The 57,340-nt window shown below is 64.0% G+C and carries 53 protein-coding genes (1 of these 53 running past the window's edge); 36 read left to right on the top strand and 17 right to left on the bottom strand.

The genetic code is table 11. The annotated features are described in order from the left end of the window. The 6 genes in view from BGP00_RS22360 to BGP00_RS22335 are tightly spaced (at most 16 nt apart) and all read left to right on the top strand, a layout consistent with a single transcriptional unit that may run on beyond the window. Positions 1-884: the 3' portion of an FAD-dependent oxidoreductase gene (locus BGP00_RS22360; protein ID WP_292689159.1), read on the top strand. It extends 232 nt beyond the left edge of the window; only the last 884 of its 1,116 coding nucleotides appear in the window; its start codon lies off the left edge, out of view; its stop codon occupies positions 882-884. A gap of 16 nt (positions 885-900) precedes the next feature. Next, a complete protein-coding gene (locus tag BGP00_RS22355; RefSeq protein ID WP_168604394.1) occupies positions 901-1,803 on the top strand; it encodes a VOC family protein in 903 nt (300 codons plus the stop codon). Then, on the top strand, positions 1,803-2,246 hold the full coding sequence (locus tag BGP00_RS22350) for a nuclear transport factor 2 family protein (RefSeq protein WP_292689157.1): 444 nt from the start codon (positions 1,803-1,805) through the stop codon (positions 2,244-2,246). Before BGP00_RS22355 ends, BGP00_RS22350 begins: the two co-directional genes overlap by 1 nt. Before the next feature lie 14 nt (positions 2,247-2,260). Beyond that, on the top strand, positions 2,261-3,418 hold the full coding sequence (locus BGP00_RS22345; protein WP_292689155.1) for an alpha/beta fold hydrolase: 1,158 nt from the start codon (positions 2,261-2,263) through the stop codon (positions 3,416-3,418). Continuing rightward, on the top strand, positions 3,415-4,206 hold the full coding sequence (locus BGP00_RS22340) for a cyclase family protein (protein WP_292689153.1): 792 nt from the start codon (positions 3,415-3,417) through the stop codon (positions 4,204-4,206). The genes BGP00_RS22345 and BGP00_RS22340 overlap by 4 nt, the downstream gene beginning before the upstream one ends. Before the next feature lie 2 nt (positions 4,207-4,208). Continuing rightward, on the top strand, positions 4,209-5,171 hold the full coding sequence (locus BGP00_RS22335) for a fumarylacetoacetate hydrolase family protein (protein WP_292689151.1): 963 nt from the start codon (positions 4,209-4,211) through the stop codon (positions 5,169-5,171). On the opposite strand, the gene BGP00_RS22330 is transcribed toward BGP00_RS22335, so the two are convergent. The 4 genes from BGP00_RS22330 to BGP00_RS22315 form a co-directional block, all read right to left on the bottom strand. Further along, positions 5,168-5,947 carry a DeoR/GlpR family DNA-binding transcription regulator gene (locus BGP00_RS22330; RefSeq protein ID WP_292689149.1) on the bottom strand — a complete coding sequence of 260 codons (780 nt, stop codon included), beginning with the start codon at positions 5,945-5,947 and terminating at the stop codon, positions 5,168-5,170. The genes BGP00_RS22335 and BGP00_RS22330 overlap by 4 nt on opposite strands. 98 nt (positions 5,948-6,045) lie before the next feature. Then, the gene (gene rhaT, locus BGP00_RS22325; protein ID WP_292689147.1) at positions 6,046-7,104 is read right to left on the bottom strand and encodes an L-rhamnose/proton symporter RhaT; all 1,059 of its coding nucleotides are present in this window, start codon (positions 7,102-7,104) and stop codon (positions 6,046-6,048) included. A gap of 23 nt (positions 7,105-7,127) precedes the next feature. Then, positions 7,128-8,267, bottom strand: a complete 1,140-nt coding sequence (gene lldD / locus BGP00_RS22320) for an FMN-dependent L-lactate dehydrogenase LldD (RefSeq protein ID WP_292689145.1) — start codon at positions 8,265-8,267, stop codon at positions 7,128-7,130. Beyond that, positions 8,267-9,643, bottom strand: coding sequence for a carbohydrate kinase (locus tag BGP00_RS22315; protein ID WP_292689143.1), 1,377 nt, complete (start codon positions 9,641-9,643; stop codon positions 8,267-8,269). The genes lldD and BGP00_RS22315 overlap by 1 nt, the downstream gene beginning before the upstream one ends. A 239-nt stretch (positions 9,644-9,882) precedes the next feature. On the opposite strand from BGP00_RS22315, the gene BGP00_RS22310 reads away from it, so the two are divergent. The 16 genes from BGP00_RS22310 to BGP00_RS22235 all read left to right on the top strand — a co-directional run bounded on the left by BGP00_RS22310 (position 9,883) and on the right by BGP00_RS22235 (position 31,084). Next, positions 9,883-11,976 carry a bifunctional rhamnulose-1-phosphate aldolase/short-chain dehydrogenase gene (locus BGP00_RS22310; protein ID WP_292689142.1) on the top strand — a complete coding sequence of 698 codons (2,094 nt, stop codon included), beginning with the start codon at positions 9,883-9,885 and terminating at the stop codon, positions 11,974-11,976. Between the two features lie 22 nt (positions 11,977-11,998). Continuing rightward, positions 11,999-13,291 carry an L-rhamnose catabolism isomerase gene (gene rhaI / locus BGP00_RS22305; RefSeq protein ID WP_292689140.1) on the top strand — a complete coding sequence of 431 codons (1,293 nt, stop codon included), beginning with the start codon at positions 11,999-12,001 and terminating at the stop codon, positions 13,289-13,291. A 136-nt stretch (positions 13,292-13,427) separates the two neighbouring features. After that, positions 13,428-16,856 (top strand): glycosyl hydrolase, encoded by a 3,429-nt coding sequence (locus BGP00_RS22300; protein ID WP_292689138.1) that lies wholly within the window; start codon positions 13,428-13,430, stop codon positions 16,854-16,856. Further along, the gene (locus tag BGP00_RS22295) at positions 16,853-17,314 is read left to right on the top strand and encodes a hypothetical protein (RefSeq protein ID WP_292689136.1); all 462 of its coding nucleotides are present in this window, start codon (positions 16,853-16,855) and stop codon (positions 17,312-17,314) included. The genes BGP00_RS22300 and BGP00_RS22295 overlap by 4 nt, the downstream gene beginning before the upstream one ends. 21 nt (positions 17,315-17,335) lie before the next feature. Next, entirely contained in the window at positions 17,336-18,232 is an 897-nt protein-coding gene (locus tag BGP00_RS22290) for a LysR family transcriptional regulator (RefSeq protein WP_292689134.1), read from the top strand. A gap of 94 nt (positions 18,233-18,326) precedes the next feature. Continuing rightward, positions 18,327-19,556, top strand: coding sequence for an amidohydrolase family protein (locus tag BGP00_RS22285; RefSeq protein ID WP_292689133.1), 1,230 nt, complete (start codon positions 18,327-18,329; stop codon positions 19,554-19,556). Positions 19,557-19,562: 6 nt separating this feature from the next. Continuing rightward, positions 19,563-21,044 (top strand): bifunctional 3-(3-hydroxy-phenyl)propionate/3-hydroxycinnamic acid hydroxylase, encoded by a 1,482-nt coding sequence (locus BGP00_RS22280; RefSeq protein ID WP_292689131.1) that lies wholly within the window; start codon positions 19,563-19,565, stop codon positions 21,042-21,044. Then, positions 21,041-21,448 carry a heme-binding protein gene (locus BGP00_RS22275; protein WP_292689129.1) on the top strand — a complete coding sequence of 136 codons (408 nt, stop codon included), beginning with the start codon at positions 21,041-21,043 and terminating at the stop codon, positions 21,446-21,448. The genes BGP00_RS22280 and BGP00_RS22275 overlap by 4 nt, the downstream gene beginning before the upstream one ends. Before the next feature lie 17 nt (positions 21,449-21,465). Beyond that, entirely contained in the window at positions 21,466-22,401 is a 936-nt protein-coding gene (locus BGP00_RS22270) for a VOC family protein (protein WP_292689233.1), read from the top strand. A 6-nt stretch (positions 22,402-22,407) separates the two neighbouring features. Next, a complete protein-coding gene (locus BGP00_RS22265) occupies positions 22,408-23,235 on the top strand; it encodes a fumarylacetoacetate hydrolase family protein (protein WP_292689128.1) in 828 nt (275 codons plus the stop codon). Between the two features lie 62 nt (positions 23,236-23,297). Beyond that, a complete protein-coding gene (locus tag BGP00_RS22260; protein WP_246870209.1) occupies positions 23,298-25,601 on the top strand; it encodes a TonB-dependent receptor in 2,304 nt (767 codons plus the stop codon). A gap of 62 nt (positions 25,602-25,663) precedes the next feature. After that, on the top strand, positions 25,664-26,509 hold the full coding sequence (locus tag BGP00_RS22255) for an alpha/beta hydrolase (protein WP_292689127.1): 846 nt from the start codon (positions 25,664-25,666) through the stop codon (positions 26,507-26,509). Beyond that, a complete protein-coding gene (locus BGP00_RS22250) occupies positions 26,506-27,816 on the top strand; it encodes a family 1 glycosylhydrolase (RefSeq protein ID WP_292689125.1) in 1,311 nt (436 codons plus the stop codon). Before BGP00_RS22255 ends, BGP00_RS22250 begins: the two co-directional genes overlap by 4 nt. 168 nt (positions 27,817-27,984) lie before the next feature. Next, a complete protein-coding gene (locus tag BGP00_RS22245; RefSeq protein ID WP_168604376.1) occupies positions 27,985-28,641 on the top strand; it encodes a TetR/AcrR family transcriptional regulator in 657 nt (218 codons plus the stop codon). Between the two features lie 134 nt (positions 28,642-28,775). Continuing rightward, complete coding sequence (locus tag BGP00_RS22240) at positions 28,776-29,399, top strand: gluconate 2-dehydrogenase subunit 3 family protein (RefSeq protein ID WP_292689123.1); 624 nt, start codon at positions 28,776-28,778, stop codon at positions 29,397-29,399. After that, positions 29,399-31,084 carry a GMC family oxidoreductase gene (locus BGP00_RS22235; protein WP_292689121.1) on the top strand — a complete coding sequence of 562 codons (1,686 nt, stop codon included), beginning with the start codon at positions 29,399-29,401 and terminating at the stop codon, positions 31,082-31,084. The genes BGP00_RS22240 and BGP00_RS22235 overlap by 1 nt, the downstream gene beginning before the upstream one ends. 18 nt (positions 31,085-31,102) lie before the next feature. Here the strand turns inward: BGP00_RS22235 and BGP00_RS22230 are convergent, their stop codons facing one another. Continuing rightward, a complete protein-coding gene (locus BGP00_RS22230) occupies positions 31,103-32,242 on the bottom strand; it encodes an FAD-dependent monooxygenase (RefSeq protein WP_292689119.1) in 1,140 nt (379 codons plus the stop codon). A gap of 150 nt (positions 32,243-32,392) precedes the next feature. On the opposite strand from BGP00_RS22230, the gene BGP00_RS22225 reads away from it, so the two are divergent. The 3 genes from BGP00_RS22225 (at position 32,393) to BGP00_RS22215 (ending at position 36,784) form a co-directional block, all read left to right on the top strand. Further along, on the top strand, positions 32,393-34,777 hold the full coding sequence (locus BGP00_RS22225; RefSeq protein ID WP_292689117.1) for a TonB-dependent receptor: 2,385 nt from the start codon (positions 32,393-32,395) through the stop codon (positions 34,775-34,777). Positions 34,778-34,850: 73 nt separating this feature from the next. Beyond that, on the top strand, positions 34,851-35,771 hold the full coding sequence (locus tag BGP00_RS22220; RefSeq protein WP_292689115.1) for an NAD-dependent epimerase/dehydratase family protein: 921 nt from the start codon (positions 34,851-34,853) through the stop codon (positions 35,769-35,771). 11 nt (positions 35,772-35,782) lie between these two features. Continuing rightward, positions 35,783-36,784: a LysR family transcriptional regulator gene (locus BGP00_RS22215; RefSeq protein WP_292689113.1), complete on the top strand. Its 1,002-nt coding sequence runs from the start codon at positions 35,783-35,785 to the stop codon at positions 36,782-36,784. A gap of 3 nt (positions 36,785-36,787) precedes the next feature. On the opposite strand, the gene BGP00_RS22210 is transcribed toward BGP00_RS22215, so the two are convergent. Further along, positions 36,788-37,219 (bottom strand): helix-turn-helix domain-containing protein, encoded by a 432-nt coding sequence (locus BGP00_RS22210; RefSeq protein WP_292689111.1) that lies wholly within the window; start codon positions 37,217-37,219, stop codon positions 36,788-36,790. A 103-nt stretch (positions 37,220-37,322) separates the two neighbouring features. Between BGP00_RS22210 and BGP00_RS22205 the strand changes: the two genes are divergently transcribed. The 6 genes from BGP00_RS22205 (at position 37,323) to BGP00_RS22180 (ending at position 43,399) form a co-directional block, all read left to right on the top strand. Further along, the gene (locus BGP00_RS22205; RefSeq protein ID WP_292689109.1) at positions 37,323-38,135 is read left to right on the top strand and encodes an SDR family oxidoreductase; all 813 of its coding nucleotides are present in this window, start codon (positions 37,323-37,325) and stop codon (positions 38,133-38,135) included. Then, positions 38,132-39,727 carry an NAD(P)/FAD-dependent oxidoreductase gene (locus BGP00_RS22200; RefSeq protein WP_292689107.1) on the top strand — a complete coding sequence of 532 codons (1,596 nt, stop codon included), beginning with the start codon at positions 38,132-38,134 and terminating at the stop codon, positions 39,725-39,727. The genes BGP00_RS22205 and BGP00_RS22200 overlap by 4 nt, the downstream gene beginning before the upstream one ends. Next, positions 39,727-39,954, top strand: a complete 228-nt coding sequence (locus tag BGP00_RS22195; RefSeq protein ID WP_168604368.1) for a hypothetical protein — start codon at positions 39,727-39,729, stop codon at positions 39,952-39,954. Before BGP00_RS22200 ends, BGP00_RS22195 begins: the two co-directional genes overlap by 1 nt. 131 nt (positions 39,955-40,085) lie before the next feature. Beyond that, positions 40,086-41,111, top strand: a complete 1,026-nt coding sequence (locus tag BGP00_RS22190; protein WP_292689103.1) for a VOC family protein — start codon at positions 40,086-40,088, stop codon at positions 41,109-41,111. Between the two features lie 12 nt (positions 41,112-41,123). Beyond that, positions 41,124-42,242: an FAD-dependent monooxygenase gene (locus BGP00_RS22185; RefSeq protein ID WP_292689101.1), complete on the top strand. Its 1,119-nt coding sequence runs from the start codon at positions 41,124-41,126 to the stop codon at positions 42,240-42,242. Positions 42,243-42,328: 86 nt separating this feature from the next. After that, entirely contained in the window at positions 42,329-43,399 is a 1,071-nt protein-coding gene (locus BGP00_RS22180; RefSeq protein WP_292689099.1) for a VOC family protein, read from the top strand. A gap of 242 nt (positions 43,400-43,641) precedes the next feature. On the opposite strand, the gene BGP00_RS22175 is transcribed toward BGP00_RS22180, so the two are convergent. From BGP00_RS22175 to hisD, 5 genes are read right to left on the bottom strand one after another with little or no spacing between them, the layout of a single operon-like run. Then, the gene (locus BGP00_RS22175) at positions 43,642-43,950 is read right to left on the bottom strand and encodes an antibiotic biosynthesis monooxygenase (RefSeq protein WP_168604364.1); all 309 of its coding nucleotides are present in this window, start codon (positions 43,948-43,950) and stop codon (positions 43,642-43,644) included. Beyond that, a complete protein-coding gene (locus BGP00_RS22170) occupies positions 43,950-44,354 on the bottom strand; it encodes a VOC family protein (protein WP_292689096.1) in 405 nt (134 codons plus the stop codon). The genes BGP00_RS22175 and BGP00_RS22170 overlap by 1 nt, the downstream gene beginning before the upstream one ends. Next, positions 44,354-45,505 (bottom strand): alpha/beta hydrolase, encoded by a 1,152-nt coding sequence (locus BGP00_RS22165; RefSeq protein WP_292689094.1) that lies wholly within the window; start codon positions 45,503-45,505, stop codon positions 44,354-44,356. The genes BGP00_RS22170 and BGP00_RS22165 overlap by 1 nt, the downstream gene beginning before the upstream one ends. Positions 45,506-45,516: 11 nt before the next feature. Then, positions 45,517-46,281: an SDR family NAD(P)-dependent oxidoreductase gene (locus BGP00_RS22160; protein ID WP_292689092.1), complete on the bottom strand. Its 765-nt coding sequence runs from the start codon at positions 46,279-46,281 to the stop codon at positions 45,517-45,519. Continuing rightward, positions 46,278-47,609, bottom strand: a complete 1,332-nt coding sequence (gene hisD, locus BGP00_RS22155; RefSeq protein WP_292689090.1) for a histidinol dehydrogenase — start codon at positions 47,607-47,609, stop codon at positions 46,278-46,280. Before hisD ends, BGP00_RS22160 begins: the two co-directional genes overlap by 4 nt. Positions 47,610-47,773: 164 nt before the next feature. On the opposite strand from hisD, the gene BGP00_RS22150 reads away from it, so the two are divergent. The 5 genes from BGP00_RS22150 to BGP00_RS22130 are packed head-to-tail and all read left to right on the top strand — an operon-like array spanning position 47,774 to position 51,287. Beyond that, entirely contained in the window at positions 47,774-48,718 is a 945-nt protein-coding gene (locus tag BGP00_RS22150; protein ID WP_292689088.1) for a fumarylacetoacetate hydrolase family protein, read from the top strand. Continuing rightward, on the top strand, positions 48,715-49,389 hold the full coding sequence (locus BGP00_RS22145) for an EthD domain-containing protein (RefSeq protein ID WP_292689086.1): 675 nt from the start codon (positions 48,715-48,717) through the stop codon (positions 49,387-49,389). The genes BGP00_RS22150 and BGP00_RS22145 overlap by 4 nt, the downstream gene beginning before the upstream one ends. A 4-nt stretch (positions 49,390-49,393) precedes the next feature. After that, positions 49,394-49,930 (top strand): cupin domain-containing protein, encoded by a 537-nt coding sequence (locus BGP00_RS22140; protein ID WP_210428544.1) that lies wholly within the window; start codon positions 49,394-49,396, stop codon positions 49,928-49,930. Beyond that, on the top strand, positions 49,927-50,541 hold the full coding sequence (locus BGP00_RS22135; protein ID WP_168604357.1) for a heme-binding protein: 615 nt from the start codon (positions 49,927-49,929) through the stop codon (positions 50,539-50,541). Before BGP00_RS22140 ends, BGP00_RS22135 begins: the two co-directional genes overlap by 4 nt. Beyond that, on the top strand, positions 50,538-51,287 hold the full coding sequence (locus BGP00_RS22130; protein WP_292689082.1) for an SDR family oxidoreductase: 750 nt from the start codon (positions 50,538-50,540) through the stop codon (positions 51,285-51,287). Before BGP00_RS22135 ends, BGP00_RS22130 begins: the two co-directional genes overlap by 4 nt. On the opposite strand, the gene BGP00_RS22125 is transcribed toward BGP00_RS22130, so the two are convergent. The 6 genes from BGP00_RS22125 to BGP00_RS22100 all read right to left on the bottom strand — a co-directional run bounded on the left by BGP00_RS22125 (position 51,288) and on the right by BGP00_RS22100 (position 57,333). After that, positions 51,288-52,001 carry an SDR family NAD(P)-dependent oxidoreductase gene (locus BGP00_RS22125; protein ID WP_292689080.1) on the bottom strand — a complete coding sequence of 238 codons (714 nt, stop codon included), beginning with the start codon at positions 51,999-52,001 and terminating at the stop codon, positions 51,288-51,290. Further along, on the bottom strand, positions 51,994-53,214 hold the full coding sequence (locus BGP00_RS22120) for an MFS transporter (protein WP_292922000.1): 1,221 nt from the start codon (positions 53,212-53,214) through the stop codon (positions 51,994-51,996). Before BGP00_RS22120 ends, BGP00_RS22125 begins: the two co-directional genes overlap by 8 nt. Before the next feature lie 128 nt (positions 53,215-53,342). Next, positions 53,343-54,314 carry an MFS transporter gene (locus BGP00_RS22115; RefSeq protein WP_292689076.1) on the bottom strand — a complete coding sequence of 324 codons (972 nt, stop codon included), beginning with the start codon at positions 54,312-54,314 and terminating at the stop codon, positions 53,343-53,345. After that, complete coding sequence (locus BGP00_RS22110; RefSeq protein WP_292689074.1) at positions 54,233-54,559, bottom strand: hypothetical protein; 327 nt, start codon at positions 54,557-54,559, stop codon at positions 54,233-54,235. The genes BGP00_RS22115 and BGP00_RS22110 overlap by 82 nt, the downstream gene beginning before the upstream one ends. Before the next feature lie 21 nt (positions 54,560-54,580). Next, positions 54,581-56,455 (bottom strand): sugar phosphate isomerase/epimerase and 4-hydroxyphenylpyruvate domain-containing protein, encoded by a 1,875-nt coding sequence (locus BGP00_RS22105; protein WP_292689072.1) that lies wholly within the window; start codon positions 56,453-56,455, stop codon positions 54,581-54,583. Then, positions 56,452-57,333, bottom strand: a complete 882-nt coding sequence (locus BGP00_RS22100; RefSeq protein WP_292689071.1) for a shikimate dehydrogenase — start codon at positions 57,331-57,333, stop codon at positions 56,452-56,454. Before BGP00_RS22100 ends, BGP00_RS22105 begins: the two co-directional genes overlap by 4 nt. Between the last annotated feature and the right edge of the window lie 7 nt (positions 57,334-57,340).

Genomic DNA, 57,340 nt, shown 5'->3' with positions numbered 1-57,340 from the left:
TGCCCCATGGGCAAAAGATCGCGCGCATTCCCGGCCACCCGGTCGCCCCCGGCCTGCCCGCCAATATGGGCATCGGCCGCCCCGCGCTCCACAAGCTGCTGGGCGATGCGGCCAAGGATGCGGGCGCGCAGATCCATCTTGGCATCACCGCGCAGTCGATCGAAGACACCGGCGATGCCGTCAACGTCACCTTCTCGGACGGCAGCACGGGCACCTATGCCATCGCAATCGGCGCGGACGGCGTCTATTCGCAAACGCGCCAGACCATCATGCCCGACGCGCCCAAGCCGCAATTCACTGGCCAAGCCGTGTGGCGCTACAACTTCCCGCGCCCGGCCGATCTGGACGCGCTGCATGTCTATAACGGCCCGACCGGCGTGGGCCTCGTGCCGATCAGCGAGACGCTGATGTATATGTATGTGACCACGCCCGAGCCGGACAATCCGTGGTATCCCAAGGAAGGCATCGCGGCCGTCATGCGCGGCAAGCTGGCCGGAACCGCGCCCGCCATTCAGGCGCTGGCGCAGCAGATCACCGATGACGAAGGCGTGGTCTATCGCCCGCTCGAAGGCATGATGCTCTATGGCGACTGGCACGTGGGCCGGGTCGTGCTGATCGGCGATGCCGTCCATGCCACCACGCCGCATCTGGGCCAGGGTGCGGGCATGGCGGTGGAGGACAGCATCGTGCTGGCCGACGAAATCGCCAAGGCCGCAACGCCGGAGGAAGCCTTCGCCGCCTTCCGCAATCGCCGCTTTGAACGCTGCCGGTTCATCGTCGAGAAGAGCCTCGAGATCTGCCACGGCCAGATCGGCAAAGGCCCGCCCGTCGACAATGCCAAGGCGACGCAGGAAATGTTCGCCGTCGTCTCGCAGCCCATCTGATCCAAGGAACACAAGAATGAGCCGAGTTACCGAAATCCGCTATGTGGGCTATGGCGTCACCGATCTGGACGCCGAGGCCGCCTTTTACACCGATGTCTGGGGTCTGGAGCCGGTGGCTTCGAGCGACGGAATGCGCTGGTTCAAGGCGCAGGGCCATGACGAGCATCACGTGGTCCGCCTGCGCGCGGCAGAGGAAAACCGTGTCGATGTCATCGCCCTGTCGGCCGATACGCGCGCCGATGTTGATGCCCTGGCCGCCAAAGTCGAGGCCGCAGGCGGCCAGATCGTCCACGCCCCGCGCGAGCTGACCACACCGGGCGGCGGCTATGGCTTCCGCTTCTTCAGCCCGGACGGGCTCCAGATGGAAATCAGCGCCGATGTGGCGCGCGGCGAAAAGCGCGAGATCGCACGCTGGGAAGGCGTGCCCGTCAAGATCAGCCATATCGTGCTGCATTCGCCCAACCACAAGGCGCTGGTCGCGTGGTTCTGCGATGTGCTGGGCTTCAAGGTTTCGGACTGGCTGGGCGACTTCATGTGCTTCCTGCGCTGCAACAATGCCCATCACCGCTTTGCCATCCTGCCGGGGCCTGCCTGCCTCAACCATGTCGCCTATGACATGGAAGGCGTCGACGGCATGATGCGCGGCGGCCACCGCCTGAAGCAGAAGGGCTTTGACATCCGCTGGGGTCCGGGCCGTCACACGGCGGGCGACAACACGTTCTCCTATTTCGTCACGCCGGGCGGTTTCGTCACCGAATATACCGCCGAGCTGGAAGAAGTGGACTTCGAAACCCGCGAAGCCACCGTCTATACGCCCGCACCGATGGTCATGGACCAGTGGGGCATTGGCGTGGGCGGACCGCAGACCATGCCGCATCCGCATGAAAACGCGGGTCTCTTTGTGGCGGTCGACGCATAATGCGCGGGCGCGTCCTGCTGGCTGTCGCGTTGGCGCTTGCCCCGGCGGCGCAGGCGCGCCCCGCTTCAACCACCGAGCGCAATCGCGCCATCATGGCCGATTTCGCGCATAAGTTTTACGATCTGCGCGATGTGCGCGGGGCGTTCATGGATCATGTCGCCCCCGATTACATCCAGCACAACCCCGGCATCGCCGATGGCCGCGAGGCCGCCATCGCCGCCCTGGAACCGATGTTCACCCGCCCCGGATCGCGCTTTGTCATCAAGCGCATTCTGGTCGACGGGGATCAGGCGGTGATCCACCTGCATGGCCGCACCGGGCCGGAAGGTGAAGGCGGCACGGTGGCCGATTTCTACCGGCTGAAGAATGGCCGGATCGTCGAGCATTGGGACGTCTTGCAGCCCATTCAGACCAAGACCGTCAACCCGCATCCCTATTTCTGAACGGAACCCCCATCGTGGCGCTTTATTCCCCCTTTCCCAACTATATCTGGAACCTGTCGGTCGCCATCGCTCTGGAAAGCGGCGGGCAGATCGGCGAGATCGTCGATATGTGCCAGCCGATCATCGATGCCGCCGCCGGTGGTGGCGATGCCGGAACCCCGGCCTTCATGAAGCAATGGGCCGCGATGGGTGACAGGCTGGTGGAGCTGGCCGCCGAGGATGAGGCCAAGGGCCGCGGCTTTTCGGCCAGCGCCAAGCTGGAGCGCGCCTCGCTCTATCTCTTCGTGGCCGAACGTATGCAGGGCCATGGCGCGCCGGGCCGCAAGGAAACCTATGCCAAGGCGATGGCCACTTTCGAGAAATCGACGAAGCTGGGCAAGATCAACCGTGAACGCGTGGAAATCCCGCTGAGCACCGGCACGATGCCCGCGCTTTACACCCGCGGCGAAGGCGAAGGCCCGCGCCCGGTGGTCGTCTATTGCAACGGTCTGGATAGCTGCAAGGAGCTGCTCTACTGGAGCCGCCTGCCCGAGGCGCTGGCCAAGCGCGGTATTTCAACCCTCTGCGTCGATCAGCCCGGCAGCGGCGAGGCGCTGCGCCTGCAAGGTCTGCCCGTCGATCCGCACAGCGAGAATTGGGCGAGCAAGGCGGTGGACTGGCTGGAGATCCGGAGCGACGTGGACCCCAAGCGCATCGGCATGACCGGCATTTCGCTGGGCGGCCATTTTGCCCCGCGCGCGGTGGCCTATGAACCGCGCTTTGCCTCGGGCGCCTGCTGGGGCGCCAACCACAACTGGCGCGAGGTGCAGGACAAGCGCATGAAGCGCGAGGGCGAAAACCCGGTCCCGCATTACTGGGCGCATGTGATGTGGGCCTTTGGCGCGGAAACGATGGAGGAATTCCTTCAAAAGTCCGAAGCCATGAACCTCAACGGCCATATGGGCGGGGTGCGCGTGCCCTTCCTGGTCACACACGGCGCCGATGATCGGCAGATCAGCGTTTCCTATGCCCACGATTGCTACGATCAATTGGTCAACAGCCCCCGGCGTGAGCTAAAGATTTTCACCGCCCGCGAAGGCGGGGTGGAACATGTAGGCGCCGACAACATGGCCTATGGCCGTGATTACATCGCCGACTGGTTCGCCGAAACGCTGGGAGGATATACCGCATGAGCCGCCGTTTTATCGACCTGTCGATCACGCTGTGCAACGATGTGATCACCGATCCGCCGTTCCTGAAGCCGGAAATCACCTATCAGGTGCACAGCGAGACCCTGCCTGAACTGGGCCATTTCTTCCCCGGCATCACTGCCGAGCAGACCCCCGACGGGGCCGGTTTCGCCGCCGCCGAATGGGTCCGCCTGACCACGCATTCGGGGACGCATCTGGACGCGCCCTATCATTTCCACCCCACGATGGACGCCGCCAGCGGCGAAGCCAAGCGCTCGCTGACAATCGACGAAATCCCGCTGGAATGGTGTTTCCAGCGCGGGGTGAAGCTCGACTTTCGCCACCTGCCGGACGGCTATGTTGTGACGGCGCAGGATGTCGAGGACGAGTTGAACCGCATCGGGCATGAATTGCAGCCGCTCGACATCGTGCTGGTCAATACGGCCGCGGGCATGGCGGTGGGCAACCCCAACTATGTCAACATCGGCTGCGGCATGGGCTATGAGGCGACGATGTATCTGACAACGCGCGGCGTGCGCGTAACGGGCACCGATGCGTGGAGCTGGGACGCGCCCTTTGCCCTGACGGCGGAAAAGGTGGCGCAAACCGGCGACACCTCGCTCATCTGGGAAGGGCACAAGGCCGGGCGCGATATCGGCTATTGCCATCTGGAAAAGCTGCATAATCTTGAGGCCCTGCCCCCGCATGGCTTCACCGTTTCCTGCTTCCCCCACAAGATCAAGGGCGCATCCGCAGGCTGGACCCGCGCCGTGGCCATCATCGAGGAATAATCATGCGTCTGGCAACTTTGCGTAACGGACGCCCCGATGGCGAACTGGTTGTGGTTTCCGCCGATGGCGCGCGCTATCTCTCCGCGCCGGGGTTGAATCTGATCTCGGCCATCGCCGATTGGGATGCCGCGCTGCCCATGCTCGGACGGCTCTCGGCCCTGCTGGAAACGGGCGCGGGCGGGGTGCTGGACCCGCCGCGGATCATGGCCCCCATGCCGCGTTCGTGGCAATGGCTCGATGGTTCGGCCTTTGCCACCCATGGCGAATTGATGCAGATCGCCTTCAACTCGCCCCCGCACGATACCGATCGCCCCCTTATGTATCAGGGCGTTTCGGACCGGTTTTACGGCCCCCATGACGCCATCCCCCTGCCATCCGAGGCGGACGGGATTGACTTTGAGGGCGAGTTCGGCGTGATCGTCGATGCCGTCCCCATGGGCGTAACGCCCGAGGCGGCGGCGGGCCATATCAAGCTGCTGGTCCAGATCAACGACTGGTCCTTGCGCGCGATTGCGCCGGTGGAAATGAAAACCGGCTTTGGCTGGATTCAGGCCAAGCCGCCATGCTCGATGGCCCCCTTTGCCGTGACGCCCGATGAATTGGGCGCGGATTGGGCCAACGGGCGAATCGGCGCGGACCTTTCCGTCACATGGAATGGTGAGCGTTTCGGCCTCGTGCGCGGCGACCAGATGAGTTTTTCCTTCCCCGAACTCATCGCCCATGCCGCGCACAGCCGCGACCTTGTGGCGGGCACGATCATCGGGTCGGGCACGGTGTCGAATGCCGAATATGCCGCGCGCGGTTCGGCCTGCATTTCCGAACGCCGCGCCATCGAGATGATTGCCGACGGCAAGCCGACCACCAGCTTCATGCATTTTGGCGATACCATCCGCATGGAGGCGATCAGCAGCACCGGCGCCAAACCCTTTGGCGCCATCGATCAAAAGGTCGTGCAGGCCGGTTAAGCGATAATCAGCCGCACCCCCGCGCCGCGCACGATCTCGGCCTGCGCGGGGGTGATGCCTTCATCGGTAATCAGCACATCCACCTCATCCAGCCCGCAGACGATCACGCCCGAGGATGAGGCAAACTTGCTGGAATCGACCAGCAGGATCACCTGTTCGGCCCGGTCCACCAACCGGCGCTCGGCGGCAACCAGAATGATGTCATGCTGCATCACGCCCTGCTGGCCCACGGCGGCGGCGCCCATGAACAATTTGGGCGCGTGGAAGCGCGGCATCGAATCCTCGCCCGCCGGAGCCAGGATGATGTTCTGTTCACGAAACACGCTGCCCGAGGGGACGAGGATGCGCGTACCCTTCTGCGGCAGCAGGCCGTTGACAATATGGAGCGAATTGGTCAGCACCTGAAGGTCGAGCCCGTCGAGATGCGGGCACATCTGGACCGTGGTGCTGCCCCCGTCGATCATAATGCCCTCGCCCGGTTCGCACAGGGCGGCGGCGGCCCGGCCAATCGCCTGTTTGGCGGCAAGATTGATCGTGATCGACTGATCAAACGGCGTGCCCAGCAAGGCGGCGCGTGACGGCTCGCCCTCCTCAGCCTCGCTCAGCTTGGCCCCGCCATGCACGCGCTGCAACAGGCCCTCGGCCTCCATCCGCGTCAGATCGCGGCGGATCGTGGCGGGCGAGGCGTCGAGGCGGCTTTCCAGATCGCGATAGGACACGAAGCCGGATGGGGCCAGCGCTTCGAGAATCAGCCTTTCGCGTTCGGTTGCATGCATGAATTGTGTCGCCCCATCCCCAGTCGCGGTTTCAGCCCGTCGCTTTTGCCCGAACCGACAGTCTATGCCGTCAAATTCGCGCAAAAGCCATCATACTATCATCCGGCGGCCAACATATTCCCGCCGCCGATCACCACGGTCGCCCCGATCAACAGGCCGATCCCGCTCCACACCAGCGTGCGCGTGCGCACCGAGGTGCCCAGCCATTCCTTGAGCGCAAAGCCCCAGAGCGTGGAGAACAGGATGATGCTAGCCATATGCAGCGTCCAGCTTGAGAAGCCGTATTTGCCCATCTGGCTTTCGCCCATGGTGTAGAAGAAGAACTGGCCATACCACAGCGTGCCGCCCAGCGCCGCCAGCAGCCAGTTGCGCAGCAAGGGCGCACGCGGCTGGGCCAAGTCATTGGACGCGCCGAAGAATTGCCCAAGGCTGCGGTTCTTGACGATCAGATAGGCGCACCACAAAGCATTGGTGGTCAGCCCGCCCAACAGCACGACGCACAGCACCGGCAGGCCCTGCGAAAGCGGATCGGTCCCGGCCGCCAGCGTCAGATCACGGACCGGCTGACCCGCGTCCAGACCCCATGCGAAACAGCCCGACATCACGCCCGAGAAGGTTGCGATCGCCAGACCCTTTTTCAGGTCAAACTCGGCCACCGCCTCGCCCGAGGACACTTCGCGCGATTTGGCCGCGCCCCCGCGCGCCACGATGACAATGCCCACCAGCGTGATGACAATGCCCAGCAAGGTCAGTTGCCCGCTGGTCTTGGCCGCGATTTCGCCCATCGTACCGTGAAAGATCGGCGGCCCCAGCGTGCCGATCACCGTGGTCAGCCCCAGCGCCACCGCCATGCCCAGCGACAGGCCCAGATAGCGCATGGTCAGGCCAAAGGTCAGCCCGCCAAAACCCCACATCACACCCCAGAACCAGCACCACGCCAGCGTTTCTCGCGGCGTGGCGCTCAGCACGCCGATCAGGTCATTGGTGCGCAGCGAGGCGAACAGCCACGGCGCGATCAGCCAGCTGAACAACCCGCCCGCCAGCCAGAACACTTCCCAGTTCCACGAACGGATGCGCCGATAGGGCACATAGAAACTGGCCGAGGAAAAACCCCCGATCCAGTGAAACACCACGCCCAGCGCCGGATTAGGCACCATGAGCCTCTCTCCCAACTTGTTGTTTACGCGAGAATGTCGCGGTTGATTTGTGAAATATCGGTGCAGCCCGTCAGCGCCATGGCGACGCGCATTTCGGCGGTGATGATGTCGAGCATTTTCGACACGCCCGCCTCGCCCTGCGCGGCCAGAGCATAGGACCAAGCCCGGCCCAGCAGCACGCCCTTGGCGCCCAGCGCCAGCATCCTCACCACGTCCAGCCCCGAGCGCACCCCGCCATCGGCCAGCACGGTCAGATCATCGCCCACCGCATCGGCAATCGGCGGCAGTGCGCGCGCGCTGGACAGCACGCCATCCAATTGCCGCCCGCCATGGTTCGACACGACGATGCCATCGGCGCCCAGCTTGGCCGCTTCCCTGGCGTCCTCAGGGTCAAGGATGCCCTTGATGATCAAAGGCCCCTTCCATTCGCTGCGGATGAAATCGAGGTCGCGCCAGTTGATGCTGGGGTCGAAATTGTTACGCATCCAAGCAAAGAAATCCTCGATGCCGGTATTGCCTTTCAGCACCGGGGCGACATTGCCCAGATGATGCGGGCGGCCAAACAGGCCGACATCCCACGCCCATTCGGGCCGCACCATGGCCTGAGCCACGCGCCACGCCGCGCCTTTCAACCCGCCGCTGCCCGCCAAACCGGTGTGGTAATCGCGGTAACGGCTGCCGGGCACGGGCATGTCGACGGTGAAGACCAGCGCGCTGCATTGCGCCTCGACGGCTTGGGCCAGCAGGTCCTTCATGAAGGCGCGGTCGCGGATCATGTAGAGCTGGAACCAGAAAGGCTTGGTCGCCGCCGCCGACACTTCGGGCAGCGCGCAGGCCGAGACGGTGGAAAGCGTGAAGGGAATATCCGCCTTGTTGGCCGCACGCACCGCCTGGGCCTCGCCCCGCCGCGCGTTCAGGCCCGCAAGGCCCACCGGGGCCAGCGCCACCGGCAAAGCCTGCTTCACCCCGAACAGCGTGGTCGACATGTCGATCTTCGACACATCGCGCAAAACCCGCTGGCGCAGCGCCAGATGGGCCAGATCCTCGGCATTCTTGCGCAAGGTCACTTCGCCGTAACTGCCCCCGTCCATATATTCGAACAGGAAGCGCGGCAGGCGGCGGCGGGCAGCCTCACGGAAATCGGCGACAGAAGCGATAATCATCAATGACTCTCCAGCCGGGCCAGCCAGCGGTTGCGATAGGTGCCGAGATCGGCGTCCAGCGGCTCGATCCTGCGCAATTCGCCCTCGGGCATCAGCGCGGGATCGATCAGGCGGATCGCGCCGAAACTGACATCATTATGCGCGCTGCCAACAAAAACCTGTGTCTTGGGGCGCAGCGCGGCCAGCGCGCGGACAAAGACCTCCGCCTCGGCAAAGCGGCCCTCGACCAGCAGGCGTTCGTCGGATCCGATCAGATCGAGCGCCTGATCGGCCACCAGCGCGGCATAGAGGCAGGCCCCGGCGCGGCGTTCGTACCAGTCGTCGGGTTGGTTGACCCAGCCGCCTTGCCCATCGGGATAAGGCCCGCAGCCGGGGGCCAGCGTGGGCATATGCATTGCACCCGACGCCAGCACGGCGGGGACAGCGGCCAGCAGCAAAGGCTGATCGGGCTTGATATCCACCCGGCGGGTGTCGATCTCGATCAGCGCCTCGATCTCACGCCCGCCCATGAAACGCGCCGAAGGAACCGGCCGCCCATAGGCATCGACATTGACCAGACAATCGCGCGCCTCGGGCAGGTCGGCCGTGGCAATGGGCGAGGCGGGCAGGCGCATGGCGATGAACCATGTGCCGGTGGACAGGACGGTTGCCTCGTTACGGGCGATTTCCGTGAAACCACGCGCCGCCATCAGCGCCGCATTGGAATCATGCAGACCCGCCAGCACCTTGACCGTCGCGGGCAGGCTCGTGGCCGCAGCCAGCGCCGGGCTGATCGTGCCCAGCACATCGCCGGCCTTCACGACCGAGGCGAAACGCCGATCCCAGCCCCGCCCCTTGGCCAGATCGGACCAGTCGCCCGCATCTGGGCTCCACAGGTCGGAATGGCAGCCCAGCGAGGTGACCTCGCTGACCGCCACGCCCGAAAGCCACCATGCCCAATATTGCGCCCATGGCACCAGCGTGGCGCGCGCCATCGCATCGGGATAGAGCTCACCAGCCCACCAGACATGGGCGCCGAAATTCAGCCCCTGTGGCAGGGCAGGCGATCCGGTCTGCGCAAAAGGCGAGCGGGCGGCGCGATAGGCGTCCATCGTGGCCTGCGGCGGGGCGGCCTCGTAATCGATGGGGGCAAAGGCCAATGCGCCATCAAGGATCGCGGCAAAGCCTGCGCCATGCCCCACCGGCACGATATATTCGACGCCGCTGTCTGCATGGCCGCGCAGCACGCCCGTGGCCCAATCGGCAATGCCCGCCGCATCAAGGCGCGCAATGCCGCCTTCCTCGCATTTCGCATTGGGGCGCACCTGACGGTCCAGCAATTGCCCCTCACGCGACCACAGGGTGATCTTCGACATCGTCTTGCCGATGTCGATCACAATGGCCCAACCTTTTGGAGCCCAACCCCGATGCTCAGAAACCTGTGTCAGAACGCTCTCCCTGTCGCGCCCGATAGCGCCTTATTCCGGTTCGCGCCGCAAGCGCGAAATCATGCTGCATGTGCGAAATTGATCGTTTGATTGATCGTTTATGATTGTTGAATATCGAATCTGATTGCCAAAGGAAAGCAGATTCGTTAGGAGGCCGATCAAACAGACCCCCATGGGAGCATATCTGCGTGACAAACTCCGCGATTCCTTTTGCCGTCCCCACCAGCCGCTGGGACGATGCCTACGCCGCCACCCTCAGCCCCGAAGAACTGCTGCTCTATCGCTCCAACCTGCTGGGCAGCGATCTGACCGTTACCAATTTCGGCGGCGGCAACACTTCGGCCAAGCTGACGGGCACCGATCCTCTCACCGGTGAAACTGTCGAAGTGCTGTGGGTCAAGGGTTCGGGCGGCGACATCGGCTCGATGAAACTCGACGGCTTTTCCACACTTTATCAGGAAAAGCTGCTGGGTCTGGAAGCGCATTACAATGGCCCGGAAGATGACGACAAGATGGTCGGCTATCTGCCCCATTGCACGTTCAACCTGAACGGTCGCGCGGCCTCGATCGACACGCCGCTGCACTCGCTGCTGCCTTTTGCCCATGTTGACCACGTTCACCCGGACGCGATCATCGCGCTGGCGGCCTCCTCGGGCGGTGAAGCGGCGACCAAGGAAATCTGGGGCGGCAAGATCGGTTGGCTGCCGTGGAAGCGTCCGGGCTATACGCTGGGCACGATGCTGCGCGATTATCAGCGCGCCAACCCCGGCGTTCAGGGCGTGATGATGGCCAGCCATGGCATCATCTGCTGGGCCGACAGCGCCAAGGAATGCTATGAGCACACCGTCAGCCTGATTGCGGACGCTGCCAATTATCTCAATGCCAAGATGGAAGGCAAACCTGCCTTCGGCGGTCAGGTGGTCGCCCCCAACCCCGAGCGCGCCGCCATCGCCGCCGACCTGATGCCCCGCCTGCGCGGCTTCATGACGGGCGCGCGCCGCAAGCTGGGCCATTATTCGGACGATGCCGAGGCGCTGGAATTCGTTGGTTCGGCCAAGTTTGAAGAGCTGGCAGCGCTCGGCACCTCCTGCCCCGACCACTTCCTGCGCACCAAAATCGCGCCGCTGACGCTCGATCCCGCGCGCCTGCAGGACGATGCCTATCTGGCCGAAAAGATCAGCGCCTACCGCGATTTCTACGCCGCCTATTATGAACGCTGCAAGCGCGCCAACAGCCCCGCCATGCGCGACCCCAACCCGGTCGTGGTGCTGGTGCCCGGCGTTGGCCGCATCACCTTTGCCACAGACAAGACCACTGCGCGTCTGGCCGGGGAATTTTACGGCAATGCCATCAATGTGATGCGCGGCGCCGAGGCCATCGGTGATTACATTGCTCTGGACGAGCAGGAAGCCTTCGACATCGAATATTGGCTGCTCGAAGAAGCCAAGCTGCAGCGCATGCCCGCCCCCAAGCCGCAGGTTGGCCGCGTGGCCTTTGTCACCGGCGGCGCTGGCGGGATTGGCGCGGCCACCGCTGCGCGCTTCTTGAAAGAGGGCGCCTGCGTGGTGCTGGCCGACCGTGACGCCAATGCGGTTGAGGAAGTCCGCGCCGGTTTCGCCAAGCAATATGGCAAGGACGTTGTTCGCGCCGTCACCTGCGACGTGACCGACGAAGCACAAGTCAAGGCCGCGTTCGACACCGCCGCGCGTGAATTCGGCGGGCTGGATGTGGTGGTCGCCAATGCGGGCATTGCGTCTTCGGCGCCGATCGAGCAGACCACGGTCGAGCTGTGGGATCGCAACTTCGACGTGCTGGCGCAGGGTTATTTCCTGACTGCCAAGCACGCATGGGGCCTGCTCAAGCGCATGAAGGATCTGGGCGGCACCAGCCTCGTGTTCATCGGTTCGAAGAATGCCGTGGCGGCGGCAGCGGGCGCCAGCGCCTATGCCAGCGCCAAGGCGGCGGCGAACCACCTTGGCCGCTGTCTGGCGCTGGAAGGCGCGGGCGAAGGCATCCGCGTCAACATCGTCAACCCCGATGCCGTCATCAAGGGCAGCAAGATCTGGGACGGCGACTGGCGCAAGGAGCGCGCCGCCTCGAACAAGATCGACGCGGGCGAGGAACTGGAAGCCCATTACCGCAACCGCTCGATGCTCAAGCGCGATGTGCTGCCCGAAGACATTGCCGAAGCGGCCTATTTCCTTGGCTCGGATGCTTCTGCCAAATCGACCGGCAACATGATCAATGTGGACGCAGGCAACGTTCAGGCCTTCACGCGCTAAGACAGGTTTGGGAGAGGATTTTATGAGCAATCTGCCTATTTCCGCCGACCTGATCGCGGAACACAATGCCAAGGGGCTTGAGGCCCTGCATGAGGATTACGAAGCGCTGGGTCGCAAGCTGGCCCGCACCGGCATCGACATTGACGCGATCAAAAAGCGCGTCGCCGGTTTCTCGGTGGCCGTCCCTTCGTGGGGCGCGGGGCGCGGGGGCACGCGCTTTGCCAAGTTCCCCATTCCGGGCGAGCCGACCAATATCCACGAAAAGCTGGAGGACTGCTCGGTCATCAACCAGCTTTCCACGGTGACGCCGCGCGTCTCGCCCCATTTCCCGTGGGACAAGGTTGCCGACTACAAGGCCCTGCGCGAGGAAGCCTCGCAGCTCGGCCTTGGCTGGGACGCGGTGAACAGCAACACGTTTCAGGATCAGGTCGGTCAGGCCCACACCTATGCCAATGGCTCGCTCTCCTCGCAGGACGCGGGCGCGCGTCAACAGGCGGTCGACCACAACATCGAATGCATCGAAATCGGCCAGCAATTGGGCAGCAAAGACCTGACCGTCTGGGTTGGCGACGGCACCAATTTTCCGGGTCAGCAGGATTTCGCCCGCAGCCTCGACCGTTATCTCGACGCCGCATCGCAGATCTATGCCGCCCTGCCCGGCGACTGGCGGATGCTGCTCGAACACAAGATGTTTGAACCGGCCTTCTACTCGACCGTCATTTCCGACTGGGGCAGCTCGATCCTTGCGGCCCAGACGATCGGCGAGCGTTGCAAGTGCCTCGTTGACCTTGGCCACCATGCGCCCAACGTCAACATCGAACAGATCGTGGCTCGCCTCCACCGCTTCGGCAAGCTGGGCGGTTTCCACTTCAACGACAGCAAGTATGGCGATGACGATCTGGACAGCGGCTCGATCAATCCGCACCAGCTCTTCCTCGTCTTCAACGAGCTGGCCGAGGCGGAATTGAACCCGCGTGATGGTTTCAACCCGTCCTATATGATCGACCAGTCGCATAATGTGACCGATCCGATCGAGAGCATGCTGTCCTCCGCCGAAGCCATCGCCGCCTGTTTTGCCAAGGCGTCGCTGGTGGACCGCGCCGCTCTCCACGGCGCGCAGGAAGCCAATGACACGATGATGGCGTTTCAGGCCCTGCGCCGCGCCTATAATGTCGATGTGGCCCCGATCCTAGCCATGGCCCGCGTGGAAGCGGGCGGCGCGATTGACGTTCTGGCCGCCTATCGCGCGAGCGGATACCGCGCCCGCAAGGCGCAGGAACGCAAACCCGTCGGCCTTGGCGCCGGGATCGTATGATCCGCGCTTTTTGCGATTGACCTGACGGCAACGCCCGTGGACTGTCTCCCATAGAGAGATGGCCGCGGGCGTTTTGCCTTATACTTTCAAAACCTTGCCTCATTATCAAACCGCTTCTCGGGGGAGATGTAAAATCATGGCCACCAAGCCTTCCGTCCGCGCGCTGCGCCCTTCTGTCCGCGCACTGCGCCCTTCTGTCCGCGCGCTGCGCATGGCGCTGATTGCCGCCTGCGCGCCGATTGCCCTGCCCGTTCACGCCCAGAGCACACCCGATCTGGAAACCCAGTTCCGCGATCCGCCCGCCCAGGCCCGCCCCCGCGTGTGGTGGCACTGGATGAACGGCAACATCACCAAGGACGGCATCGCCAAGGATATGGCGTGGATGAAGGCTGTCGGCATCGGCGGCCTCCAGAATTTCGACGTCAATCTCAACACGCCCCAGGTGGTGGACAAGCGCCTCGTCTATATGACGCCCGAGTGGAAAGACGCCTTCCGCTTTGCCGCGCAGGAAGCCGAGCGCAACGGGCTGGAACTGGCCATCGCCGCCTCGCCGGGCTGGAGCGAGACGGGCGGGCCTTGGGTCAAGCCTGAGGATGGGCTGAAGAAACTGGTGTGGAGCGAGACCACCGCCGCGCCGGGCAAGCTGTTCAAGGGCAAGATCGCCGCCCCGCCTTCGGTCACCGGCCCCTATCAGGGCATGGCCAAGGGGCTGGCCTTTGACGATATCGCCAGCGGCCACAAGCCCGAGGCCGTGCCCGCCTATTATGGCGACGTGGCCGTGGTGGCCATGCCGGTGGCCGTCGCCGCCACCGCCGCGCCCAAGGCCAGCGTCGATGGCAAGCCGGTCGATGCTGCGCCGCTGTCCGACGACAACCCCAATGCCGGCCTTGCCGTGCCGCGCGGCAAGCCGGGCGCGCCAGGCAGCGTCGTTTATGCCTATGACGCGCCCCAGACGATGCGCAGCGCCACGGTCTTTGTGCCCGGCGCCAAGGTCATGTTCCGCGGCCCCACGGTCGATCCCGTGCTGGAGGCCAGCGATGACGGCCAGAACTGGCGCGAGATCACGCATTTCACCGTGAATGACGTGCCCACCACCATCAGCTTTGCGCCCGTCACGGCCAAATTCTTCCGCCTTGTGCTCAATCCGCTGACATCCTCTTCAGCCAACATGGGGGCGCCTGCCGAAGGCGTGGAAATCCCCGGCCTCTTCGCCATGCTGGGCGGCGAGGACAAGCCGTGGCAATTGGGCCAGTTCAGCCTGTCGGGCGAGGCCAAGGTCAATCTGTCGGAAACCAAGTCGGGCTTTGCGCTGGCGCATGATTATTACGCGCTGACCAATCCGGCCGATGGCGCGAGCGGCGCACCGGCGGCGCAGGTGGTCAATCTGACCAGCCTGATGCAGGCCGATGGCTCGCTGGAATGGAAGGCCCCCGCCCTGCCCAAGGGTCAGCAATGGCGGATCATCCGCCTCGGCTCCTCCTTGCTGGGCACGACCAACCACCCCGCCCCGCCCGAGGCCACCGGGCTTGAAGTGGACAAGTTCGACGGCGATGCGGTGGGCCGCTATATGGACCATTACCTTGGCATGTATCGCGATGCCGCCGGGGCCGACATGATGGGTGCGCATGGCGTGCGGGCGATCCTGACCGATTCCATCGAGGTGGGCGCGGCCAACTGGACGCCCAAGATGCTGTCCCAATTCAAGGCTTTGCGCGGCTATGACGCCACGCCCTGGCTGCCTGCGCTGACCGGCGCTCTGGTGGGCAGCCGTGAGGAGAGCGACAAGTTCCTCTATGACTGGCGCCGCACGCTGGGCGATCTGATGGCGTCCGAGCATTACGGCACGGTGGCCGCCAAGGCGCATGGCGCGGGCCTGAAGGTCTATGGCGAGGCGCTCGAAGATCACCGTCCCAGCCTTGGCGACGATATGTCGATGCGCACCCATGCCGATATTCCGATGGCCGCGCTTTGGACCTTTACGCAAAAGGACGGGCCCAACCCCTCCTATCTGGCCGATATGAAGGGCGCGGCGAGCGTCGCGCATATCTATGGGCAAAATCTGGTGGCGGCCGAGAGCATGACCTCGGCGCTCAACTATTGGGCCGACAGTCCGCGCACCTTGAAGCACGTAATCGACACCGAATTTGTCTCCGGCGTCAACCGCCCGGTGGTCCACACCAGCGTCCACCAGCCGGTCGATGACAAGGTGCCGGGCCTCTCGCTGATGATCTTTGGCCAGTTCTTCAACCGGCATGAGGCATGGGCGCCGCTGGCCAAGACCTGGGTCGATTATCTGTCGCGCAACTCGCTGATGCTGCAGAACGGGCGCAATGTGGCCGATGTCGGCTATTTCTTTGGCGAGGAAGCACCACTGACGGGCCTCTATGGCGACAAGCGGGTGGCCGATGCGCCCAGCACCCATGCCTATGATTTCGTCAATTTCGACGCTCTGGTCGGCGCGCTGCGCAATGATGGGGCTGAGATCGTCTCCAAGGGCGGGGCGCGCTATCGGGCGCTGTATCTGGGCGGGTCGTCCCGGCGAATGACGCTGGCGGCGCTGCACCGCATCGCCGCTCTGGCCGAAGGGGGCGCGACGATCATCGGTCTGGCGCCCGAGGGCACGCCCAGCCTGAGCGACAAGGACAGTGCCGATTACAAGGCGCTGGTGGCGCGGCTCTGGCCCGGATCGGGCGAGGCAACGGTCGGCAAGGGCCGCGTGATCGCCAGCGGCGATGTCGAGGCCGCGCTGGCCAAGGCGGGCGTGGGTTCCGATTTCCGCATGGTCGGCGGGGCGGCGGATGCCGAGGTGCCCTTCCTCCACCGGCGCTGGGATGCGGGCGACAGTTACTTCCTTGTGAACCGCAAGGAGCGCGGCGAGACATTCGAGGCCCATTTCCGCGTCACCGGCAAGGCGCCTGAATTGTGGCATGCCGAAACCGGCACGTTCGAACCGGTCAGCTATCGCATCGTCAATGGCGAGACGGTGATCGCCATGTCGCTGGCGGGCGAGGAATCGGTGCATGTCGTGTTCCGCAAGCCCGCGCCTGCCGATGGCATGATGATCAAGAAGCTGGTGCCCGCGCCGCTGCTCACGCTGGACGGTGCATGGAATGTTGCGTTCCAGCCGGGTCGCGGGGCGCCTGCCAATGCGGTGCTGCCCAAGCTGCAGCCCCTGAATGAAAACGCCGATGCCGGGATTGCCCATTTCTCGGGCGTGGCCACCTATGCCAAGGATTTTGCCGCGCCCAAGGGGTGGAAGGCGGGGCAGCCGCTCTGGCTCAACCTCGGCGATCTGCGCGAGGTGGCGCAGGTCAGCGTCAACGGCAAGGATGTCGGCATGGTCTGGCATGCGCCCTATCGGGTGGACTTGTCGGGCGCGGTGAAGGCTGGCAAGAACCACATCGAGGTCCGCGTGGCGAACCTGTGGATCAACCGCCTGATCGGCGACAAGCAACCGGGGGCCAAGCCTGTGACCTTTACCACCATGCCCACTTATCGCGCGGATGCGCCGCTGCGCGCCTCGGGCCTGATCGGGCCGGTGGTGGTCGAAGGGCAGGTTAAGTGAACCCAGCGGCCTATATCCGCCGCGAAACCGGGGTGAGCGTGGTGATCAACACCATGCTCACGCTGGGCTTCTTTCTCGTGGCTTTTGGGCGCAGCGGGGCGCCGGTGCCGGTCTGGGGCATCGGGGCCTATGTGTTCGATTTTGTGCCGCAGGGTTTCATGATCGGGCTGATGGCCAGTCTGGTGCCCGGCGCGCTGGCGGGCAAGGCGCTGCGCAGCGGGCGGGTGGCGGCGGTCGATGCGCCCTCGCCTTTGCCTTCGGCGCTGCTGCTGCGTTCGCTCCTGATGGCGGTGGGCGGCGCGGCGGCCGGGGTGGCGATTTCGGGCGGCCTGCTTTTCGCGCTGAGGCTGGAGCAATTGCCTTGGGGCGGCGCGCTGGCGGCCAAGCTGGTCTGGGCGGTGGTTCTGGCCGCGCTTGTCACGCCTGCGGGCCTGCGCGCGGCATTGGCGCGGGGCTGATCCTGCGCTAGGATTGCCTCTATGATCGACCCGCGCGCCCTGCGCACCTTTCACGAAGTTTGCCGCGCGGGCTCGATCACGGGCGCGGCGCGCGCGCTCAACATTTCCCAACCCTCGGTGTCCAGCGCCATCGCCTTGCTCGAGGCGCGGCTGGGCGCGACCCTGTTTGAACGGACCCGCGCGGGCATCGTGCTGACGGCGGCGGGCCATGCTTTGCAGGCGCGCGCGCAAATGCTCGAACATCTGCTGCGCGATGCCCAGGCCGAGGTGACAGCCGCCGCCGAGGGCTTGTCCGGCCCCCTGCGCATCGGCGGCACGCCGGGCGCCTTGGTAAGCCTGCTGCCTCTGGCCATGGCGCGTTTCGAGGACAGCCTATCGCACATCACGCTGAGCGTGCTGGAGCGCGCCGACCGCGAATTGACCGCCATGCTGCGCGAGGGCGATATCGAGGTGGCTTTCGTCACCACCGCGATGGAGGAGCCGGACGAGGATATTGCCGAGCGCACGCTGGCGCGCGATCCCTTTGCGCTGATTGTCGGGCCGGATGGAGGCGATTGGCCCAGCCCCTTTTCGCTGAAACAGGCTGACCGGCTGCGCTGGGTTTTGCCTGAGGCGCAGGGCGCGTTCCGGCGTCAGGTCGATGCGCTGTTCGCCGCCGCCGGGGTGCCTGTGCCGCGCGATGCGATCCGCTGCGATTCCCTGCTGACCACCAAGGCGCTGGTGCGCGATTGCCGCCGCGTAACGATCCTGCCCATGCGGGTGGCCGCCAGCGAACTGTCGATGGGCGTGCTGCGCGCCCTGCCGATTGCCGAGGCGGCGTTTGAGCGCAGTGTGGGCGTGCGCTGGCTGAAGCAGCGCGGCATGTCGCCTTTGGCGGGCGCTTTGATCCGGCAGCTTGAGGGCGAAACCATAGTCTAAAACTATGGCAATGCCAAAATTGCATATTTTACCTGATGCAACAGCTTTGGCAAAAGAGGCTCCAAGCACACAATCGTGATAGGGAGAGTCGGGCGTGACCACGCTCTTTACCAACATCCGCATTTTCGACGGCAGCCCCAACGCATCGCGTGAAGGGCAGGTTCTGGTCGATGGCGAGCGGATCGCCAAGGTGGCCTATGCGCCTGAAACCATTGATGCGCCCGGCGCAACCATTGTCGATGGCCACGGCGGCACGCTGATGCCCGGCATGGTCGAGGCGCACGCGCATCTGACCTGGGCCTCGTCGGTCGAAAAGATCTATCACGCCTTCATCCTGCCGCCCGAAGAGCTGGAAGTGGCCGCCACGCGCAATGCGCGCGTGCTGCTCGACCATGGTTTCACCAGCGCCTATTCCGCCGGCGCGCTGGGCGATGGCATCGAGGTGCGCCTTGCAGCGAAAATCAACGCCGGTGAAACGCCCGGCCCCCGCCTGATCCCCTCCACGCTGGAACGCAGCCCCGAGGGCGCCGAGGGCGTGGATACGGGCGACGTATTCAACGGCCGCGGGCCTGAAGCCATGCGCGCCTTCATGAAATATTGCGCCGATCAGGGCATCGGCTCGGTCAAGCTGGTGATTTCGGGCGAAGACGCCTTGAAGCCGGGCAGCCATTCCGACCTGCTCTACACCACGGACGAAATGGATGCCGCGCGCGAGGCCGCCAAAGAATATGGCCTCTGGATCGCCACCCACGCCTATACGGACGAGGCGGTCGATCTGGCCCTGCGCGCGGGCGCCCGGATCATCTATCACGCCAGCTATATTGGCGAACGCACGGCTGAAAAGCTGGCCGCGCACAAGGACGAAGTGTTCTACGGCCCCGGCTGCGGCGTTTCGGTGGCGGCCCTTGAAGCCAGCCCCCCGCCCCATATCGACATGAGCCACATGAAGCACAGCGCCGCCGAGCGCATGGAGCTGGAAGGCAAGCTGGTGCCTGCGCTGAAGGCCATGGGCGTGCGCACGCTGATCGGCGGGGACTATGGTTTCCCCTTCAACCCCAACGGTCGCAACGCGCGCGACCTCCAGCATTTCGTCGACTATTTCGGCTATTCGCCGGTCGAGGCGCTGGCGGCTGCCACCTCGCTGGGCGGCGAACTGATGGGGATCGACGTGGGCCGTATTCAGGAAGGCTATCTGGCCGACCTGCTGCTGGTCGATGGCGACCCCACGCAGGATGTCGCGATCCTTCAGGGCAAGGACCATTTCAAGGCAATCATGAAAGGCGGCGCCTTTCACAAGGCCCCTCTGGAAACGGTAACGGCGTAAAAAACCATGTTCGATGTTGCGATTATTGGCTGCGGGCCTGTCGGCGCGCTGGCTGCGAACCTGCTCGGCCGCGAGGGGCTCAATGTGGTGGTTCTGGAAAAGGAACTCACCCATTATCCCCTGCCGCGCGCGGTGCATATCGACCACGAGATGATGCGCCTGTTCCAATCGGCAGGCGTGCTCGACCGCGTGCTGCCCGATATGGTGGACACCGACGGGCATCTCCATGTCGGCGCGAATGCTCAGGCGATCCGCTATATGGGCACGGTGGGGATGCCCCGCCCCTTCGGCTGGTCGAATGACTGGTTCTTCTATCAGCCCGAATTGGAAGAGCATCTGCGCGCCGGTTTTGCCGACATGGCCAATGTGGATTTCCGCAAGGGCGCAGAGTTCACCGCGCTCGATCAATCCGACGGCCCGGTGCGCATCACCTATACGCAGGATGGCGCACAGCATCAGGTCGCGGCCCGCTGGGCGATTGCCTGCGACGGTTCGCGCAGCCCGGTGCGCAAGGCGCTGGGGATCAAGCTCGACGATCTGGATTTCGAGGAACCCTGGCTGGTGGTCGATGCCGAGGTCGATGGCCCGGTTCGCTTCCCCGATATTGCGGGCGTGCCGGAACAGGCCGATCTGCAACGCCTCTCGGTGATGATGTGCGATCCCAAGCGGCCCGCCACCATCGTGCCGGGGCGCGGCAACCATCGCCGCTGGGAACTGATGCTGTTGCCCGATGAGGACGATGCCGCGATGATGGCGCCCGAAAAGGTTGCCGAATTGCTGGCTCCCTATATTGGCGATGTGCCGCACAAGATCGTGCGCTCGGCCACCTATCGCTTCCACGGCCTCGTCGCGGAAAGCTGGCAGGAAGGGAATGTGTTTCTGGCGGGCGATGCCGCGCACCAGACCCCGCCCTTCTTTGGTCAGGGCATGTGCCATGGCTGCCGCGATGTCGCCAATCTCTCGTGGAAAATGGCGGCGATCATCAAGGATCACGCCTCGCCCGAAATCCTGTGCACCTATCAGCCCGAACGCGACCCGCATGTGCGCGGCGTGATCGGTGCGGCGGTGAATGTGGGCCGCTACATCTGCGAACTCGACCCCGCCAAGGCCGCCGCGCGCGATGCCGAAATGATCGCGCGGGCCGAGGCGCAAAAGGGCAAGCAGGAAACCGCCCATGACCTGATCCCGGCGATTTCGACCGGCATCATCCATCGCGGCAGCGCAGGCGCGGGCGAACGCTTCATCCAGCCGGTGCTGACGGACGGGCGCAAGCTTGATGATCTGACCGGCGGTGGCTGGCGCCTGTTCACGCTGGCCGATGCAGCGGCTCTGCCCGATGGCGGCGCGGTGTCGGCCTGGCTGGCGGCGCGGGGCGCAGAGGCGGTAATGATCCGCCCCGACCACTACGTATTTGGCACGGGCACCGCCGAAGAATTGCGCAAAGCCTATGCGGCGCAAATGGGCCTATCGCTGGAGACTGCTGCATGATTACGCTGGCTCAGGCCCAAACCATCCTCTCCGCCGGGTTTGCCCATGCGCGCGCGCAATCGGCCAAGCCTCTGGCGATGGTCGTGCTGGATGCGGGCGGCCACCCGGTCGCCATGGCGCGCGAGGATGGGGCAACCTTCTTCCGCGCCGATATTGCCCGCGCCAAAGCCTATGGCGCGCTGGGCATGGGCGCGGACACGGGCGTTCTGGCCGAAAGGGCCAAGGGCAACCCGACCTTCTTTGGCGGGGTCGTCACCACGGTGGGCGGCGATCTGGTGTTTTCGCCGGGCGGGGTGCTGGTGCGCGCCGATGGCGTGGTCGTGGGCGCGGTGGGCGTGTCGGGCGATACGGGCGAGATGGATGCCGAATGCGCGAGCGCGGGCATCGCTGCCGCCGGTTTTTGAAAGGAACTCACGCGATGATGAAACTTCGCAGCATCGAACTGGCCCTGCCCAAGGCGGCCGAGGCGCATCAGTGGATGATCGACATCTGGGGCTGCGCCGATGGCGGGCGGATGGGCGATACGTTCTACCTGCGCGGATCGGGCACCTTCCCCTATCTGATGGCCATTTCGGAAAGCGCCGATAATTTCGTGCGCTCGACCACCTTCGTGTGCTCGTCGGACCGTCTGGCGCAAGTGGCGCAGGCGGCCATGGCGCGTGGGTTGAACGCCGCGCCTTGCGTCAGCAGCGATCCGGGCGGCGGCCATGGCATCGTGGTCGAACTGGCCGAGGGCGAACTGCTGCGCTTTCTGGTGGACGCAACCGAAGTGGCGCCCATCGAGGGCCATTCCAAGGCCAGCCGCCGCGTGATGCCGGTCAAGCTCACCCATGTCGTGTTCAATTCCGCCGATGCCGAAGCCAGCGGCGATATCGTCGAGGAAGTCCTCGGCTTCCGCGTCTCCGACCGCACAAGGGGCATGGTCTTTGTCCGCTGCAACGAGGCGCATCATTCGACCGCCTTTGCCCGCGCCGGTTTCTCGTCGCTCAACCATGTCGCCTTTGAAATGGAAGACCTCGACGCGGTCATGCGCGGCATCGGCAATATGCGCGATCATGGCTTTGCCCCGGCATGGGGACCGGGCCGTCATGGGCCGGGCGACAATGTCTATGCCTATTACATCGCGCCCTTTGGCCCGGTGATCGAATATTCCACCGCCGTCGAGAAGGTGGGCGAGGATTACCGGACGGGCGAGCCCGACGACTGGACCTGGCCCGAAAAGCGGATCGACCAGTGGGGCGTGTCGGACAAGGATTTTGCCGGTCTGCGCATGGCCGAGGAAGCCTTCCGCTTCCGCCGCGAATGGCAACCGGCGCCCATCAACGAATTTTCTGGCCAAATTGCTTCTGGAGCGTAAACCCCCATGCGTTATGTGTCTTTTACCCGCCCCGACGGCAAGGCCAGCTTTGGCCGCCTTGACGGGCAAACCGTCTATGATCTGGGCGGCACCTATGCCGGCCTGAAGGCCGCGATTGCCGCCGACGCCCTCGCCTCGCTCGCCGATGGCGAGGCCTTCGCGCTCGATGCCGTCAAGCTGCTGCCCGTGATCCCCGACCCGGACAAGATCCTCTGCGTTGGCCTCAACTATGCCACTCATGTGGCCGAAACCGGCCGCGAGCAGAAAGAGCATCCCGCGATCTTCACCCGCTATGCCGACAGCCTGATCGCCGAAGGTGACGCCATGGTGCGCCCGCCCGAGAGCGTTCGCTTCGACTATGAAGGCGAAGTGGCCATCATCATCGGCAAGAAGGGCCGCCGCATCGCGCCCGAAAACGCCTGGGACCATATCGCGGGCTATGCGCCCTTCAACGATGGCTCGATCCGCGACTGGCAGCGCCACAATATCCAGTTCACCCCCGGCAAGACCTGGCCCGGCACCGGCGGCTTCGGCCCCGCGCTGGTCACGCCTGACGAAATCGCGGACCTTGGCGCACAGCGCGTTCAGACGCGTCTGAACGGCGAGCTGGTGCAGGATCAGCCGATCAGCGACATGATCTGGGATATCCCCACGATCATAGCCTATTGCTCGACCTTCACCGACCTCAACCCCGGCGACGTCATCGCCACCGGCACGCCTGGCGGCGTGGGCGATAAGCGCAAGCCCGCGCTCTACATGAAGGCGGGCGATGTGGTGGAAATCTCGGTCGGCGTCATCGGCACGCTGACCAACCCGGTCATCGACGAAGTCTGAAACACACACATTCCGGCACCGGCGGGACAAGAATCCCGCCGGGCCACATTAGGGAGAATACCATGCGTTCCATCCATCTTCTGCTGGGCAGCGCCGCCTTTGTCGGCCTGATCGCATCCAGCCCGGCCATGGCCGAAGAGGCGGCCACCCCCGCCGCCCAATCCGCCGCCCCCGGCGAAATCGTCGTCACCGCCCAGCGCCGCGCCGAACGTCTTCAGGACGTGCCGCTGGCCGTTTCGGCCCTGAGCGCGCAGCAGATCACATCGGGCGGTTTCCAGAAGCTGTCCGACCTGCAATATCAGTTTTCCGGCCTGCAATTCGGCTCCTCGCCCAATGACAGCGGCTATCGCCTGCGCGGCGTGGGCACGGCGGGCGGCTTTTCCTCGGCCTCGGAACAGAATGTCGGCACGGTGGTCGACAATGTGATCATCCCCTTCGGCAACCCGGTCAACAGCCTTGGCGATCTGGAACGCGTCGAAGTGCTCAAAGGCCCGCAGGGCACCCAGTTCGGCAAGAACGCTTCCTCGGGCGTGGTCAACATCACCACCGCCAAGCCCCGCTTTGACCGCGTTTCGGGCAAGGTCTTCGCTTCCTACGGCTCGCTCAACGAAGTGAACACCAACGCCCAGCTCAACCTGCCCACCAGCGAGAATTCGGCCATCGGCCTCTATGGATTCTATCGCCAGAATGACGGCTATCTCTATAACGCCACGCTGAAGAAATATTGGGGCGATGAGGCCAGCTTTGGCGGCCGCGCCAAGTTCTTCTATCAGCCGTCGGATGATTTCAGCGTCTATATCATTGGCGATTACAGCCGCACCAGCACGCGCAGCCCCGGCCAGCTCTGGACGATCAACGCCCTGCCCAGCTTTGCCAACCCGCTGATGGCGGCCCGTTTCGGCAATCTGACCGCGCTTGGCATCACGCCGGGCTTCAACAACACGCAAAGCGCGGAAAACACCGACGGCTGGACGAGCGAGCGCAATTACGGCGCCAGCATCGAGATCAACAAGAAACTGGGCGGGCTGAACCTGACCTCGATCACCGCCTATCGCGGCTTTATCCAGGGCGCCTCGCAATTCGGCATCGACGGGTCGAGCGTGACGGTGTTTCAGGCCCAGCCCACCGCCCAGCACCAGTCCTTCCTGAGCCAGGAAATCCGCCTGACCAGCCCCTCGGGCAGCAAGCTGGAATATACCGCAGGCTTTTACGGGTCGCGGCGCAAGACCGGCAATCCGGGCGATTACAACCGTGCCCAGTTAATGCCCGCCAACCCGTTCAGCGCCTTCTATGTCAACATCTCGTCGGGCCAGGCCAACACCCAGACCCGCTCGGACTCGCTGGCCGCCTTCATCGACGGCAAGTATCATGTGACCGAGAAATTCTCGCTGCTGGGCGGTTTCCGCTATCAGTATGACTGGGTGAACGCCTCGTTCCATTCGATCATCGATCCGGCCTATGCCCCCGCCACGGTGGTCAATGGCGTGTTTGTCACCCCCTATTCCCCGGTCCCGCTGCAGACCGGCGCGACCTCAAAGGGCGGCTGGTCCGGCAAGGCGGGCGCGGAATACAAGGTTGACCGCGACCTGATGTTCTTTGGCACCATCGCGCGCGGTTATCTGGGGCCGACGGTGGCGTTCTCGGGCCTGTCGGGCACGCGCACCAATGTGAACCCGCAGACCGTGCGCGACATCACGGTCGGCTTCAAGTCGCAGCTCTTCAACCGGGCCGTGACCTTCAACGCCAGCGCCTTCTTTGACAAATACACCAACCTGCAGACCAGCGTGTTCAACGGCACCGAATTCCTGACCGAAAATGCGGGCGGGTTTGAGGCCAAGGGTTTCGAGTTTGACGCCCGCTGGCGCGTCAGCCAGGAATTCAGCCTGAATGGCGGGTTGACCTATTCGGACACGAAGTTCACCGATTATGTCACCGCGTGCCCCAATGTGGTGAAGGCCGGCTACACCTGCTACACTCAGAACGGCACCAGTCTGGTACAGGCCGCCGGTCAGCCGCTCTCGGGCGCGCCCAAGGTTTCCTTCACCTTTGGTGCGGACGTGAAGCTGCCGATCAACGATCGTCTGGCCTTCGACTGGTCGAGCAATATCTATTATCGCAGCAAGGTGCAGTATGACGTGGCCAATGCCCTGTCGTATCAGCCGGGCTATTACACGATCGGTCTGAACACCGGCATCGGCGCGGCCGATGGCGGATGGCGCGTGGGCCTGTTCGTGCGCAACCTGCTGGATCAGCGCTTCCAGGCTTCGGTGATCGGCCTGCCCTTCTCGGATCCGGGCGGCGAGGTGAACTGGCTGACGCGCGAAGGGCGCCGCACCATCGGCGTCAACGCCACGGCCAAGTTCTGATAAAACGCGCATGGGCGGCGGGGGATCGAACCCTGCCGCCCATTCTGCATGAGGTGTTTGCCATGAATCCCATCCGCCATTCCATCGCCGCCATGGGGCAGGGTCTTGGGCCATCGGTGCTCGATCAATGCCACGCCCTGTTTGACGAAGAGCAGAGCGCGCTGGCGCGGGCCGTGCCGGTGGCCGCGCGCGATCTGGCCTATGGGCCGCATGAAAGGCACCGGCTGGACCTTTACGGCGCGGCCGAGGGTGCGCCCAAGCCCGTTGTCCTGTTCGTCCATGGCGGCGGCTTCGTGCTGGGCGACAAGGGCGACACGAGTTGGGCCAATGCCGCCGTGGGCCGCATGGCGGCGCAGCGCGGCTGGATCGGAGCGGTGATGAACTATCGCCTCGCCCCCGATCACCTCTGGCCTGCGGGCAGTCAGGATGTGGCCGCCGCCGTCGATTATCTGCGCGGCGCGGTGGCCGAACATGGCGGCGATCCCGACCGGATCGTGGTCATGGGCACCTCGGCAGGCGCGGTGCATGTCAGCGGTTTTCTGAAACTTCGCCCTGACCATGGCTCGCTGGTGCGCGGGGCGGTGCTGCTTTCGGGCCTTTACGGCTTTACCCCCATCGACCCCAAGGACGAGCGCTACTACGGCAGCGACGATTATGCCGCCAAGGCGCCGCTGGATGCCGTGGTCGAAACCCAATTGCCGCTGCTGGTGGCCTGCGCCCAGCATGATCCGGCGCGGTTTCAGGCCGAATTCCTTGGCCTGATGCAGGCCCGCCTGGCCCGCCACGGCACGATGCCGCGCAGCGTTCTGCTGCCGGGCCACAATCATTACACGATGGCGATGCACCTTGGCACCTCGGACCGGCGCCTTGAGGAAGAAATCGCCGCATTTCTGGAGGATATTCTGTGATTGATCGCCGTTCCCTGCTGGCAGGCGCCGCCGTTCTGGCCGCCGGTCCGGCTTTTGCGGCAAAGCCCAAGCCGCTGGACCCTGCCTTCCCCAAGGGCTTTTTGTGGGGCGCGGCCACTGCGGGCCATCAGGTCGAGGGCAACAACACCAATTCGGACCAGTGGCTGCTGGAAAATGTCACGCCCACCATCACCGGCGCGCCTTCGGGCGATGCGGTCAACAGTTTTGAAATGTGGCGCGAGGATCTCGATCTGGCGCAATCCATTGGCCTCAACGCCTATCGCTTCAGCCTCGAATGGGCGCGGATCGAGCCCGAGCCAGGCATGTTCTCGCTGGCCATGCTCAACCATTACAAGGCGATCATCGACGGTTGCCGCGCGCGTGGCCTTGCCCCGGTGGTGACGTTCAACCATTACACCACCCCGCGCTGGTTCGCCGCGCAGGGCGGATGGACACATGCGCAGGCGCCCGAACTCTTCGCCAAATTCTGCGACCGGGCGATGCGGCATATGGGCGCGGGGATCGCTGTGGCCATGACGCTGAACGAGCCCAATCTGGCCCGCCTGCTGCCTTTGGTGATGCCGCCGCAGTTCCTGGACGGGCTGCGCGCCAATCTGGCCGCCGCCGCGCGCGCGGCCAATGTCCCGCGCTTCATGGTGGCCAACACTGTCCCGCCCGAGGATGTGCCCGCCGTAACCGCCGGGATGATCCGGGGCCACCGTCTGGCCCGCGCCGCAATCAAGGCGATCCGCCCCGAACTGCCGGTCGGCTTCAGCTTTGCCATGGCCGACGATCAGGCCGCGACCAAGGATTCGATGCGCGATGCCATGCGCCAGAAGCTCTACGGCGACTGGCTGGACGTGGCGCGCGAGGATGATTTCGTGGCGATCCAGAATTACGAACGCATCCTGTGGGGCCCCAAGGGCCGCCTGCCCGCGCCCGATGGCGGTATGCGCAATTTCCGGGGGGCCGAGGTCTATCCGCCCTCGCTGGCGGGCGCGGCGCGTTATGCGCATGAGGCCACGGGCAAGCCGGTCCTCATCACCGAGCATGGCGTGGGCACGGATGACGATACGCTGCGCGTCCGCCTGATCCGCGAGGCGCTGCCGCCGCTGCGTCAGGCGATGGCCGATGGCGTGCCGGTGCTGGGCTATATCCACTGGTCGCTGATGGACAATTATGAATGGGGCGCAGGGATTGGCCATGGCGCTTTCGGCCTTGCCGCGGTCGATCCGCTCACCTTTGCGCGCAAGGCCAAGCCAAGCGCGGGCGTGCTGGGCGCGATTGCCAAGGCCAACTCGCTGTAACCTATCGGGGGATGGTTACAGACGAGAGGCGCGGGGGTCGGGGGGCTCCCGCGCCTTTTTGCATGAGCGCGCCTTTGCATGAATTGCCCCCGGGTTTATTTGGAATTAGAATTCTATTAAAACGATCTTTGTTGACGAAAGTGACACAAACCGGAAAAGAACCGTGTCATGACCAAGGATGTTGCCCTCTCCACCGCCCTGCGCGCGCCCGTTCAGGGCCGATCCAAGGCCTCGTATGAACGCATGTTGGCCGCCGCAGAGGCGCTGATGGCGGCCGCAGGTTCGGACGAGTTCACGCTGCAGGAGGTAAGCAAGAAGGGCAAGGTTTCGATCGGCTCGATTTACAATCGATTTGAAAGCAAGGACGCCCTGCTCCATGCGGTGCAATTGCGCGTGCTCGAACGGGTCGACAGACAGATGGGCGCGATGCTGGACGAGGCGCGCAACGGGGCCAATACGCTCGACCAACTGGTGGTGGCGCTGACGCGGGCGGTGGGCGAGACGCTCAAGGAAAACGCCGATATCATGCGCCCGCTGATGCTGCGCGCGACCAATGATCCGCTGGTGGCGGCCACGGGCAAGGCGTCTTTCGTCACCACGGCCAATGCGGTCAAGGGCGCGCTGCTGCTGCATTCGGCGGAGATGAAACAGCCCGATCCGCTGCGTGCGGTCGATTCGGCCTTTCGCATCCTTTACGCCACGATTGCCCGCTATCTCGGCTTTGGCTCGGCCACCACGGCGGCGTGGGAGGGTGACTGGGATGTGCTGCTGCAGGACCTCTCGCGCATGATCGCGGCCTTTCTGGTCACCCCGCCAAGCTTTTGATCGGCCCGCTTGCAGGCGGCCCGTCTCAGGCCGCTTGACAGTCATGCCCAACCAGCGATATTTCAGAACCATCATTCTGATTTAGATCGGGAGGCAGCGCATCGCGCCCTTTCCGAATCGCTGGGAGAGGCATCTTGCAACATTTTCGGCACAAGCAGCCCAAGGCGACCCGGCGCGAGGTTCTGGCCGGGGCGGCGATTTTTGCGCTGGCCACCGGCCTGCCCATGCCCGCATCGGCGGCCGGCGAGGCGCCCTCGCCCCGGATCGCGCTGTTGCTCAAAACCGTCGCGCAGATCGTGATCCCGCGCAGCGATACGCCCGGCGCGGGCGACGTGGGCGTCGGGGCCTTTCTCCCGCTGGCCTTTGCGCATGGGCTGGAGGGCACGCGCGAACCTGGGCGCGGCGCGGTGGCGGCAAACCTGCTGCGCGCGGATGGATCGCTGCGCCATGATCTGTGGCTGGATCAGGAACTGAACCGCCGCGCGGGCCGGGATTTCCTCGCCCTGCCCCCGGCGCAACAGGCAAAAATTGTGGCGCAGCTTGACGCCGGAGCCTTTCCCGCCGGGCCGCCTCCAGCCGTGCCCAGCCCATGGGTGTCGATCAAGGCGCTGATCCTGACAGGCTATTACACCAGCGAGGCCGGGGCATCGAAGGAACTGCAATATAACCTTATTCCGGGCCGCTGGGATGCCGACATCCCGCTTAAGCCCGGCGCGCGCGCCTATTCCAGCGACTGGACGGCGGTGGAGTTCGGATAATGGATTACGAATTTGATGCAATCGTGGTGGGCTCGGGCATCACCGGCGGCTGGGCGGCCAAGGAATTGACCGAGGCGGGTTTGAAAGTGCTGATGATCGAGCGCGGACGCGAGATCGTCCATGGCGATTACCCGCGCGAGATGAAGGCCCCGTGGGAACTGCCCTTTCGCGGGCGCGGCGATACGCAGCGCTATAAGCGCGACCATGCGGTGCAGATGCTCAACCGCCATTTCACCGAATGGACCGAGGACCATTTCGTCAATGACCGCGAAAATCCCTATGAACTGGGGCCGGACAGCGCCTTCACATGGTTCCGCTCCTATCAGCTTGGCGGAAAATCGCTGACCTGGGGGCGGCAGTGCTATCGCTGGTCGGATTATGATTTCGGGGCCAATGCGCGCGATGGCATGGGGACGGACTGGCCGATCCGCTATGCCGATATCGCGCCGTGGTATGACAAGGTGGAGCGCTTCATCGGCGTTTCGGGGGCATCGGAGGGTCTGCCCTCGCTGCCCGATGGCCAGTTTCAGCCGCCTTTTGCGCTCAATGCCGTCGAGAAATCGGTGCGGGAAAAGGTTTCGGCCCAATGGCCCGACCGCCGCTTGACCATCGGGCGCACCGCCAATCTGACGCAGGGCAAGGAGGAGGAAGGCCGCGCCCCCTGCCAGTCGCGCGACATTTGCAACCGGGGCTGTTCGTTCGGAGCCTATTTCTCGACCCAATCCTCCACCCTGCCCGCCGCGACCAGGACCGGACGGCTGACCGTCATCACCGATGCGCAGGTGGAGAAGGTGGATTATGATCCGGCAACCAAGCGCGTGACCGGCGTGCGCTGGGTCAACACCAAGACGCGCGAGCGCAAGAGCGCCACCGCGCGGATCGTGTTCCTCAATGCGGGCGCGTTCAATTCGGTCCATCTGATGATGAATTCGGCCAGTGAGGCGATGCCCGGCGGGTTGGCCAACAGCAGCGGCGTCCTGGGCACGCATATTATGGATCATGCCAATACGCTCTCGGCCGTCGCGCTGATGCCGGGGTTCGAGGGGCGGACCTCTTTCGGCAACCGGCCCACGGGCGTGGTCATCCCGCGTTTCCGCAATCTGGACAAGGCCGATGGCGACGGCTTCACGCGGGGCTATTCGTTTCAGGGCGGCGCGCTGCAATCAGGCTGGGGGCGCGGCAAGAGGCAGGCGGGGATCGGCGCGGATTTCAAGCGCGACCTGCGCGCGCCCGGAGCATGGCGGATGGTGCTGGTCGCCTTTGCCGAGAGCCTGCCGCGCGCGTCCAACCGGCTGACCCTGTCAAAACAACTCGATCCGATGGGCGTGCCGCAACTGGAGATCCACTTTGCCCATGGCGCGGGGGAAATGGCCGCGCTGGCCGATGCCAAGCGTGAGGCCGGGGCGATGCTGACGGCCTCGGGCGGACAGGTTTTGTTCGGCATGGACCGACCCGGGCCCGGCGGCACGGCGATCCATGAAATGGGCGGCGCGCGCATGGGCCATGATCCCAAGACCAGCGTGCTGAACAAATGGAGTCAGGCCCATGATGTGGCCAATCTGTTCGTTACCGATGGCGCGCAAATGGCGTCGAGCGCCTGCCAGAACCCCTCGCTGACCTATATGGCGCTGACGGCGCGGGCGGTCGATCATGCGGTGGGGTTGATCAAAGCGGGCGCGATTTAACGCGCCCGCCCCGATAGATCAGAAGTCTTCGTTGAGCCTCGAAAGCGCGCCTTCGAGGATCTTGGCATGTTCGCGCGGGTCGCCATGCGCCAGTTGCAGGCGGCCCACCGAAACCGAGCTGTCGATCACATCCTTGCAGCGCGGATAGCGGCGTTCCTGATAGGCTAGCAGACCCGCCTCGACGCTGTCGGCGCGCGCCAGTTCCTCGGCCAGCACGATGCCGCTTTCCACCGCCATACCTGCGCCCGAGGCAAGGTGGGGCGTGGTGGCATGGACCGCATCGCCCAGCAGCACGATGCGCCCGTCATACCACGGCTTGGGCTGAAGCACGGCGGCCAGCGGGCGATAGTTGATCCAGTCATCGCGCGTCATATTGTCGCGGATCCACCCGGCATTGCCGCCGAAATCACCCAGCAGACGTTTCAATTCGTTGAACAATTCCTCCTCATCCATGAAGCTTTCACGCGCCTCATGAGCGGTCAGCATCCACATATAGACCTGATCCGGCGCGCAGGCCGTGATGCCGCAGGGGTTGGCATGACCAAGGTAGAACTCGCCATATTCCAGGCCCGGCGGCTTGCGGATCGAGATGCGCCAGCAGCCCTGCCCGGTGGGCACGGCAGGCGCCATATGCGGGAAGGACAGCTCGCGCACACTCGAATATACGCTGTCGGAACCCACGACCAGATCGTAATGGCCGGTTGAACCATCCGAAAAAGTCACATCCACGCCATCGCCGGTATTGACCAGCGCGGAGACCGTCAGCCCCAGACGCACCGGGATCTCCAGCTCGCGCACTCGCCCCTGCATGATCCGGTGCAGCACGGGGCGCATGATGCCCCCGGTGGCGGGCAGGCCTTCCTCGATGACCGGCTCTTCCAGATCATGCAGATGCGTGCCGTCATATTTGAAAAGGCGCGTTTTTGTGGTGATCGCCCCCTGCGCCTTGATCTGCTCCAGCAGGCCAAGCCGGCGATAGGCGCGCAAGGTCGGCCCGGTGATCGTGATCCCCGCCCCATAGACGCGCCAATGAGGGTCCAGATCGATCAGATCGACCTTAACGCCCCGCTCTGACAGCGCGATAGCGGCAGCCATGCCGCCGATCCCGCCGCCCACGATCAGCGCCTCTTGGACGCCCTTGATGTTCTCCCGTTCCATGGTGCTGAAACTAGAGCGCGCGCGCCAACAGGCAAATCCGAACCATGGATGGATGCCTATTGATACAATCGGTGTGAGCTTGGCGCCCCCACGCGCTAGGCAAGAATGCAAGACGTGTGCAGCGTCAGGGATGAGAATAAGGGGAGGAATATGAGGACTTTTGCCAAGCATGCCGCGCGTCTGTCGATGGGGATCTCGACGTCGGTGCTGGCTCTGGCCGTGGCCGCGCCCGCCATGGCGCAGCAGGCGCCCGCCCAAACCGGCGCCAAGGATACCGCCGAAATCATCGTGACCGCGCAGAAGCGCCCGGAAAAGCTTCAGGAAATTCCCGTGGCCGCCGCCGTGCTGTCGCAGGCCGCCGTGGCGCAGGCCCATGTGGTGGATCTGTCCGACATCAACCGCGTGGTGCCCTCGGTGGAATTGAAAGGCACGTTCAACGGGCGCGTTCCCTATGGTATCCGCGGCATTTCGACCAACGCCAATGAAGGCGCGATCGGTCTGACCTCGGGCGTGTCGATTCAGGTCGATGGCGTGCCGGTGCCCGCCGACAGCTTTGCCGTCAACACGATCACCGACGTGGCGCAATTGGAAGTGCTCAAAGGTCCGCAGGCGACGCTGGGCGGGCGCACGGCCTCGGCGGGCGTCATCAACTTCGTGACCGTCGCGCCGTCCACCACGCCGCAATATGCGGTCAACGCGCTGACCACCAATGATGGCGAATGGCATATTGACGGCCGCGCCGCCGGCCCGATCACCGACAAGGTCAGCTACAGCCTGACCGGCTATTATCAGCGCACGCCCTATCCGATCACCAACATCACCACGGGCGTCAAAAGCCGCGCGGAAAGCTATGGCACGCGCGCCAAGCTGAAGTTTGAGCTGAGCGACAATCTCGACCTGCAGGTGATGGGGCATTATGCGATGTCGAAGTCGAAGGGCGCGAATTTCATCGTACAATACTGGACGCCCGGCTCGTTCTTCTTTGCCCCGCCGGTGGGGCTGGACGCGGCTACGATGTATCCGGGCTATACCATCGGCTATGGCAACACCAAACTGTCCACCCATACCACGATGGTGTCGCGCTATGAGGACAAGGACACTTCGGCGGTACTCAACTGGCGCCTGGGCGATCTGACGCTGACCTCGACCACCGCCTACAGCCACGAGGGCCAGTATCAGACGCAGGACACCTTCCTTGGCAATGATCCGAACTGGGCGTTGAAATTTGAAACTTTCCTCAATGCGATCGGCCAACTCCCCTCTTCGATGGTGCTGCCCTACAGCAATCTCCAGTCGGCGCAGGGCTATGTCAGCCAGACCAGCCAGGAATTCAAACTGGCCACCGATGCCAAAAAACCGCTCTCGGCGCTGGTCGGGCTGTTCTATTCGGACATGACGGTCAACCAGTATGTGCTGCGCGCTTGGACGCTCAACCCGCTGGCCAAGAACAATATTTCGACCACCAAGAATTACTCGATCTATGGCCGCGCCACCGCCCATGTGAATGACAGGCTGACCTTTGTGGGCGGCCTGCGTTACAACTGGGACAAGATCGGCTGGAACGTCGCGCAATATTTCAACCCGGCGGCGGGCCAGTATGGCAGCGGCGGCTTTGGCCAGGGCGGCTATACGTGGAACCTCTCGGACAGCTCGGGCGCGCTGGTGGGCGATGCGGCGATCCAGTTCAAGCCGACCCGCGACATCATGACCTATGCCTCCTATACGCGCGGCTATAAGCCCAAGGCGTTCAACACGGTCCATGACTGGTCGATCGCGCCGGGCAACACCACGGCGGCTGGGCTGGCCGAAATCGCCACCTTTGCCAAGGCGGTGGCGCAGGAGCACATCGACAGCTTTGAAGTGGGCCTGAAATCGACGCTGCTCGACCGCCATCTGACCTTCAACCTGGCCGCGTTCTACACCAATTACAGCGGCTATCAGGCGCAGATCTTCGACACATCGAAACTGGTGGGCGTGCTGATCCTGGCCAATGCCGGGGCGCGGACGCAAGGCGTCGAGGCCGACCTGAATTACGTGAAGGGCAACACCCGGGCCAGCCTGTCGGCGGCGCTGATCGATGCCAAGTTCACCAATTTCAAGGGCGCGGTCTGCTGGCCCACCCAAACCACCGCGCAAGGGTGCGATGCCAGCGGCACGCAGGATCTGTCGGGCAAGCCGATGCCCGCCAGCCCCAAGCTGAAGGTCAATGCCCAGATCGTCCAGACGATCCCGTTTGAAAAGTTCAACCTGATCGCAGGCACCAACCTGTCCTATCGTTCGGGCACCTATCTCCAGGCCAACCAGAACCCGCAGACCTTCCAGAGCGCGTTCGGCCTGATGGACCTGAGCCTTGGTTTCCAGACCAAGGACGAAAAGGCCACGCTGACCTTCTTCGTCAACAATGTGACCGACAGGTTCTATCTGACCAATGCCGAGGACTTTTTTGCCGGGGCCACCACGGGCAATCTGGTGATCGGCCAGCCCGCGCGCGATTCCAGCCGCTACTTTGGCGCGCGCGTAGGGATCAATTTCTGATCCCCTACATGATCTGATACCCTTTTGCCGTGACAGCCCGCGCTGTCACGGCCCTTGTTTTGGAGCCTGCCTGATGCCAGTTATCGTCACCGGAGCCGGGGGTTTTGTCGGCCGCCAGATCGTGTCGCGCCTGTTGGCGCAGGGCCGCGAGGTGGTGGCCATGGATACGGTGGCGGGCGGCATTCCCTCCGGAGCGCGTGTGGTTGCGGGTGATCTGGGCGATGCCGATGTGCGCGCCGATGCGCTGTCGGGCGGAGTTTCCTCGGTGATCCATCTGGCAACGGTGCCCGGCGGCGCGGCCGAAGCCGATCCGGCCGCCTCGCGCCGGATCAACATTGACGCCATGTATGATCTCTTGCTGGAGGCCAGCGCCAAGGGCAACAAGCCCCGCTTTGTCTATGCCAGCTCAATTGCTGTCTATGGCGACCCGCTGCCCGCCTATGTCGATGATGCAACGCCGCTTAGCCCCAAGATGATCTATGGCGCGCATAAGGCGATGATGGAACATGCCGTCGCCATGTTCGCCAATCGCGGCATGATCGAGGGCGTGACCGTGCGCCTGCCCGGTATTCTGGCCCGCCCCAAGGGGCCGAGCGGCATGAAGAGCGCCTTTATGTCGAACCTGTTCCATGCCTTGAAGGCAGGCGAGGAGTTTACCTGCCCCGTCTCGGCGGGCGGCACGATCTGGGCGCAGTCGGTGGCGCGCTGTGCGGATAATTTCATCCATGCGCTTTCCCTCGACACCGCGCTTTTGCCGCCCACCTATGCCGTCACCCTGCCCGCCCAGCGCGTCACGATGGGTGATCTGGCCAGGGAAATTGCGGCGCAATGCGGCGTTTCGCCCGATCTGGTGCGCTATGAACCCGATGCCGCGCTCGAAGCGGCCTTTGCGGCGCAACCGCCGCTGACCACGGCGGCGGCGGAAAAGGCGGGCTTTGCGCATGATGGCGATCTTGCTACTCTGGTTTCCAGCGCGCTCAAGACGCTGGATTAAGGAGAGCGAAGATGCGGTTCCAGCGACTGGACCTCAACCTGCTGGTGGCGCTTGACGTGCTGCTCGCGGAAAAGAGCGTGAGCCTTGCGGCGGATCGGCTGTGCCTGTCGCAATCTGCCACGTCTTCGGCGCTGGGCCGTCTGCGCGATTATTTCGGCGATGAACTGCTGGTGGTCAAAGGCCGCTCGATGGTGCTGACCGCGCGGGCCGAGGAACTGATCGAGCCGGTGCGCGCGGTGCTGGACCAGATCCGCTCCACCATCGCCATCGCCCCCGAATTCGACCCGGCCACCTGTGATCGCCAGATCCGCTTCATGGCCTCGGATTATTCGACGCAGGTGCTGCTGGCGGGCGCGCTGGCGATGATTGAGGCCGAGGCGCCCCACATGCGCTTTGAAATCCAGCCGATGGGCGACAGCCCGATCGACACGCTGGAGCGAGGCCAGATCGACCTCCTGCTGACCATCGATTATGCGATCAGTTCGGACCATCCCAGTCAGGTGCTGTTCGAGGATGATTATGTGGTGGTGGGCGATGCCGCCAATCCGGCGATGGAGGGCGATATGACGCGCGAGAAATATTTCTCGCTGGGCCATGTCACCGCCCGTTTCGGCAAGAGCCGTACCCCCGCCTTCGACGACTGGTTCGTGCGCCGCCAAAAGACCCAGCGCCGGATCGAGGTGGTCGCCCCCACCTTCCTGTCGCAAACCTCGCTGGTGGTGGGAACAAAGCGGATCGCCACAATGCACCGCCGCCTTGCCTCGCAAATGGTCAAGGTATTGCCGCTGGTGCTGCGCGAGGTGCCGTTTGATATTCCCCCGATCCGCGAGGCGATCCAATGGCATATCACCAATAACAATGACCGCGCGCTGCGCTGGGTGGTCGAGCGTCTGGCGGCCATGGCGCAGGAGGAGCGGGGCGACATCACCAATGTCGTGCCGATTGCCGAGGCCAGGCGCGACGAGATCGCCGTGCAGTTTCAGCATAACCACCCCAATATGCGCGGGGCCTGAAGTCTAATCCTCTTCGCGCGCGTCAAAACCGGCGCGCGCGATACGGATCGCCTCGGATTGGGCATTGACCCAGTCGATCAGACGGCGCGCCTGAACCGATAATTCGCGGCCCAGCGGGGTCAGCCTATAGGACACGCGCGGCGGCACATGGTCGGTGGCGGTGCGCAGCACAAAGCCGTCGCGCTCCAGACTGCGCAGTTTGAGCGTCAGCACCCGCTGCGAAATTGCCTGTTCGGACGAGAGCCGCGCCAGCGCCCGCCGCAGGTCCGCATGGCGCCATTCTCCCATCGCCAGCACGATCAGCACCAGCGTGGACCAGCGATCCCCCAGCCGCGCCATCACCTCACGCACGGGGGCCTCGCGGTCATGGCCATAGCGCGCCATTTCGGCCGCCAGCGCCGCCATGCCGCGTTCCAGATCATCGGGTAATGCCACAATCCCCACCCTGTGCTGGGCACAAAAAAGTGCCTTCTTCCGCTTTGCGCGATGGGCAGTAACACCAGCATCCGACAGGATAAACAAGAGGGAGAAGGTGCCCATGGCTCATGATGCCATCAGGCTGGACGGCAAGATCGCCATCATCACCGGCGGCGCAGGCGGGATCGGCGCGGCCACCGCGCAATTGATGACCCTACGCGGGGCAAGGGTCGCCATTGCCGATATCGACATGCCGCGCGCGCAGGCCGTGGCGGCGGGCATTCCTGATGCCCTGCCGATCCATCTCGACCTGGAGGATGAGGCCAGCATCGAGGCGATGGTGGCCCGGACCGTCGCCCATTTCGGGCGGCTGGATATTCTGCACAACAATGCGGCCCTGCTCGGCCCCGATATTGCGCGAGCCGACGGCAATATCGAACATATGGCGACGGCCCTTTGGGACCGGACCTATCGCGTCAATGTGCGCGGGACGATGATTGCCTGCCGCACGGCGCTGCCGCATCTGCGCGAGAGCAAAGGCAATATCGTCAACACGGTCAGCAGTCTCGCGCTGCAGGGCCATATGATTCAGGCCGCCTATAGCTCGTCGAAGGCCGCGATCATCCAGATGACCCGCGCGATTGCCGCATCGCATGGCCGCGCGGGCGTGCGATGCAACGCGGTAGCGCCCGGCATGACCATGACCCCCGCGCTCAAGGAAGCCTTCCCTGCCGCCCTACGTCAGGTGGTGGAGGATGAAACCCTGCGCGACCAATTGGGCGACCCACAGGACATTGCCGAGGCGGTGGCCTTTTTGGCCAGCGACGCGGCGCGCAACATCACCGGCGCCTGCGTGGAATGCGATGGCGGCGGCACATCCCACGTCCCCGGCCTCGGCGGATTTCGCGCATTTTTCGAAGGACACGCATCATGAGCCAGTTTGACATCGTCGTGATGGGCGGCGGCCATAATGGCCTGACCGCGGCGGCCTATATGGCGAAGGCGGGCAAGAAGGTGCTGGTGCTGGAGCGCAAACCCCATTTCGGCGGCGGCGTTTCCACCCGCGAGCTGATCCGGCCCGGATATTGGCATGATGAGCATTCCAATGTGCATATCATGATTCAGGGCAACCCGATGCTGCGCGAGGACGAGCTGGGGCTGCTGTCGAAATTCGGGCTGGAATATATCTATCCCGACCTGCCCCATGCCTCTATCTGGGAGGATGGCACGGTGGTGCGCAGTTGGAAGGATCTGGACCGCACCTGCGAAGAAATCGCCGCCTTCAGCCCGCGCGACGCCGAAGCCTATCGCAAATTCGCCCGCGCCAGCATGGACGCGATCCCGATGTTCATGAGCGGGCTTTATGCGCCGCCCTTCCCCATGGGCGCCTTTGTGGCGATGATGGACCAGTCGGACGAGGGCCGCTTCCTGCTCGATGTAATGAGCCGCAGCGCGCTGGACGTGGTGGAGCAATATTTCGAGAGCGATCTGCTCAAGCTCCACATCTTGCGCATGGTGACCGAAAACCTGCAAATGCCCGATGAATTGGGCACGGGCATGGGCGCGTTCCTGATGCCGGGGATCATCCATACCTATGGCTGCTCGATGCCCAAGGGCGGGTCGGGGCAATTGTCCAAGGCCTTGGTGCGCGCCATCGAGCATTTCGGCGGCGAGGTGCGCTGCAATGCCGAGGTGTCGCGCGTGATTGTCTCGGGCGGCAAGGCGCTGGGGCTGGAGCTGACCACAGGCGAGACATTTATGGCCAGGGATGGCGTGATCGGCGCGATCCACCCGCATGTGCTGCGCAAATTCGTGGGCGAAACGCCGGAGCCGGTCTTGCAGCGCGCCGAGCGCGTCACGCAATCGACCTTCTCGATCAACCTGATGCATCTGACGCTGAAAGAGCGTTTGAAGCTGAAGGTCGGCAATGAAACCAACGCCATGATGACCGAGCTGATGGATTTCTACACCATCCGCGACATGCTGCTGGAATATGACAAGCTGCGCCGGGGTGAGGTTTCGCACCGCCTGATCGCGGGCGGCGACAACACGATCTTTGACCCCAGCCGCGCGCCGGAAGGGGCGGGCGTGTTCTATGGCGTCAATTTCGCGCCCTATAATCTCTATCCCGACGGGCCGGGTTCTTGGGACGCGCGCAAGGGAGAGTTCGCCGACCGGGCGCTCGAACAATATCGCAAGTTCTATTCGAACCTGAGCGATGACAACATCACCGGCCGTCTGATCCGCTCGCCCATCGACCATGAACGCGACAGCCCGGCCAGCTTTATCAAGGGCGACATCCATGGTTGCGCGCCCTTCATGTATCAATCGGTGGCCCATCGCCCCACGCCCGATCTGGGATCGTTCCGCGTGCCGGGCATCGATGACCTCTATCTGGTCGGCCCCTTCATGCATCCGGGCGGGGGGGTCTTCGGCGCCGGGCGCGCCACCGCGATCCAGATGATGGACGATATGGACATTGACTATGACAAGGTCTGCGCCAAGGACATTGGGGGGGCGATCTGATGGCCGAGAAGAAGATTGCGCCGATGAAGGTGCTCGACGCCAATAACAAAGAGCTGATGGCCGTGCGCAGGATCGAGCGCGACGGCAATGATCTGGTCATTCGCGGCAAGATCTTTGGCGCTATGCCGATGGTGGCGAAACTGACGCCGGAGCAGGCGCGGGCCGGATTGAAGCTGCTGGATGCCAAAACCATCTGGTTTTTGATTACCCTGCTGCTGCGCAAGTGAAACCTGCCTCAATTCGATTTCATCAATAGGTAAATCCCATTCAATCCATGAAATCGGATTGAGCCAGATCAAGAAGCCCAAGCCCCTCGCGCATCATCCTTGGCCCGACAAAGCAAAGGGAGATGCGCGAGATGGCGATCACAGGCATAAAGCGGCTGGTGTTTCTGGTGGAGGATCTGGCCACCACCAGCCGGTTTTTCACCGATTACGGGCTGCGGCCCATCGAACAGGACGCCACCAGCGCAAGGTTCGAAACCATGAACGGCGCGCAGGCCCGCCTGCTGCTGCGCGGGCATGGTGATCTGCCCAAGGGCGCCGCACAGACCGGCATCGGCGTCCACGAATGCATCTGGAGCGTGGACAGCGCCGAGGCCATGGCGCGCCTCTCCGCCGACCTGTCGCGCGATCATGAATTGCGCGTCGATGCCGAGGGCGTCACCCATTTCATCACGCCCTTTGGCCAGGCCATCGGATTGCAGGTCTGGCAACCCCGCGCCGTCCATGGCGCGCCTAGCCCCAGCAACACGCCCGGCACCGTGGGCCGCCTCAACCAGCCGCGCAAATGGCTGGCCCGCGCGGTGCCGAAACGCATTCACCACACGGTCTGGACCTTCCCCGATGTGCAGGAGGCGATGGAATACTACCGCGACCGCCTCGGTTTTCGCCTGACCGATGTGCAAAAGGGCTTTGGCGTCTATATGCGCGCCGATGGGGCCTATGAGCATCACAATATCTTTCTGGCCAATGCCCATGCGCGGATGCCCGGTTTCGACGGCACGCTGAAATTCCACCACGCCAATTTCGAATGCGAGGACATTGACGAAATCATGGTGGGCAAGAACCACCTCGACCGTCTGGGCTACAGCTTTGAAGGTGGCTGGGGTCTTGGCCGCCACCGGTTGACCAGCGCGGCGTTTCTGTATCTGGCGGTGCCCGAACTGGGCGGCGACATGGAATATGGCGCGGATTGCGACTGTGTGGATGACAGTTGGAAGGTGCGCGTGTGGGACGGCGCCTTTGGCACGCTGATCTATATGCACGACCTGCCCCATTGGTTGCAGGAAGAGCCGGTCTGGGACGTGGCCTATGCCCGCGAGGATCAGCTTCGTTACCTGCCCGCCGATCCGAAACCGGTTCCGGCCCAAGCTGCTGAATAAGGGAGAGAGATTATGACGATTTGCATCATCGGCGGCGGGGTGGCGGGCCTTGCTCTGGCCATCGGCCTGCATCAGCGCGGCGTAGCCTGCGAAGTGGTGGAGCGTGACAAGGACTGGAAGGTCTATCACGTGGGCATCATCGTGCAGGCCAATTTCGTGCGGGCCCTCAACGCGCTGGGCGTGGGCGATGCGGCGGTGAAGGCGGGCTATGCCTATCGCGGGGCGCGCTTTGTGGACGTTAACGGCAACACGATTGCCGAATTGCCCGGCGATACGGCGGTCGATGGCCTGCCCTCCGATCTGGGCCTGACCCGCCCCGCGCTGCACAAGGTCTTGACCGACAAGGTGAAGGAACTGGGCATTCCGGTGCGTCTGGGCGTCACTTTCACCACGATGGCGGATTATGGCGACCATGTGGAACTGGGCTTTTCCGATGGCACGTCCGGTTCGTATGATCTGGTCGTGGGCGCGGATGGCAACTACTCGGCGGTGCGCAAGGCGATCTTTCCCGAAGCCACCCCCAAATTCACCGGGCAAGGCGTGTGGCGCTACAACGTGCCGCGCCCCGAGGGCCTCGAATGGAGCGATATCTACATCGGAAACGGCCACAACGGCTTCAACGGCAAGGCCGGCTATTGCCCGCTGACGCCCGATGAAATGTATATTTTCGCCGTGATCGAGGAAAAGGGCAACCCGCGCTTTGCCCCCGAAACGCTTGCCCATGAAATGCGCGCCCGCCTTGCCGGTTATGGCGGCATTCTGGGCGAGGCGGCCAAGACGATCACCGATCCTGCGCTGGTGGTCTATCGCCCGCTGGAGGCCTGCATCATGCCCGATCCGTGGCACAAGGGCCGCGTGGTGCTGATTGGTGACGCCGCTCATTCGGCCACGCCCCATCTGGGCCAGGGCGCGGCCATGGCGGTCGAGGATGCGGTGGTTCTGGCCGAAGAACTGGGTCAGGGTGATATTCCGGCGGCCCTGCGCGCCTTTATGGAGCGGCGGTTTGAACGGGCCAAGCTGGTCGGCACATCCTCGATCCAGTTGGGCGAATGGGAAATGCACCCCGAAAGCGCTGGCGATCCGGTCGAAGTGACCGACCGCATCCGCAAGAAGCTGGCCGAGCCGGTTTAACGAAACCGATAGCACCGATCCGATGCAATGCGTTTCTCCCCAAGGTTGCGCCCCATCATAAGGGCGCAAACTTTGGGGAGATTTGTATGAGCATTCTGGGCGTTGAATCCGTCCTGTTCGGCGTCGATGATCTGGCGCAGAACGCCAAGTTCTGGAGTGATTTCGGCCTGCCGGTGGAAAGCATCACCGAAAATGAAGCCGTGTTCCGCCTTGCCTCGGGCAGCCGGGTGATCCTGTTGCCCCATGGCGACGCGCGCCTGCCCAGCCCCGATCCCTTCCCCGGCAATGGGGTCAAGGAAACGGTCTGGGGCGTCGATACGGCCGAAAACCTTGAAAAGATCGCTGCCAGTCTGGCAAGCGAAGTGGCGATTACGCGCGACGATGACGGCACCGTCCATTGCGTCTGCCCCGATGGCCAGCCTATCGCCATCCGCGTCTGGGCCAAGCGGGCGTTCCATTCCGCAGCCAGCCCGGTCAACACGCCCACCTCCTATCCGCGTTTCAACCAGCACCGCATCTGGCGCCAGCGGGCGATCCCCAAGACGATCAACCATGTGGTGTTCTTCTCGCCCGATTATGTGGGGTCGTTTGAATTTTACGAACGCCATCTGGGCTTTCGCTATATCGACCACAGCAAGGGCGTCGGCATTTTCTCGCGCGCGGGCGGCACGTTCGAGCATCACTCGATCTTCTGGGTCAATTGCGACCTGCCCTTTGCCCCCGACAATTTCAAATTCATGCATATCGCCTTTGGCATGGACGACATTGACGAAGTGATGCTAGGCGCGAACCTGATGGCCGAAAAGGGCTGGAAGAACGAGAGCATGAACTCGTCAGGCGGCATCTCGCGCCACCGGATTTCCTCCGCGATCTATTATTACTGCGACATCCCCGGCAAGGGCGGCGAAGCCGAATATCACGCCGACACCGACTATCTCGACGACAATTGGGTGCCGCGCGCTTGGGACTTCCGCTTTGGCTCTTTGTTGTGGGCCAATAATGCCCCGCCGATCTTCCGCGGGCCCGACATTCCGTGGGATATGCAGTTCGATGCCGATCGGCGCAGTTTTGAACCCTATCGCAAGGCGGCTCCGGGCAAGCATGCGGTTGAGGGAGCCTTGGCCGAGATTACCGAAGAGGATGAGCATGGGATTTAAGAAGTAAGGGGTTTAGATGCGAGGGACTCGTCCCTCGCGCTCCCATTACTGTCTGCGTTTGCGTTATGGGTTCGGCGTTTTGTGTCGGACGCGATGTTTGAATGATAAAGCCTGCGGCGCCTTTTACGCTACTTCGCCGCGCCGCAGGCTTTCCCATAGAAAAAGCGCCCCGCTTGCAAACGAGGCGCTTTCATTAACGGGATTGCAAAGGGCCCCCGCCCTTTGCCCGCCGGAGGCAAACCTTACTTCACCCCCGCCTCCCCAATCACCGTCTCCACATGCACCACCTTGGGCGGCTCAACGAAAAACGGCCCGGCCAACGCGCGCCACTTGGCAAAATTCTCGGTCGCACGGAAATCGACGGTATGGGCCTCCACCGACACCCAGCCGACGAGCAGGTGATAGACGCCCGGCTCCTCGACCACACGCTGCAGGGCAAAGCCGGTGCAGCCCGGATCGGCGCGGAAATGCGGCTCGGCCTGGGCCACGGCGGCTTCGAAATCGGCGGCGCGGGCCGGGTCGATGGTGATGCGGGCGATTTCGAAGGTCATCAGTTCGGCTCCTCGACAAATTCGATCAGATTGCCCGCGCAGTCGCGGATAAAGCATCCTTTGCCAAAGTTTTCGCGCACGACAAAGGCAATATCGACTTGCTTTTGCTCCATTTCGCTCAGAAACTTTTCCAGATCCTCGACCCGAAAGGCCACATGCTTGTTGCCATGGGTGCGCAGATCGGCGGGCGGATGACGGCGATCCTCGGGCAGAGGGGCGGCGCCCTCCACCTCGAAGATTTCGAAACGCAGCGGGCCTTTGCAGAGCATCGCGGTGTGGCTTTTGGCGGCCTCAATATAAAACCGCTTTTCCACCTCAAAGCCCAGCACGCGGCCGTACCAGTCAATCGCCTCCTGCAACGAGGGCACCGAAACGCCCCCGTGGTGGAAGGTAAATTCGGCCATCAAGCCATCTCCGCAAAGGTCTGCGCGCACCAATCCGCAATGTAATCACGCATCCCGGTGCCATTGTCGGCGCCGCAATGCTCGACCTCGAAATCCGCCTTGGTGAACATGCGCAAGGTCCGCTTGGGGCTGTTCACCGCCTGATCGTAGGACAGATGGGCGTTGAAGGCCGGGATCTGGCGGTCATTCTCGCCATGGGTGATGAGGAAAGGCACGCGGATCTTCTCCACTTGCCCATTGAGCGTGATCTGGTCGGCATAATCGAGGAACGCGTCGCGATCATCCATGCCGAACACCCACAGCACATGATCCCAGTAATGCGGCACGGGGTTTTCGCCCTCATTGGCCACACGCTGGCGCTGACGCTCGCCCCAGACGTGGTTGGCGCCCATCACCGCGCACAGGGCATAGCGCGGATCATTGGCGGCGATGCGCGGCGCGTGATAGCCGCCGAAGGACAGGCCGAAAATGCCGATCTTGTCGTGGATCACATCGCTGCGCGTCAGCAGATAGTCAAACGCAGGCGACCCCCAACGCTCGGCATCATAGACGGCGGCCAGATTGCGCTTGCGGATTGCCTCGCCGGTGCCGGGCTGGTCGAGGAACAGCGTGTTCATGCCGCGTTCGAGATTGGACAGGCCATGTCCAGCCATATTGACCTGTTCCTTCATGGAATCGAGGCCATTGACCGAAACCAGCGTGGGACGCGGCGTGCCCGATCCGTCATGGACAAAGATCGCGGTATAGCTGCTGCCCTCATAGGGGATCTCGACCTTGTCCACATGCAGCCCGCGCAATTGCGAACCCTTGTGGTACAGTTCCAGCCCGCGATCATAGGCCGCCCAGCGGGGCGCATAATCGCGGCTCTGCATCCGTTCGGCCGCCAGATAATAGCCCGAGGCGCGCAGATATTTGGTGCCCGCCGAGAGCGCATAGCCATTGGCCAGATCATCGTCGGCATTGTTCGCCACCTGATCGGCCACTGCAATCCAGCTGTCGAACAGCAGCGCAGACCCTGCATCGGCCCCGGCCTTGGACGCCTCGCGCACCGGGCGGCAGGCCTCGTCAATCTCGCCATGATTGCCGCCGCAGACCAGCGCCAGATTCGTGGCCAGATTCCACACGTAATTTCCGGGAAAGGGTTCAAACATCTGTATTTCCTTTAATCCGCAGTCCAACCGCCATCGACGATGAGGCTGGTTCCGGTGATGAGGGCCGAAGCGTCGCTGGCGAGGAAAAGCACCGGCCCCATGAGATCCTCGACCTGTCCCAAACGGCCCAGTTTGATCTTGGCCAGCACGCTGTCGAGGAAGGCCTGGTCCTCGAAGAAGGGCCGCGTCATCGGGGTTTCGATGAAGGTGGGCGCGATGGTGTTCGACCGGATGCCATGGGGCGCAAGGTCGAGGGCGAAGGCTTTGTTCATGCCCTCGATCGCCCATTTCGACGCGCAGTAGAGCGAGCGGCGCGGGCCGCCGACATGGCCCATCTGCGAACCCATATGGATCAGAGATCCCGCCATCCCATCGCGCAACATAGCCTTGACCGCGTGCTGGGCCACAAAGAAGGCCGACTTCACATTGAGGTCGAGAACGGCGTCATAGTCCTCGGGCGTCACCTCCCAAACCGCCTTGGGCCGGTTGGTCCCTGCATTGTTGACCAGCACATGAAACGCCGGACGCGCGGCGAAGAAGGCCTCCACCGCGCGCAGGTCGCTCACATCCAGCGCCGCCGCCTCGGCCAAACCGCCAGCCTCACGGATCGCGGCGGCGCCAGCCTCGATCTCATCGCGCGTCCGCGCGGCCAGCGTCACCTGCGCGCCCGCCTGCGCCAGCGCGGCGGCGGCGGCAAGGCCAATGCCCCGCCCCGCCCCTGTCACCAGCGCCCGCCGACCGTCCAGCCGGAAGCTGGGGGTCTGGGGCAGGCTCATGCTTTCGTCAGCTCGCTGGGCACGGCCTGACCGGCATAGGGCACATCGCGGCCACCGAAACGGCGCACGCGGATATTGGCCTGCTCGCCATGGCCCGCAAAGCCTTCAAGCGCGCACAACCGGCTGCAATATTCGCCGATCAGCGCCGAGGCATCATCGCTGGTCACGCGCTGATAGGTGCAGGTTTTGAGGAACTTGCCGACCCACAACCCGCCCGTGTAACGCGCCGATTTCTTCGTCGGCAGCGTGTGATTGGTGCCGATCACCTTATCGCCAAACGACACATTCGTGCGGTTGCCAAGGAAGAGCGCGCCGTAATTGGTCATGTTCTTCAGGAAGTAATCGGGGTCCCGCGTCATCACCTGCACATGCTCGCTGGCGATGTCATCGGCGATCCGCACCATCTCCTCATAGCTTTCGGCCACGATCACCTCGCCAAAGATCTCCCACGCCTTGCGGGCATGGTCGGCGGTGGGCAGGATTTCCAGCAGGCGCTCGATTTCCTTCATCGTCGCACGGGCAAAGGCTTCCGAATTGGTCAGCAACACGCCGGGGCTGTCCGGCCCATGCTCGACCTGACCCAGAATGTCGGTCGCAGCCATTTCGGGGTCGCAGCCGATCTCATCGGCGATGATCAGCGTTTCGGTCGGCCCGGCAAACAGGTCGATGCCCACGCGGCCGAACAATTGCCGCTTGGCCTCTGCCACGAAAGCATTGCCGGGACCGACGAGAATATCAACCGGATCAATCGTCTGCGTGCCGATGGCCATCGCGCCGATCGCCTGAATCCCGCCCAGCGCATAGATCGCATCGGCGCCCGCCAGAGCTTGGGCCGCCACAATCGCGCGTGCGGGCTTGCCCTGAAACGGCGGGGCGCAGGTGATGACCCGCGGCACGCCCGCCACCTTGGCGGTGATGACCGACATATGCGCGCTGGCCAGCAGCGGATATTTGCCGCCCGGCACATAGCAACCCGCATTCTGGATCGGCAGGTTCTTATGCCCCAGCACCACGCCGGGCATGGTTTCCACCTCAACGTCGGTCATGCTGGCGCGCTGGATCTGCGCGAAGTTCTTCACCTGCGCCTGCGCAAATTCGATATCCTTGCGCTCCTGCGGGCTCAGGCTGTCGACCGCCGCGTCGATCTCGGACTGGCTCAGCCGGTAATCTTCCCGGTCCCAGCCGTCGAACTTGATGCTCATCTCGCGCACCGCCGCATCGCCGCGCTTCTCAATATCGCCCAGCGCCGCCTCGACAATATCGCGAACCTTGCGATCCGCCTGCGCCTTCTCTTCCGCAGCCGCGCCGCGCTTCAGCCAGATGGCCATGCCAAAATCTCCCCATAAAAGGCTGTTTGGCTGTCATCTGACACGCGCCCCGCCACCCGACCATCGCATGTTATCGATGGTTTGCTATCGACCAAATGCCGTTGCCGCCTCGCGCCCGCACGCTAGATTCCACGCCAGATGATAAGTTACGGGAGACATATGCGATGCGTCTGGCCACGCTGAATAATGGCACAAGGGATGGGCGGCTGATCGTGGTTTCGCCCGATGGCGCCCATTACGCGCCCGCGCCCATCGCAACGATGCAGGCCGCGCTGGAGGACTGGGACAAGGCAAAACCCTTGCTGGCCGCAATCACGGATTTTCCCGAAAGCCTCGATATGGACCAACTGCTAGCCCCCCTGCCGCGCGCATGGCAATGGCTCGACGGCTCGGTCTATCCCAGCCATGGCGCGTTGATGGACAAGGTGCTGGGCATCGAGCCGGAAAAGCCCGATGCGCCGCTCATGTATCAGGGCGTGTCGGACACGTTCTATGCCCCGCGCGCCGAAGTGCCGATGGCCGATGAGGCGCTGGGCATCGATTTCGAGGGCGAATTCGGCATCATCACCACCGCCGTCCCGATGGGCACGCCCGCCGCCGAGGCCGGTGATCACATCGCGCTGGTGGTCCAGATCAATGACTGGTCGCTGCGCAAACTGGCCGGGCCGGAAATGAAGACCGGCTTTGGCTGGATTCAGGCCAAGCCCCCCTGCGGCATGGCCCCCTTTGCCGTCACGCCCGATGAATTGGGCGAAAACTGGCGCAATTTTCGCCCCGCCCTGCACCTCAACGTGCAATGGAACGGCGCGCAATTCGGCCATGCCTATGGCGAGCCGATGGCTTACGGTTTCGACGATCTGGTCGCCCATGGCGCGCGCACGCGCAATCTGGTGGCAGGCACGGTGATCGGCTCGGGCACCGTCTCGAACGAGAATTTCCGCGAGGTCGGCTCTTCCTGCATCGCCGAGCGGCGCGGGATCGAGATCGTCGATGAAGGCGCGCCCCGCACCGAATTCATGACCTATGGCGACAGCGTGCGCATGGAGGCGCAATTGCCCGACGGACGCGCGCCCTTTGGCGTGCTGGAGCAGAAGGTGGTGCGCGCGTGAGCATCAAGCTGGCCATCCTGCCCCGCACGCGCGCGGGTCTGAGCCGCGAAGGGTTGCAGGCCTATCTGGCCCATTCCCATGGCCCGCTGGTCATGGCCCATGGCGAGGTCAGCGGCATGTTTGCCGGCTATGTCCATCACTATGTTCAGGATGAGCCCTCGCCGCTGGGCGCAGCTTTGGCGGATCGCGATGCGCTGACCATCATCCGTTTCGCCTGTATCGAGGATATGGCCGCTTCCAAGGCCTCGCCCGCCTATGCGCAGATCGTCGGGCCGGACGAAGACAATTTCCGCGAGCTGGCCGGGTCGCTGGCCATGCTGCTGTCCGAAACCACCGTTTTGGCCGGGCCGGAGGATGTCGCGCGCAAGCTCTTCATTTTCCGCCACGGCGCCGATGCGCAGGATGCGCAAGGCTGGGCCGAAGCACTGGCCCCCATCCTTGCCGCGCAGGGCGTGGACGGACCGATTGCGGCATGGCGCATCAATACAGTTGCCCGTACATTGGAAGGCCCGGCTCCTGCGGAATTGTTTGACGAAGTTTCGCTGCGCGGCCCTATTCCGGCTGATCTGGCCAATGCCCTGACCGCTGCGGCGCAGGCCTATTTTGCCGATGCTCCGGCCTCTGTGCTGGTCACCCGCCCCAGGATTTTTGTTTCCAGCCAAAAGGATTGAAACCATGGAAATGTCCGATTCCGGCCTGCCGCCGATCCAGCGCGTGGTCACCGGCCACGATGAAAACGGCCGCGCCATCTTCAAATCCGAAGATGTGACCCCCACCAGGATGATCCCCAGCGGCGATGCCAGCTTCCTGACCATCTGGACCACCGAAACGGTCCCGGCTGACCTAAACGATGAGCGCGACGGGCGCGACCTGCCCACCGGCCTGACGCTGGAACGCGGCAGCGTGATCCGCATCACCGATATGCTGCCCGGCAAGGAAAGCCCGTTTCACCGCACCAACAGCGTCGATTACGGCATCGTGCTGAAGGGCGAGATCGAGCTGGAACTGGACGACGGGCGCAAAAAGACCATCCGCGAGGGCGGCATCATCGTCCAGCGCGGCACCAACCACCTGTGGCGCAACACCACCGATCAGGTCTGCCGCATCGCCTTCATCCTGATCGAGGCTCCCGCCTACAAGCATAACGGCGTGCCGCTGGACGAGGCCAAGCCCGAGCAGGTCGATCCCGCCTATGGGGAAATGGGCGAATGAAATATGCGCTGGGCGCGGTCGCTCTGCTGATCGCGGGTGCAGCGGTGGCTATGCCTTTCCACGAAATCCCGGCGGGGCCGCGCGCCCTTCCGGGGGATCGGCTGCCGCCCTTTGCGATGCTGACCGATGGGGGCGAACTGCCGCTTGATCCCCCGCCTCTGCCGCCCGGCACACATCTGCCCGCGCCCGGCGATCCGCCCGAAAGCACCGCCCCCGCGCCCAGCCTGAAACAGGCCACGCGCATGGCACAGGCCGCATTGGACGATTGCACACGGCGCGGTTTTCGCGTGGGCGTGGCGGTGGTGGACAGCGCGGGCGAGGCGCGCGCGATGCTGACCGCCGATGGCGCGGATGGCAGCCATGTGTTTGTGGCCATGCGCAAGGCGGCGGTCGCGCTGGCCTTCGGCTCGACCAGCGGCGAGGCCCATGAAGCGCTGCGCCATGATCCTGCTTTAAAAGCCAAAGTCACCCCGGCAATGTTCGTCGAAGGCGGCGCGGTGCCGATCCACGCGAATGGCCGGATCATCGGCGCGATTGCCGTGAGCGGCGCGGCGGGCATTCCGGTGGGCCATCAGGATGAAGTCTGCGCAGCGGCGGGGTTGAAGCTATGATGTTCGATCTGACCGGCAAGGTGGCGATTGTCACCGGCTCCACGCGCGGCATCGGCCACGCGATTGCGCAGGCGATGATGGACGCCGGGGCGCGCGTGGTGATCTCCAGCGAGGACGAGGCCGACACCGCCCGCGCGGCGGCGGAGATGGGGGCGCTTGGCATCGCGTGCGATGTTGCCGATGATGCGGCACTGGGCGCGCTGGTCGATGGCACGGTGGCGGCGCTGGGCGGGATCGATATTGTCGTGTGCAACGCCGGGATCACCGGGCGGCCCGGTCCTTTCTCCTCCGTCGACATGGCGGATTACGCCCGCGTGATGGCGATCAACCTGCGCTCTCAGGTCGTGCTGTGCAATCTGGCCTATCCGCATCTGCGCGCGCGGAGCGGCAATGCGGTGCTGATCGCCAGCCTGTCGGGTCTGCGCGGCAATGGGGCGATTAATGCCTATGCGCTGGCCAAGGCGGGCGTGGCGCAGCTTGCGCGCAATCTGGCGGTGGAATGGGGGCCGCATGGGGTGCGGGCCAATGCGATTTCGCCCGGTTTCATCGCCACCGAACTCTCCGCGCCGCTGTTGGCCAATGAGGCATTCATGACCCGCCGCATGGGCATGACCCCGCTGCGCCGCCCCGGCAAGCCCGAAGAAGTGGCGGGCGCGACGGTGTTCCTGTCGAGCGCGGCGGGCGGTTTTGTCACCGGCCACAATCTGGTGGTGGATGGCGGAACGCTGATTACGGACGGCAGCTAATCACCACGCAGTCGCGCCGGCATCCACCGCGATATTCGCGCCCGTCACATAGCGCGCCTCATCGCTGGCCAGCCATGTCGCGGCATGGGCAATGTCCTGCGGCTCGCCAAGGATCTTGACCATATTCTTGGCCAGCACTTTCTCGCGCAGGGCAGGTTCGCTCTCCATATGCGCGCGCGTGGCGGCGGTCAGGATGAAGCCCGGCGCGATCGTATTGGCGCGGATGCCATGGGGGGCACCCTCCATCGCCAGCTGGCGCGTCATGGCCAGCACCCCGCCCTTGCCCGCGCAATGCGCCAGCGCGGCCGATCCTTCCAGAGCATGAGCCGCATTGGCGCTGGCGAAATTGACGATGCTGGCCCGCCCGCTGGCCTTCAGCAGGCTCCATGCCGCGCGCGTGGGCAGAAACACGATGTCGAGTTCGCCCAGCAGCGTCCGCTTCCACTGGGCATAGGTCATCTCCTCGATCCAAGCGAAAGTGGCGAAAGCAGCGGCATTGAGCAGGATGTCCACCCGCCCATGCTCCGCGCCAATGGCGGCGAACAGATCGGCCACCGCGCTCTCATCGGTCAGATCGCAGTCGCGGTCCGCGCCCGCAATATCGACGCCGATGACCGTTGCCCCCTGCGCCCGGAAATGCTCGGCGCAGCCCGCGCCAATGCCATTGCCCGCACCGGTGACCACCGCCACCTTACCCGCCAAACGATCAGCCATGGAGCGCCACCTTCTGTGCTGCGTTCAACGCCTGCCCTTTGCGCAGCGATCCGACCAGAGCGCCCATCGCCCCCACCAGCGCCGCGCCCGACAGCAGGCTGAACGCCCCCATCAGCCCGCCAGCATGGCTGCTGCCCAAAGTCACCACCACCGGGCAAAGGAATTGCCCGATGGAAAAGGCCCCCGTCCACAGGCCCGCCGCGCGGGCGCGAATGTCGAAAGGCAGCCCGTCCATCGCCCAGACCAGCAAGGTCGGCAGCAGCACGCCCGCGCCCAATTGATTGATGAAACAGCCGATCAGGAAGGGCGTGGTTGTCCCGGCCCGGCCCATCAGCAGAAAGCCCACCGTGAGAAAGGCAAACTCGCCCAGCAGCAGATGCGCCACCCGCGCCCGCCCGATCCGCGAATAGATGAAGGTGCCGATCGGCACGCCCAGGCTAGCCACCGAGGTCAGGAAACCGATCCGGCCCGGATCGCTCACGCCCAGCAGGGCAATACCCCGCCCGGCCTGAATCTGGACCGTGTAGAACAGGACCGAGCCATAGATGGTGATGGCGATGATCCCGGCCATCCGGCTCCACGGGAACCCGCCCCAAGCGCCATGATGCGGAGCGTGATCGGCCTCCTCCTCGGCGTCGGCCTCGGACGGTTCCCAGGTGAAGATCAGCACCAGCGCCAGCATGACCAGTGCGCAGCCATAGACCCAGAACGGCGCGCGCCAGCCAAAGCGGCCCAATTGCCCGCCGATGTTGAAGAACAGCAGCGCCGACATCGAGGCGAAAGCCGTTTGCCCCGCCAGCCATTTGTCGCGCGCGGCGCCCTTAAAATAATCGCCGATCATCGTCGTGGTCAGCACCATGATCAGCGCCTCGGCCACGCCGACGCCGATGCGGCTGATGATGATCGCGGTCAGATCGGTGAGGAATACCGGCGCAATGCCCACCGCCGCATAGGCCACCAGAGCCCAGATCAGCAGGCGCCGCCGCCCGAACCAGTCGCCCAGCATCCCCGCCACCGGCGAGAACAGCGCCACGCAGAGCGCCGGCACCGTCAGGATCATCGGCACCCAATATTCATGGCCCGCAATCCCGGAAAACTCGTTCAGCAATCCCGGCAGGATCGGCGCCAGCAGCACGATGGCCATGGTGGAGAGCGTTATCGGGATCAGCAGCGATAGGCCTGTCATGAAACCCGGCTGATGGTGGCCTGTCACCTGCGTCTTCTCCCGATGCGCGGCCTCGGCTTTTGAGGCCTATTTTCTCTTGTCCCTTGATTAGGCGCTTTGGCGCGAGGCTGCTATTTCAATCCGCCGATGGGCAGCTATCCATGGCGTGAATAGGATCACACGTCCTTGCTGACCCCGGCGGCCGAGATGGCGGCGATCAGCAGCGGGCCGCAGAACAGCGCAAAGATCGCCACCAGCGGCCAATGCTGACCCAGCGCCCAGCCGCCCAGCAGCGGGCCGGTAAACGCCCCGATCCGGCCAATGCCAAAGGCCCAGCCGATGCCCGTGGCGCGCACCGCATCGGGATAGACCTGCGCGGCCAGCGGATAGAGCATGTTAAAGCCGCCCTGAAGCGTCACGCCCATCAGGAAAGCCGAGGCCAGCACGCCCCACAGCGGCATGGACACGCCGCCAAAGAACAGAAACACGCCCGCCGTTGCCGCCAGCAGGATGCTGCACAGGCGACGCACGTCATAATGGGTGCCCGCAATGCTCATCGCCACGGTTCCGGCAAAGGCACCGAAATTATAGATCGCGCTGGCGATGATCGCCTGCGTCTGGGGCAGGCCCGCCTCGATCGAGAGTTTGGTGATCCAGCTGGTGATGAAATAGAGCGCCATGAAGCCGCAGATCGTGGCCACCCACAGGCGGATCGAATTGGCGCGCCGCACGCCGCTGACCACTTCGCCGATGCTGGGCCGTTGCCCCGATGCGCCCGCGTCCAATCCGGCGGGCAGGATGGCAAGGATCACCGGCACCAGCAGCGCCGAAACCGCCGCCGTGCCCAGCAGGACGCAATGCCAGCCAAAGATCGGGAGCGCCCATGCGGTGATGAAGCCGGTAAACATCGCCCCGATGGGATAGCCCGCCTGAAGCACACCCACGGCGAAATTGCGATGCCTGCGCGGGGCCACGCGCGCGGCAATGGCCGAAATGCAGGCCAGCACCGTGCCGATCCCTGTGCCGATGAAAAAGCGCACAAAGGCCAGTTCCGGCACCGAACGGGTCAGGCTGGACACCGCCATGGCCAGCGCCATAAGCGCCATGGCCAGCGCCACCATCCGCCGCCGCCCAAAACGATCCGCCATGGGCGCAAGGCCAAGCCCCCCAGCGCCATGCCCGCAAGGCCGGCGCTGAAGACAATGGCGAATTGCCCGGACGAGACGCCCCATTCATTCTGCAGCGAGGGCGCAATAAAGGAGACGACCAGCAAATCCATCCCATCGGCCATGTTCAGCGCAAAACACAGCGCGACAATGCCCATAGCCTTGCGGGTCCAGCGGTCATCCGCCGTATCGAGCGCCGCATCAGACGCAGCGGAGACAAAGGCCATTGAGGGTCTATCCTTGGGAGGTCAGAATTGGACGGGATCGCGGTGGGCGGCCTGCGCGTTCAGGCGGATTGAGGCATTGGTCGCGCCATAGGCGTCATAGCCACGCCGCTCCACCACCTCGAAAAAGATGCGCTTGGCCACGGCCCGGCTGTAGAACTGGAAATATTCGCCCGCATCATCGCGGTCATAAAGGATGTTATGTTCGGCCAGCCGGGCCACCAACGCAGGCTCAAGGCCAAAGCGGGCCTCGAGATCCTCGTAATAATTGGGGCCGATGGCCAGGAAGGGCAGGCCCGCCGCCTTGGCCCGCGCGGCCACGGCAAAGATGTCGTCGCAGGCAAAGGCGATATGCTGGACCCCGGCGCCGAAGTAATTATGTAGAAAGCGCGTCGAGAGCGCATTGGCCGCCATCGAGCCGTTGAGCGTGAAGCGCACCGGTTTGGCCGCGTTCCGGCTTTCCACCGCCTGCGAATAGACGATGCCCATGGGGTCGGAGATTTCGAGCTGGGGCGTTTTGGCGAAATCGAACAGCGCGGTGTAATAGAGCAGCCAGCTCAGCATTTCCTCATATTGCATCGTCTGGGCGATATGATCGACGCGGGTCAGGCCGGTGGTGCCGGGCGCAGTGCTGCCCGGAAATTCCTGCGCCCACATATCCGCATCGGTGGCCGCATCGACCAGATAGAACAGCGAGCCCCCCACCCCGCGCACCGCCGGGATCTGCCATTCATCGGGGGCGACCGGTTGGCTGAAACGGGGAATGTCGAGCGCTTGGGCTCGCGCAATGGCGGCGGATTGATCGGGCACGGCAAGGCCGATGGCGCAGACCGAGCCGCCATGCACCATGTCGAAACTATGCGCGAGACCTTCAGGCTCGGAATTGATGACAAGGTTGATACCGCCCTGCTGCCAGCGCTCAACCTGTTTGGAACGGTGGTGGCCGGTGCGTTCGAAACCCAGCGCCTTGAAAATACCGGTGAACTCCTCGGCTTCGGCATGGCTGGCGGCAAATTCGATGAATTCGACGCCCATGGGGGCGATGGCGGCGGGCATTTCGGGCGTCCGCCCCAGCGCGCGCAAGGCGCCGTCATGCAGCACTTTCAACCCGCGCAGACCATCGCGCGCGACCTGGCTGGCCGATCCCGCACGGAACCGGTCATTGAAGATTTCAAGGCTCCAATAACCGTCATAGCCGATGCGCAGCAATTGTGCGGCAAATTCGTCCAGCGCAAAGTCGCCCTGGCCGGGCATACAGCGGAAATGGCGGCTCCAGTTGAGCGGGTCCATTTGCAGGCGCGGCGCATCGGCCCATTGCACGATGAACAGCTTGTCAGGCCGAATGTCGCCGATGCTGGCGCTGGGGATATTGCGCGAGAGCGAGTGGAAACTGTCGAGCGTCAGGCCGAGCGCGGGATGATCGACATCGCGCACAAGGCTCCATGCATCGCGGTGATCGTTGACATGCGTGCCCCATGCCAGCGCCTCATAGGCGATGCGCTTACCATGCTCGCCCGCGATTCCCGCGATGCGGGAAAGATCGGCAAGCAGCGTGTCGCGATCCCCCGCCGCATGGGGGGCGCAGTTCGAGCAGAGCAGGACCAGATCGGTGCCGAGATCCTCCATCACCGCGAATTTGCGGCGCATACGCTCCTCGGCCCGCGCGCGCTGGTCGACGGGCAGGCCCTCATAATCGCGGAAAGGCTGGAGCATCGCCACATCCAGCCCCAAATCGCGGCACATCGCCCCGATCTCAACCGCCGATTGCGGGGCGCTGAGCAGATCGTTCTCGAAAATCTCGACCGCCTGATAGCCCGCCGCCGCAATGGCATTCAGCTTCTCGGCCAGCGTGCCGCTGATGGAGATGGTCGCGATGGAGGAGCGAAACGGGGAGGTCATGCAGCCTGTTCTCCTGCAATATCCGCCAACAGACGCGCCAGCATACGCTCCCGGTCAGGAGCGATGCCGGTGATGTGGCGAAAGGCTTCGGCCGCCTGTCCTACCACCATGGACACACCATTGGCCACCCTTTGCCCCTGCGCACGGGCGGCGGCCAACAGCTCTGTTTCCAAGGGGAAATAGATGATGTCGGCCAGCCATTGATCGGCGCGCATCAGGGCCGGATCAAACGGCATGCCCGGCAATTTGGCCATGCCGACGGGCGTTGCATTGACCACGCCTGCACAAAGGGCAATCGCCGCGCCCACATCCCGGGCCACGGTAAAGCGGCAGGCCGGAACCGCCTGCGAAAGGCTGTCGGCCAGCCGCGCGGCCCGCGCCGCCTCGGGGTCGAACAGCACCACCTCGACCGCGCCCAGTTGAGCCAGCGCCAGAGCCGTCGCGCTGCCCGCGCCGCCGGTGCCGATCTGGGCGACGCGGGCTCCGGCAATCGAGCCGAAAGCGCGTTCGACCAGCCATGAGAACCCGATCCAGTCGGTGTTCTCGCCGCGCACCCGCCCATCGCGAAACACCAGTGTGTTGACCGCGCCCAGCACTTTGGCCTCATCGCTCAATTCATCGCAATGGGCGATCACCTGCTGCTTGAAGGGAAAGGTCACATTGCTGCCCGAATAGCCGACATCGCGCATCAGGCGCACCGCCCGCCCCAGTTCCTCATCGCCCCAATGCATCGCGTCGAAATCGAACAGGCGATAGGTCAGCGGCAAACCCAGCGCCCGCGCCTCGCCCTCATGGATCGCGGGTGAGCGGCTGGCGCCGATGCCCCGCCCGATCAGGCCGACAGCATGGGAGGAAACCGGAGAGGAAGCATGGGTCATGAAGCAA

Source organism: Novosphingobium sp. 63-713 (assembly GCF_001898925.1).
Taxonomy (GTDB): domain Bacteria; phylum Pseudomonadota; class Alphaproteobacteria; order Sphingomonadales; family Sphingomonadaceae; genus Novosphingobium.
The sequence above is the reverse complement of the archived record's forward strand: the minus strand, read 5'-3'. Positions and strand labels throughout refer to the sequence as shown.

Excerpts from the sequence above, each read along its gene's own strand:
- BGP00_RS22130 (WP_292689082.1), top strand. The coding sequence starts at position 50,538 with ATGATGTTCGATCTGACCGGCAAGGTGGCGATTGTCACCGGCTCCACG.
- BGP00_RS22265 (WP_292689128.1), top strand. The coding sequence starts at position 22,408 with ATGCGTTATGTGTCTTTTACCCGCCCCGACGGCAAGGCCAGCTTTGGC.
- BGP00_RS22190 (WP_292689103.1), top strand. The coding sequence starts at position 40,086 with ATGGCGATCACAGGCATAAAGCGGCTGGTGTTTCTGGTGGAGGATCTG.
- BGP00_RS22270 (WP_292689233.1), top strand. The coding sequence starts at position 21,466 with ATGAAACTTCGCAGCATCGAACTGGCCCTGCCCAAGGCGGCCGAGGCG.
- BGP00_RS22110 (WP_292689074.1), bottom strand. The coding sequence starts at position 54,559 with ATGGCCTTTGTCTCCGCTGCGTCTGATGCGGCGCTCGATACGGCGGAT.
- BGP00_RS22335 (WP_292689151.1), top strand. The coding sequence starts at position 4,209 with ATGCGTCTGGCAACTTTGCGTAACGGACGCCCCGATGGCGAACTGGTT.
- BGP00_RS22170 (WP_292689096.1), bottom strand. The coding sequence starts at position 44,354 with ATGGCCGAATTTACCTTCCACCACGGGGGCGTTTCGGTGCCCTCGTTG.
- BGP00_RS22195 (WP_168604368.1), top strand. The coding sequence starts at position 39,727 with ATGGCCGAGAAGAAGATTGCGCCGATGAAGGTGCTCGACGCCAATAAC.
- BGP00_RS22255 (WP_292689127.1), top strand. The coding sequence starts at position 25,664 with ATGAATCCCATCCGCCATTCCATCGCCGCCATGGGGCAGGGTCTTGGG.
- BGP00_RS22165 (WP_292689094.1), bottom strand. The coding sequence starts at position 45,505 with ATGTTTGAACCCTTTCCCGGAAATTACGTGTGGAATCTGGCCACGAAT.
- BGP00_RS22330 (WP_292689149.1), bottom strand. The coding sequence starts at position 5,947 with ATGCATGCAACCGAACGCGAAAGGCTGATTCTCGAAGCGCTGGCCCCA.
- BGP00_RS22200 (WP_292689107.1), top strand. The coding sequence starts at position 38,132 with ATGAGCCAGTTTGACATCGTCGTGATGGGCGGCGGCCATAATGGCCTG.
- BGP00_RS22180 (WP_292689099.1), top strand. The coding sequence starts at position 42,329 with ATGAGCATTCTGGGCGTTGAATCCGTCCTGTTCGGCGTCGATGATCTG.
- BGP00_RS22275 (WP_292689129.1), top strand. The coding sequence starts at position 21,041 with ATGATTACGCTGGCTCAGGCCCAAACCATCCTCTCCGCCGGGTTTGCC.
- BGP00_RS22290 (WP_292689134.1), top strand. The coding sequence starts at position 17,336 with ATGATCGACCCGCGCGCCCTGCGCACCTTTCACGAAGTTTGCCGCGCG.
- hisD (WP_292689090.1), bottom strand. The coding sequence starts at position 47,609 with ATGGCCATCTGGCTGAAGCGCGGCGCGGCTGCGGAAGAGAAGGCGCAG.
- BGP00_RS22150 (WP_292689088.1), top strand. The coding sequence starts at position 47,774 with ATGCGTCTGGCCACGCTGAATAATGGCACAAGGGATGGGCGGCTGATC.
- BGP00_RS22280 (WP_292689131.1), top strand. The coding sequence starts at position 19,563 with ATGTTCGATGTTGCGATTATTGGCTGCGGGCCTGTCGGCGCGCTGGCT.
- BGP00_RS22355 (WP_168604394.1), top strand. The coding sequence starts at position 901 with ATGAGCCGAGTTACCGAAATCCGCTATGTGGGCTATGGCGTCACCGAT.
- BGP00_RS22100 (WP_292689071.1), bottom strand. The coding sequence starts at position 57,333 with ATGACCCATGCTTCCTCTCCGGTTTCCTCCCATGCTGTCGGCCTGATC.
- rhaI (WP_292689140.1), top strand. The coding sequence starts at position 11,999 with ATGAGCAATCTGCCTATTTCCGCCGACCTGATCGCGGAACACAATGCC.
- BGP00_RS22225 (WP_292689117.1), top strand. The coding sequence starts at position 32,393 with ATGAGGACTTTTGCCAAGCATGCCGCGCGTCTGTCGATGGGGATCTCG.
- BGP00_RS22160 (WP_292689092.1), bottom strand. The coding sequence starts at position 46,281 with ATGAGCCTGCCCCAGACCCCCAGCTTCCGGCTGGACGGTCGGCGGGCG.
- BGP00_RS22300 (WP_292689138.1), top strand. The coding sequence starts at position 13,428 with ATGGCCACCAAGCCTTCCGTCCGCGCGCTGCGCCCTTCTGTCCGCGCA.
- BGP00_RS22135 (WP_168604357.1), top strand. The coding sequence starts at position 49,927 with ATGAAATATGCGCTGGGCGCGGTCGCTCTGCTGATCGCGGGTGCAGCG.
- BGP00_RS22260 (WP_246870209.1), top strand. The coding sequence starts at position 23,298 with ATGCGTTCCATCCATCTTCTGCTGGGCAGCGCCGCCTTTGTCGGCCTG.
- BGP00_RS22105 (WP_292689072.1), bottom strand. The coding sequence starts at position 56,455 with ATGACCTCCCCGTTTCGCTCCTCCATCGCGACCATCTCCATCAGCGGC.
- BGP00_RS22115 (WP_292689076.1), bottom strand. The coding sequence starts at position 54,314 with ATGGCGGATCGTTTTGGGCGGCGGCGGATGGTGGCGCTGGCCATGGCG.
- BGP00_RS22215 (WP_292689113.1), top strand. The coding sequence starts at position 35,783 with ATGCGGTTCCAGCGACTGGACCTCAACCTGCTGGTGGCGCTTGACGTG.
- BGP00_RS22245 (WP_168604376.1), top strand. The coding sequence starts at position 27,985 with ATGACCAAGGATGTTGCCCTCTCCACCGCCCTGCGCGCGCCCGTTCAG.
- BGP00_RS22340 (WP_292689153.1), top strand. The coding sequence starts at position 3,415 with ATGAGCCGCCGTTTTATCGACCTGTCGATCACGCTGTGCAACGATGTG.
- BGP00_RS22125 (WP_292689080.1), bottom strand. The coding sequence starts at position 52,001 with ATGGCTGATCGTTTGGCGGGTAAGGTGGCGGTGGTCACCGGTGCGGGC.
- rhaT (WP_292689147.1), bottom strand. The coding sequence starts at position 7,104 with ATGGTGCCTAATCCGGCGCTGGGCGTGGTGTTTCACTGGATCGGGGGT.
- BGP00_RS22140 (WP_210428544.1), top strand. The coding sequence starts at position 49,394 with ATGGAAATGTCCGATTCCGGCCTGCCGCCGATCCAGCGCGTGGTCACC.
- lldD (WP_292689145.1), bottom strand. The coding sequence starts at position 8,267 with ATGATTATCGCTTCTGTCGCCGATTTCCGTGAGGCTGCCCGCCGCCGC.
- BGP00_RS22185 (WP_292689101.1), top strand. The coding sequence starts at position 41,124 with ATGACGATTTGCATCATCGGCGGCGGGGTGGCGGGCCTTGCTCTGGCC.
- BGP00_RS22220 (WP_292689115.1), top strand. The coding sequence starts at position 34,851 with ATGCCAGTTATCGTCACCGGAGCCGGGGGTTTTGTCGGCCGCCAGATC.
- BGP00_RS22230 (WP_292689119.1), bottom strand. The coding sequence starts at position 32,242 with ATGGAACGGGAGAACATCAAGGGCGTCCAAGAGGCGCTGATCGTGGGC.
- BGP00_RS22350 (WP_292689157.1), top strand. The coding sequence starts at position 1,803 with ATGCGCGGGCGCGTCCTGCTGGCTGTCGCGTTGGCGCTTGCCCCGGCG.
- BGP00_RS22235 (WP_292689121.1), top strand. The coding sequence starts at position 29,399 with ATGGATTACGAATTTGATGCAATCGTGGTGGGCTCGGGCATCACCGGC.
- BGP00_RS22175 (WP_168604364.1), bottom strand. The coding sequence starts at position 43,950 with ATGACCTTCGAAATCGCCCGCATCACCATCGACCCGGCCCGCGCCGCC.
- BGP00_RS22205 (WP_292689109.1), top strand. The coding sequence starts at position 37,323 with ATGGCTCATGATGCCATCAGGCTGGACGGCAAGATCGCCATCATCACC.